Source organism: Sorangium sp. So ce385 (assembly GCF_051474135.1).
Lineage (GTDB): Bacteria > Myxococcota_A > Polyangia > Polyangiales > Polyangiaceae > Sorangium > Sorangium cellulosum_D.
On record NZ_CP150337.1, the window covers coordinates 10899492 to 10957162 of the forward strand.

Here is a 57671-nt window from a genome sequence, read left to right on the forward strand (position 1 = left end):
CTCAGGAAAAAGCGGATCCCGCTGGTCTGGTTGGCGCCCGCGGACAGCGCCGCTTCGAGGATCCTCGAGCTCTCGACGCGGAGCACGTCGATCGGCGCCCCCTCGAGGACCACCGAGACCGTGCTCGTCGCTTCGTATCCGATGATCCGCGGCGGAGCGACGCCCTCGCGCTCCGTGTCGCGCTCCGAGATCGGGCTCACCGAAATATCCACGTTCCTGACCTGGAGCGACGGAATCTGGAGCCCCTCCAGCGCGCTCACGATCGCTCGTGTCTTGGCCGCGGCCTCCTCGCGCGCGGCCTCCAGGCTCGCGCTGCGGACCTCCACGGACACGTTCGTGCGGAGCGAGTCGGGCGGGAGCGACACGGTGCCGGACCCCTCGACCTCCACGACCTGCAGATCCGTAGACTTTACCATGCTGTTCATCCCGCCCCTCCGTGAGGAGAACCTAAGGCTGGGAGGCGCGCTCAGGGAGGCTCGACGCGTCGCCGCGGCCACGAGGCAGGCGGGACAAAGGGAGACGCGTGGAATCCGGGGCGAGGGGGCGGCGCGCGGGTGCGCGCTCTCCGGCGTCGGTCGATTACGTCACATCCACATCCGCGCCACGACGCCGTAGGTGCCCGGCCCCGGGGACATGCCCACGTCGCCGCCGCCGAGGAGGACCTGGTCGTCGGCGACGACCTCCACGGTGTGCAGCTGCCCGAACTCGCCGAGATCGACCGGGAGCACGCCGCCCTCGCCGAACGCCGGGTCGAGCGCGCCGTCGCACGTGTACCGCGCGAGCAGCGGCGTGGTCCCGCCGCCTTCGCCGCGCTCGCCGCCGTTGCCCGCGACGAGGACGGCGCCGCCCGGGAGCAGGGCCATGTCCTCGGCCACGTCGTCGCCGCCGGTGATCGGCCACGCGGCCACGCCCCCGTCGCCGAACTCGAGGTCGGGCGCGCCGTTCGGGTGAAAGCGGCGGACCTGGAAGTCGCGCGCGCCCTCGGCCCCCGCGTCGCCGGCCACCACGATGCCGCCGCCCGGCGACAGCGCGAGCGCGACCGCGCGCTCGTCGATCCCGGGGTCGCCGGCGACGATCGCGCCCCCGCGGCCAAAGGAGCGATCGAGCGCGCCGTCTCTGCGCAGGCGGATCACGATCATGTCGCGCTGCCCGCCCCGCTCGACCGAGCCGGCCACGACGACGCGGCCGCGGTCATCGAGCGCGACGGCCTCGGCGACCGACGCGGCGCCCAGCGAGACGGTCCTGTAGCCGCGCGGGCTCGCGAACGAGGTGTCGAGGGCGCCGTCCGCGGTGGCGCGCGCGATCAGCAGGCGCCCGTCGCGCCGGCCCACGGCCACGATGCCGTCGTCCGGAGCGACGAGGCCGGCCCGGATCTCCTCGTCCCCGCCGAGGTCGAGCAGGCTCTTGCCGCCGTCGCCGAAGCCGGGGTCGAGCGAGCCGTCCTCCGCGTAGCGCGCCAGCGCCACGTCCGCCGACGCGTCCCGGAACCGGTCGCGCCAGCCGATGGCGACGACCTCGCCGCCCTGCTGGTGGCCGGTGGCGGCCAGATAGGCCAGGTCGCCGGTCGAGTTGGCCCAGCCCGTGGTCACCATGCCGTCGCCGAAGGTGGAATCGGGCGCGCCGGCTCCGGTCAGCCGGACGACGCGGAACCTGATCCCGCCGAGCCCGCCCTGGCCCCAGCCGGCCGCGACGATTCCATCCTCGGCGACGTCGACGTCGAAGAAGCCGCCGTCGTCGTCGGCGCCGAAGCGCACCCGCGCGATCCCGGTCCCCGCCTCCCCGAACGAGGGGTCGAGCTGCCCTGCGAGCGGGCCAGGCTCGTCGCCCGCGCAGCCGCAGCGTGGGCCGCCGCGCGCGGGCTCCGCCGTGTCGGGCGGGGCGCTCCCGGCGGGCTCCTCGGCGAGGAGGTGGGTCGGGACGAGCAACGTGAGCAATGCGTAGAGGGTCCTCATGAGAGGATCTGTTGGACGCGCGGAGGGGGCCGTCAAACGGGCGTCGATGCCGACACCGCGGCGTCACCGCGGGCGCCGGAGATCTCACCGCCTCGGACACATCCCGCGCGGCCCGCCGAGCCCGCTCCCTCCAGCGCGCGGGCCGAAGCGCGCCTGGGAAACGGCCTGCGAAGACCGCGGCACCGCCAGGCGCGCGGACGCGCGGTCCGCGCGCCCGAGCGGAAGCCATTCAAGCGGAAGACCGCGGGCGCGAGCCGTCCCGCGGCGTCCTCGTCACCACGTGGTGAACCAGGCCCAGGAGTTGGCGCCGGCGCTGGCGTGGAAGCAATAGCCGCCGTTGCGCTTCGCGGGGAGGGTGACCCCCTGTCCGCTGCAGGACAGGGCCGTCCCGTTGACCTCGAAGGTGCGCGAGGCGGCAAAGCCTCCGCAGTTGACGGCCACCGGATTGGCCGTGGATTCGAAGCAGCGCTCGCCCGTGCCGAGGTTGCCGCTGGAGTAGGACGCGGACGTGATCTGGGTCGGGTTGCTACAGATCGAGCTGCACGGCGTCGAGATCGGCGCTCCGATCAGCCCCTGCAGCCAGGAGTAAACGTCGTATCGAGACTCCGAGTCCAGGCGGGTGAACCAGTTGCCGATCTCGCCGTCGTCGTTGCCGGAGACGAGGGCGTTGATGCCGACCACCTGGTTCGTGCCCGTGCGGAACAGCGGCCCCCCCGAATCGCCGGGGCACAGGGCGGGCGCGCCGGGGGACAGGACGGGGCCCTCGGTGGTCGTGTACGAACCGGGGATCGTCGCGGCAGGGTCGAGGCTCAGCGGCGAGACGGTCTCGGAGTCTCCCACCTTGAACCGCGGCGGAGGCTCCGGCTGAACGCCCTCGCAGCCGTAGCCGGTCAACGTGACCGACGCGCCGACGGCGACCGGGTTCGGGTCGATCACGGCGACCGGGATCTGCGGGGTCAGCTCGTTGACAATGATGAGCGAGACGTCGGGCCTGAGCCCGAAGTCGCTCATGGAGCCGTCCCCAGCGCAGCTCGTGCAATTCTGGTACTCCGGGTGGTTGTTCACGGACACCACCGTGAGCGAGACCTGGTTCAGCGTGTTGTTGTCCGCCGTGACGCTCAGGTTCGTGACGCTCCCGGGATTCGGAAAGCAATGCGCCGCGGAGAGGAAGTGGCGCTCGCCGACCTTCACCCCCGTGCAGCCGCCCAGGTAGACCGCGGACGGGTATTCGGCCTCGGTGGCGACGTGCCCGTTGACGAGCTCCTCCTGGGACGAGTCGATGAGCTCTGATTCGGATTGCGCGCCGACGCTGCACGCAACGAGCGACAGAGCAACAGCCGAGAAAGCGAACATGGTGCGCATGGTCAGGTTCCTTCTTGAGCCGTGTCACTGGCGCTGTTGAAGAGCAGCGCCGCGCTCGATGGGTCGAGCCGTGATCACGAGCGCTCTCGTGCAGAGCAACGCTCGTGCCGTCCGTCGGCCGCAGCGCGGCGGGGTCGCGCGAAGCGCCGTGCGATCAGCGAGGCGGCGGCTCCGGCGCGCGCCCCTGCCTCCGCGGGCGCCCGCTCCTGGCGACGGGCCCGGGATCGAGGGCGTCGTGCGGCCGCGATGGCGTCTCGCCCGCGCTGCTCGGAGGCGGATGGCGCGGCGGCGGCATGGCAATCCATGCCACCGCGCGACGGCAAGGATTGCCGGAGCGGCAAGCTTTGCCAGCGAGCGGGAGCGGCGTCGCCGCGGGGGAGCGGTCGCGGGACCAGGGGGCCGGCCTGGGGAGCCGCTGTTCGTCGCCCGGCGCGGGCGCCCGGGGGCCGAGCCCGCACGACCCCCGGAGGCCTCCTCCCGCTTGTGATACTCCTGTCGGAAGGGGCGCGCGACCGCCACCGCCATCGGGTCGTCGTGCGTCGTGGCTGCTGGCCGGCGTCCGATCCAGGGGGAACCACATGGTCGAGCTCATCCGTCACGAGGTCCTCCACGCGCTGCACCACGGGCCTCGGCACAGCGTCTACCTGGGCCGGACGAGGAGCACAGAAGCGCTGTGCCTCCTCAAGGTGGCTCGACGCGACGTCCACGGCCCCCGCGAGATCGCGATGCTCCAGCGCGAGCACGAGATCACCAGCAAGCTCGACCTGGAGGGGATCCTCAAGGCCCGCGATCTGGAGGTCCGGAGCGACCAGGTCGCGCTCGTCCTCGAGCACTTCGAGGGCCGCTCCCTCCGGGCGACCCTCGATGAGGGCGGGCGCGACATCGGGCCCGCGCCGGCGATCCAGCTGGCGCTGCAGCTGGCCGACACGCTCGGCGCCATCCACGACCGGAACATCATCCACAACGACCTCCAGCCGAGCAACATCCTCGTGGATCCCGCGCTCGGCGCGAGCAAGCTCACGGCCTTCTCGAGCGCTTCCCTGCTGCCGGCGGAGCGGGCGGCGGTGTGCGATCCGCGGTCGTCCGGCGGCGGCACGCTGTATTACATGTCTCCCGAGCAGACTGGCCGGATGAACCGATCGGTCGACTTCCGCTCGGACTACTACGCTCTCGGGGTCACGCTCTACGAGCTCACGACCGGGCGCCTCCCCTTCGAGACGACGGATCCGATGGAGCTCGTGCACGCCCACATCGCGAGGACGCCGGTCCCTCCGCATCAGGCGCGGTCGTCCGTGCCGGAGGCCTTCTCCGCGGTCATCATGAAGCTCCTGTCGAAGACCGCCGAGGCGCGCTACCAGAGCGCGTTCGGGCTCCGGGCCGATCTGCTCGCGTGCCTCGAGGTGCTGGAGGGCCAAAGGCCGGCTGCGGGCTTCGTGGTTGGCCAGAAGGACAGGCCGAACCGGCTCCAGGTGTCGCAGAAGCTCTATGGCCGGCAGGCGGAGGTCGCGACGCTGATGAGCGCGTTCCGGGGCGTGAGCGGCCGCGGGTCCGGAGCCGGCGGCGCGTCGGAGCTCCTCCTCGTGACCGGCTACCCGGGCGTCGGCAAATCGTCGGTCGTGAGCGAGATCCACAAGCCCATCGCCGAGGAGGGGGGCTATTTCGCCGCCGGCAAGTTCGATCAGCTCTCGCGCAACATCCCGTATGCGTCCTTCATCGCCGCGATCCGGGAGCTCGTGCGGCAGCTCCTCACGGAGAGCAAGGAGGAGCTCGGCGCCTGGAGGGCCAGGCTCCTCGCCGCGATCTCGCCGAACGGTCAGGTCATCGCCGACGTGATCCCCGAGGTCGCGCTCCTCCTCGGCGAGCAGCCGCCCGTCCCGGCGCTGGGCCCGATGGAGACGCGCAACCGGTTCCACCTCACGTTCCGGAGCTTCATCGGGGCGATCACCTCGCGGGGACGCGCGCTCGTCCTGTTCCTCGACGACCTCCAGTGGGCCGACACCGGCTCGCTGAACCTGATCGACGTCCTCATGGAGGACGCCGACATTCGACGCCTCCTGCTGATCGGCGCGTACCGGGACAGGGAGGTGGACGACGCCCATCCGCTCATGATGATGCTGAGCGCGCTGAAGAAGAGCGAGGCGCGCGTGCGCACGATGGCGCTCACGCCGCTCGAGCGAGAGCACGTCGAGCAGCTCGTGTCCGACACGCTGGGCTCGCCCCGCGACGCGTGCCGCCCGCTGTCGGACATCCTCTTCTCGCGGACCGAGGGGAACCCGCTGTTCATCATCCAGCACCTGACGAGCATCCACCGCGAAGGTCACCTGACCTTCGATCCGGAGCGGGGCGCCTGGCGGTGGAGCGCGCCGGACATCGCGCGGATGAGCGCCGCGGAGAACGTCGTCGACCTGATGATCCTCCGCGTCCGCAGCCTGGCCGGGGCGACGCAGCGGGTCGTGATGCTGGCCGCGTGCATCGGCAGCCAGTTCGATCTGAAGCTGCTCGCGCGCATTCACCACAAGGACGTGCGGGCCACCGACGAGGACCTCTGGCCGGCGCTGGAGGGGGGGCTCGTGCTGCCCGTCGACGGCGATTACAAGATCGCGCGCTTCCTCGCCGAGGACGGCGGGAGATCCGCGGCGTTCAGGTTCCTGCACGACCGCGTGCAGCAGGCGGCGTACCGGCTGCTCCCGGAGGAGGAGCGGATCAGGGTCCACCTGGAGCTCGGGCGGCGGATGCTGCGAGAGACCCCGCCCGAGTCGCTCGAGGCCCGGATCCACGAGATCGTGACGCACCTCAACCTGGGCGCCGCGCTGATCGAAGACAGGCAGCAGCGCTACGAGGCCGCGGCGCTCAACCTGAGGGCCGGACAGAAGGCGAGGCGCGGGGCGGCCTACGGGCCCGCGGTGCAGTGCCTCCGCGCGGCGGCGGCGTTTCTGCCGGACGACTGCTGGGAGGCGGATCACGCGCTGTCGCTCTCGATCTACACGGATCTGGTCGAGCTCGAGTACCTGACGATCAACTTCGAGAACGCCGAGAGGGCGGCGAAGGTCGTCGAGGATCGCGCCAGAGATGCCCTCGAGAAGATCCGGGTGTACGAGACTCGCGTCCAGTTTTACATCTCACAAAATCGAATGCAGGACGCCATCGACATGGCGTTCCGCGTGCTCGGCGTGCTGGGTGTCCAGCTGTCGAGCGCGCCGCCGGCGCACGCCGAGGTGGCTCGGCTGGCGCAGCTCCCGCCGATGACAGACGAGCGGATGCAGGCCGCGCTCCGCATCCTGACGACGGTCACGCCGGCGACGTATCTCGCGAGGCCGGATCTGCTGCCGACGACCGCGTTCACGATGGTGGACATCTGCGTCCGGCACGGCAATTCGTCTCCCGCCGCGCTCGCCTACGCGATCTACGGTATCCTCCAATGCGCGGCGAACAACATCGACGACGCCTTCGCCCTCGGGCAGCTGGCGCTCGATCTCACCCACAAGTTCGACGCGGTCGAGCTCGAATCCAAGATCTACGGCACGGTGCACGTCCTCATCCACCACTGGAAGCGACACCTCCGAGAGACGCTCGATCCGATACGCCACGCGGTCCAGGTAGGTCTGGAGACGGGGAACATCGATTTCTCTGGGTACAGCTCGACCATCTGGTCGTTGCACTCGCTCTTCGTGGGAGACGATCTGGCGACCACCGAGCTGCGGATGAAGCAATCGATAGAGCTATCCCTGAAGCTGAACAACCAGTACTCGCTCTACCACTCCAAGATCTGGGCACAGCTGGTCCGCTGCCTGCGAGATGCGTCTGCGGAGAGGTCGAGGCTCGTCGGCGACAGCTTCGACGAAACGACGATGATCGCCTGCCTGGGACAGAGCAGGAGCTCGATGTTCGCGCTGTACCTCGCGAAGGGCATGATGCTGTACCTCTTCGGCCGTCCGGAGCAGGCCGACCCCTGCCTCCGCGCCGGAGAGGAGTACCAGGATGCGGTCGCAGGTCTGGTCACCGCGCTGGAGCACAATTTCTACCAATCGCTCTCGATCCTCGCCGCCCTCGACCGCCTGCCGGAGGACGACCGCGGCGCCGCGCTCGCCAAGGTCGACGCCAACCAGCGAAAGCTCGAGACCTGGGCGCGCTTCGCCCCGGAGAACAACCGCCACAAGCACGATCTCGTGAGCGCCGAGCTCTCGCGCGTGCGGCGCGAGGCGGTCCCGGCGATGGAGCTCTACGACCGCGCGATCGAGGGAGCGCGGCGGCACGGCTTCCTGCACGAGGAGGCGCTGGCCTATGAGCTCGCCTCCGGCTTTTACCGAGGGCTCGGGCGGCAGGAGATCGCGCGGCACTACCTGACGAACGCCTTCCGCGTCTACGCGACCTGGGGCGCCGACGCGAAGACGCAGGCGCTCGTCGCTGCCCATCCCTGGCTCGTCGAGGAGCGCGCCGCCCCGGCAGGGCGTCCCGGCCCGGGCGCGGGCCACCCGCTGGACCCGCAGCTCCTCGACGTGGCCGCGATCATCCGATCCGCGCAGGCGGTCGCGAGCGAGCTCGTGCTGCCGAAGGTCATCGATCGCCTGCTGCGGATCGCCGCCGCAAACGCCGGGGCGCAGCGGGGAGCGCTCCTCCTGCTCCGCGATCATCGGCTGTTCCTCGAGGCGACCCTCGACATCGAGCCCGAGGTCGTCGAGGTCGAGCTCCGGCAGCCCGCCGAAGCGCGCGCCGATCTCCCACAGACCGTCTTCAACTACGTCGCGCGCACGGCCGAGGTGGTGGTCCTCCGCGACGCCCCCCGCGACGCGCGCTTCGGCCGCGACCCCGCGATCGCCCGCCTTCAGCCGCGGTCCATCCTCTGCCTGCCGCTCCTCTACCGCGGCAGCGTCACCGGCCTGCTCTATCTGGAGCACCGCTCCATCCCCGACGCCTTCCAGCCAGCGCGCGTCGAGGTGCTCGGCTGGCTCTCCGCGCAGGCCGCCATCGCCGTGGAGAACGCGGAGCTCCTCCGCGCCGTCGAGTCGGCGAACGCCGAGATCCGGAGCGCCAACGAGCGGCTCGAGCACATGGTCGCGGAGCGCACCCGGGAGCTCCGCGACGCGCAGGCGCGCCTCATCGCGCTGGAGAAGGAGGCGACCGAGGTGCAGATGGCGGGCGGGTTCGCCCACGAGATGCGGAACATCCTCACGGGCGCGAAGACGTTCCTCGCGCGGATCCGCGGCGCGGCCGCGGGCGATCCGCAGAGGAGCGTCTGCGCGGAGAACAGCGGGCTCCTGAGAGATCTCTATCTCTCGACGAAGCGCCACATGCCCGCCGATGCTCAAGCGGCCACCGCCACCGTCTTTCGGCGGATCAACGCGAACGAGGAGCTGCTCGACACGACGCTTCGCGACATCGAGGAGTCGCTCGACCGGGGGCTCGCGAGCACCCGCATGATCCTCGAGTATGCGAGGGTCGGGCGAGAGCGCCCCGGGTGCCAGGCGGTCCGAGTTCGCCCGGTCATCGAGTCCATCCTCAGGGAGGCGAGCGACGACCTCGCGCGGCACGCGATCGCCGTCGACGTCCTGGTCGACGCGGGGGCCGAGCTCCGGGGCAACGAGATCCATTTCCACTCCATCCTGAGAAACCTCATGCTGAACGCGCGCGACGCGCTCTGCGAGGCCGGCGACCAGCGCGAGAGGCGCATCGTCATCTCGCTCGTGGAGGAGCCGCGCCGCTGGGTGCTGGAGGTCAGCGACACCGGCGTGGGTATCCCTCCCGCGCTTCACGCCAGGATCTTCGATCCCTTCTTCTCGACGAAGGCGGAGAGCGGGACCGGCCTCGGGCTCGGCGTCGTGAAGAAGCTCGCGGCGCTGTACGAGGGCGCCGTGGAGATCAGCAGCCAGCCGGATCACGGGACGACGTTCCGCATCGCCCTCCCGAAGACGCGCGCTGACGCCGAGTCCCCTCCCCCGGCGCGCGCGTGGCCGTAGCGTTCGGGCCGGCGGCTTGCAAAACGTCGACGCGCGGTGATATGGAAGATCAAGTCGCGAACGAGCGCGGGGGCGCGCCCGTGGAGCCGGGGGGCCGGGGGATGTCGTTCAAGGACTTCGATGCATTGCTGGTCAGGGAGGGGGCGCTCCCCAGCCCGGAGACCGCGGCTCGGCCCAAGGTGCTGGTGGTCGACGACGATCCCACGATCAGGAAATCGCTCCGGGGCGTCCTCGACGCCTGGTATGACGTCACCGTGTGCGCCTCGGCCAAGGAGGGCCGGGACGCCGTCGAAGACGACACCTGCGCCGTCGTCCTGGACGTGAAGATGGGAAAACACGACGGCTTCTGGGCCTGCGACGAGATCCGGAGGAAGCATCCCGACGTCCCGGTGATCTTTTATTCGGCCTATCAGGACGCGAAGGATCCTTACGATATCATCAATCACCACAGGCCCTTCGGCTACATCACGAAGAGCGGCGACATCGCGTGCCTGCTCGGCGCGATACGGACGGCGGTCGACTTTTACGGGAAGGTCCTCGAGGGCAGGCGGCTCATCGAGCAGCACCGGAAGGTGCGCACCGGCGGCTGAGGGAGGCGCTCGCGCCCGGCGGCGCCGCCCCCGGCTCAGCGGGCGAAGCGGCGGATCGCGCGCCGGATCTGCTCGGCCGTCATCGGATCCGTGGACAGCGCGCTGTGCAGCACCAGGCCTTCGATCAGCGCGTCGAGCTCCCGCGCGGTCACCGGGTCGAAGTGGAGCTCCAGCGCGCGTCGGCTCCGCAGCATCCAGGCCTGGGTGACGGCGCGCAGCGCGGGCCGCCGGGCGGCGGCGACGTAGAGCTCGACGCCGAGCACGAGGTCGCGCGGCGAGCCGAGCAGGTCCGCCGTGAGGTGCTCGACCAGGAGCTCGACCGCGGCCTCCCGGTCGCGGGCGGCGCGCATCCGCGCCTCGAAGCGGGAGGCCACGGCCTCCGCGTGCCGGGTGAACGCCGCGGCGAGGAGCTCGTCGATCGACGCGAAATGGTATGTGGTCGAGCCGAGCGGCACGTCGGCGGCCCGCGCGATGGAGCGGTGCGAGGCGCCCGCGACCCCCTGCTCGGCGATGACGTCGAGCGCCGTCGTCACCAGCCGCTCCCTGCGCCCCGGGTCGTGGCGGCGCGCCCTCCGCGCCGGCGCGGCGCGCGTCGCCCTGGCTCTGCCCATCGCGCCCCCGTCACCCGCGCGCGTCGCCCGCCGCCCGAGCGGCCGCGGCCGCGGCGCCGTCGAGGGAGCGGATCACGCGCGCGGGGTTGCCCACCGCGACGACGTTGGCCGGCAGATCGCGCGTCACGACGGAGCCGGCGCCCACCACGGTGTTGTCCCCGATCGTCACCCCGGGCAGCACGATCGCGCCGCCGCCGAGCCACACGTTGTTTCCGATGGTGATGGGCTTGGCGGCCTCCCACTTCTGGCGCCGCGGCTCGGGGTCCAGCGGGTGGGTCGGCGTGAGCAGCTGCACGTTGGGCCCGATCTGCACGTCGTCGCCGATGGTGATCGGCGCGACGTCGAGCGCCACCAGCCCGAAGTTCGCGAAGCAGCGCGCCCCGATGGTGATGTGCGCGCCGTAATCCACGTAGAACGGCGGGCGGATCTCCGTGCCCTCGCCGATCGAGCCGAGCAGCTGCTCCAGCAGCTGGCGGCGCAGCGGGCGCTGGCGCGCCGAGGTCGCGTTGTAGGCCGCCATCAGATCCAGCGCCGCGGCGCTCAGCTCCGCGAGCTCGGGATCGCCCGTGTAGAGGTCTCCAGCGAGCATCCGTTCGCGCATGGATCGCGTGTCGTCGGGGTTCGTCATATGGACGAGTGTACGCATCCTGGGAACGGGTGTCCACATCGCCGGCCGAGCGAGGTCAAGACGCTCGTCAGTCTGAGCTTTTCTTTGCTCTCTTCTCGTCGGCCGCCGCGAAAAGCGCGATCTGGTCGGCTTGGGCTTTCTTGAATGCGGGGCGATCGGTCACGCGGGCGACATAGGCCTCGGTCGCCGGCCGATCGCCGAAAGCGCGGACGTCCGGGACCCGTAGCACGTCCGCCATCAGCAGGTCTGCGACGGAGAAGCGGCCGGCCGCGAGCCATTCTCGCTCGCTCAGGACCTTTTCGATCTGGTCGAGGCGCTTGCCCATCCACCCGGTAAGCCCATTGTTCTTGTCGCCGGTGATCTTCAAGAACCACCACGGCACGGTGACCATCTCAAGCGAGTTGAGCGCGGCGATCGTCCATTGCAGCGTCTCCGATTCTCCAACCGGATCGCGCGGCATCAGCGTATCGCTCTTCCGGGCCAGATGCAGCAGCCCCGCGCCGCTCTCGAAGATCTTCAGCTCTCCGTCGTTCAGGAACGGAATTTGGCCAAAGGGCTGGCGCTCGAGATGATTGGTCTCGCGATCATCGAATGGGATCGTCTGGACTTCGTAGAGGAGACCAGCTTCCTCACACGCCCATCTCAGCCTTAGATCACGCACGAAACCGCGAGGGCCTCCAGGGACCCAGTCGTAGGTCCAGATGGTCAGTTTGCTCATCGCAGCAAGCCTCTCCTGTATTCGTCGGCTGGGAATGATCCCCGACGGGGTGCAGCCAGCATCACGCAGCCGAGTGAGCTCGTTGAATCTGTCGGTGTTCGTAGGCGGATCCGTGGATCGCACTTTTTGTGCCTTATGTCAACCGCCGGGTCGGGTGACGCTGGGCGGCGCCGTCCCCGAGACGTTGGAGGGTCGCGCCGATATCCCCTATCCGTCACTCCTTGAACGGCGCCGCCTGGATGACGTCGTAGAAATTGGGGGCATGGAAGCCCGGGATCAGGCGCTCGGCGATGTCGGCCGTGAAGTTGTAGAAGGCAGTCTCAGGCTTGCTGGCGAGCATGTCGGCGATCGCCTGTGGAAATGCGCGCTTGAAATCGAGACGCGGGTACGCCTGGAGCACCTCATCCACGTCGTCCGCGGAGAGCTCCTTCAAGTCCCTGCCAGTGATGTCCATGATGGTTCCCACGTGGAGCAGCGCCACCTCGGGCCGCTTGTAGGGCGGGACCCCCCTCACGGTGTGCAGCGCAATCGCGTCCCACACGACGCCGATCGTCTCCTCGGGCGCGCCGCGCTGCTTCAGGAACTCGCTCGCCGCGTTTGCGCCGTCGACCTCGTACCGCTCCGGGCCCCGGAACCCCTCGGCCAGGCCGAGGTCATGGAGCGCCGCCCCGAGGTAGAACAGCTCGAGGTCGAGCTCGAGCCCGCGCCGCTTCGCGAGCAGGGCGCCGAAGAGGTACGTGCGCATGACGTGGTTGAAGAGGAAGGGCGCCGACATCCCCCGCGCGAGCGCGGTCGCTTCCGCGGCCAGGTGGCTGTCGGGGATGCGGATGCCAGCGATCTCGTTCTTCACGGTCCTCTCTCCTTACGTGCGGCGCCAAGCCCGGTCTTGCCGAACAACCTGCAGGCGACCAGGCGTGACCACCATCGGAAGGATCCGCGAGCTTCGGTCGACGACACACCCGATGTGCTGTTCACCAGGTCCGCCTGTGCCTTGTCGGGAAGAACGGAATACAGAGGAGAGGGAAGGCAAGACAATCCCTCCCAGCGCCTCCCGCTCACCCCTCGCGCAGGATCCGGCGGTACGTCTCCAGATACGCGGCCGCCGCCCTCGCCGCCGAGAAGCGCTCCTCGGCCGCGCGGCGGCACTCCGCCGGGTCGAGCCGGTCCGCCATCGCGATCGCCTCGGCCATCCCCGCGGCGTCGTCCACCAGGTACCCCGTCCGGCCGTGCTCCACGATCTCCGGCAGCGCGCCGGCGCCGCGGAGCGCGATCACCGGCGTGCCCGAGGCGAGCGCCTCCATGGCGACGAGCGAGCTGGTCTCCTGGACCAGGCTGGGCACCAGCAGACACCGGGCCGCCGCGAGCAGCCGGCGCTTCCGGACCAGGCCGACCGGGCCCAGGAAGCGCCGCGCCGGCCCGGCGCCGCCCAGCATCGGCAAAAGCACCTCCCGCAGATACCGCGTGTGCTCCTCGTAGCCGAACGCCTGTCCGGCGATGAGCAGCGGCGACCCGGCCCGGACCGCGGCCTCGACGGCGACGTGGTACCCCTTCTCCGGGCAGATCCGGCCGAGCGCGAGCGCGAAGCCGCGCCGGTACCGCCTCGGCCGGTAATGCTCCAGCCGGACGCCGTTCGGGATCTCGGGCAAGAGCCGCGCCCCCGGCGGGCAGGCGCGCCGCTGCGTCGCGGAGACGCCATGGAGGAACGTCCTCGGGCGCTCGATCCGGAACACTGCCGGCGAATAGAAGCTCGGCGGGAGGTGGAGCGTCGCGAGCGCGGGCACGCCGGGCTCGGGCAGGTAGCGATCGAAATCGACGCCGTGCAGGTGGACGAGGTCGATCGAATACCGCTCCAGCGCCCGCGCGATGGCGCTCCGGTGGTGGCGCCACGCCTGCTCCTTGGCGGCCTCGTCGAGGACGGCGCCCGGCGGCGGCGCCGGCGTGGGGACCAGCGTCCCCGCGCACGCGGAGCCCTCCGGCGCGACGACGACCGACCGGTGGCCGCCGCGCGAGAGCGCCTCGTCGAGCATCGAGAGCACCTGCTCGGCGCCGCCCACGGCGTCCGGACCCACGGGCGCGAGCGGATAACCGACGTGCAGGACCGTCAGAGGCATCGCTCTCGATCGAGGCCGAGCAGCGTCAGCGTCTTGATGGCGAGCTTCCGCCAGCGCGCGCCGTCGATGGGGAAGCCGAGGCGCTCGTAATGGAGCGCCCCCTCGTGCGGAGGCATCCGGAAGTCGTAGGCGGGCGCCGGGCGGAAGCGCTCGACCTCGGCGCCGAACGGGGCGAGCGTCTCTTTCTGGCTGGAGAAGCAGGCCAGCATGGCGCGCTTCTTCGACGCCTCCTCGCCCGAGAGGCGGAGGGCGATCTCGGGGACGCTCGGCTGCGCGATGAACTCGCCGGTGACGAGGTGACCCCGCGCGGCGTGGTACGAGGCCGCCTCGAAGATCAGCGGCGAGGTGACGCCGTTCCAGAGGGCGAGCACCGCGGCCGAATGGACGGCGAGCGCCGCCGCGTCGTGATCGGGGTGGCCGCCCTCGTACGGGTGGGTGATCACCACCTCGGGCCGGGTCCTGGCGAACAGCTCGAGCAGCTTCCGGGCGAGGCTCGGCGCCTCCTCGATGGCCTCCTGATCCACCGCGCCGAGGCACCTGAGCTTCGACGCCGGCACGTTGCCCAGGGCGAGCGCGCGGATCAGCTCGGCGCGCCGGAGGGCGATGTAGCGCTCGCGCCCGATGTCGGCGAGCTCCGCCGGCATGAACCGGCTGTCGCGGGGCGCCCCGTCGGTCACGTGCACCACCTCGATCGGCTGGAGCCGGCCGATGCGCGCGCCGAGCCCGAGGGTCTCGTCGTCCGGATGGGCGACCACGACGAGGCAGCGCGGCGGCCGGCCCGACGAGAGCCACGAGAACGGCGGCCACGCGAGCTCCGGCGGGGTGCGGCCCTGGCGGCGGAGCGAGGCGAGGTTCACGGCAGCGCCTCCCGCAGCTCCACGCGCACGCCGCGCCCGCCGCGCCGGCCGGAGCCCCCCGGGGCGCCGCCGTGCGCCTCGGGTCTCTCTCGCTTCGGGCTGCTCGTGACGTGCGACATGAGCCACCTGGCGTGCGCGACGGCCGGTCGTCCCGGCGCCGGAGGCGCGCACGATCTCCACCCTACCAAACGGCTACGCGGCGCGCCAGAGGGCGCGTCATTCACCGACAGCTGAACAGGCGCGCCTCGACGGCACGGCGCGTTCAGGACAGGCCGCATCCGCGCAGAAAGACGTCGCTCCGACAGCCGGACAGCCGCCGCCTACGCCACATAACGCCGCGTCATGCGGGCGCAGAACTCCGCGAACTCCTCGAGCCGCTGCGGGGGGCTCGTGTGGTGCGGCCGGACCCCGGCGTGCTCCGGGGTGAAACAGTAGGTCAGCGTCACATCGAACGCCTCGATCGCCCTCATCTGCCGGTCGAACCAGGCCTCCGCGCCAGGGCGGAAGCTGTCAGCCCAGCTCAGGCCGGTGCGGAGATGGCGCACCCCGAGCTTCTTCAACCACGCCACCGCGTCGTCCAGCCGGTGGTCCTCGAAATGGAACCACTGGCAAACGCCGAAATCGGGCGTGCACTCCGGGAAGAGCCGCAAAGCGCGCTTGGGCGTCCCGTCCTCGCGGAGCAGGCCCATGTAGAAATGGCGGTAGTACGACGAGCCCTCGGCCTCGCGGTGCCGCGTCGTCGCCGGCCACGCGCGCGGCAGATCGTAGAGGCTGTACCAGTGCACCCGATCGACCTTGCCGCGGAGCAGCTCGGCGCTCCGCTTCAGGCCGAACTCCTGCACCTCCTCGGCGCCGAACGTGGAGACGCCGATCTCGGTGATCCAGAGCGGCTTGTCGGTCACCGCGCGGATCTCGTCGAGCTTGCTCGGCCACTCGTGGATCTGCCAGTGGTTCCAGTCGAGCGGAAAGCCGTGCACCGCGACGACGTCGACGTGATCGAGCACGCCCTGCCGGCCCATGTTGGCGATGAACGCAGGATCGATCGGCGAGATGCCGCCCAGCACGCGCGGCAGCTCGGGGCGCTCGCTCCGGATCGCGTCCGCGGCGAGCTTCACCATCGCGCCGTACGTCGTCCACTCGGGATCGATCTCGAAATCCCAGTGCGACTTGTTGTTGGGCTCGTTCCAGAGCATCACCGCTTCGATCATGCCTGCTCTCCGTTCATGCTCATGCCGGCTCGCCTGGCCGGGTAGACCGCGCCGGGCACGCCGTCCGCCCGCTCGCGGCGGCGGCAGATGTAGACCTCGGGCTCGGGGTGGTTCTCGATCTCGAAGCCGGCGCTCCGCAGCATCGCCTCCGCGCACGCCCGGTTGGGCACCCACCAGTTCGTCGGGTCGTGCGAATAGCTGTGCTCCACGAAGTGGAGCCGAGGATAGCCCGCCTCGTCGAAGATCCGCTTCTCCGAGAACGGATAATCCCCCTCCAGCGGCGTCACCTCGGCGCTCCCGCGCTGCATGCTCTGGAAGACCAGCGTGTGCCCGACCACGTGCTCGTGCAGCAGATCCAGCGCGAGCAGCGGGTGGCGGAGGTGGTACAGGACGCCCATGAAGAGCACGAGATCGAAGCGCTCTCCGAGGCTGCCGACGTCGTACACGGAGAGGTTCCGGAACTCGATGTCCGCGCCGGAGACCTCCGCGGCGAAGCGCGCCTGCGCCAGGTAATCGTCGTCGCTGTCGATCCCGAGCACCCGCGCCGCCCCGCGCCGCTTCATCTCGAGCGCGTAGAAGCCCGCGTTGCAGCCGATGTCGAGGACGGTCTTGCCCGTGAGATCCTCCGGGATCGCGTGGGCGAAGCCCTTCCACTTGAACGCGGGGTAATCGCCCAGGAAATGATCCGGCGCCGTCTTCACCCCGCCGAGATCGATGTTGTGGAACCACGGCCCGAGCCCGCGCACGCGCTCCTGGATCTGCTCCCGGGTCAGCTTCGTCTCGTCTTCCACGCTCCGCACGTTCGGCACGCTCCTCACGCTCTGCTCCATGGCTCCTCCGTTCACACGGCCGCGCCGCTGAGGAGCTGGATGGCCTCGCGGTAGCCATGCAGCGTCCCCACGTCGACGTACGCCTCGCCAGCCCGCACCGCCCGCGCGCTGCCGCCGCGCGCGAGGTACTCGTTCACCAGCGTCCCGATGTACGGGTCCGTCTGCCCGCGCTCGCACCAGAGATCGTGGAGCTCACGCATCACCGCCCCCGTGAGCTTGAAGGCGCCCCAGACCCACTGCGAGCGCGCGTCCCGCTGCTTGACCTGGATCTCGAGCACCCTGCCCTTCTCGTCGGTGACGACCGCGTCGAAGAACTCCGGGTGATCGACCGGAAAGAGCAGGAACGAGAGGCCCCCGCCATCGAGCGCGCGGAGCCCGTGCTCCGGGAACCACACCGTGTCGGGGAGCCCCACGAGGACCTCCTCCTCCGGCTGGATCCAGGGGAGCGACCGGAAGATGGCGTCACAGAGCCCCGCGGCGACCGGCTGCACCACATAACAGATGTGCGCCGGGCCGACGCTCGCGCCGTAATACTCGACGATGTCCGACTTGCCGGGCGAGATCACCATGCAGATCCGCGTCGCGCCGGCGAGGATCATCCGGTCGATGAGGTACTCGCTGACCGCGCGCGGCCGCTCCACGTCGCCGTCCCGGCGCGTCCCCACCGGGAGCAGCTCCTTCGAGAACGCGAGCGGCTGGATCCTGCTCCCCAGGCCCGCCGCCGGAATCACTCCCCACATCGCCCCTTGCCTCCTTTCATCGAGCCGAGACCGACTCGAGGATCGCCACGAGCTCCGCCGCGCGCCGCGCCGCGGTGTGCTCCGCGAGCACCCGCTCGCGCGCCGCGCCGGCGACGGCCGCGACCTCGGCCGCCGAGAGCGAGAGCGCCGCGACGGCCTCGTCCGCGGTCCTCGCCACGAGGATCTCCTTCCCCGGCGTGAAGAACCGGTCGAGCCCCTCCCAGCTGTCGCTCAGGATCGGCGTCCCGCACGCGGCCGCCTCGAAGAGCCGCCCGGAAGGACAGTACCCCATCGCCGCCATCGCCCCCCGGGTGATGTTGAGCGTCATCGGCGAGGAACAGTAGAACGCCGGGTGATCCGGCGGCGCCACGTGGCGCATGTAATAGATGTTCCCCGTCCACGGGAAATCCTCGGGATAGAGCGAGCCGCCGATGACGAACCGCTTTTGCGGCAGCCGCTTCGCCGGCTCCAGGAACAGGGCGGAGAGCGCCTCCTGCCGGTCGGCGGCGTACGTGCCGAGGTACGAGAGGTCCCCGCGGAACTCCTCCCGCGGCACGACCGGGCGGTGCACCTCGGGGTCGGCGCTGCCGTAGAGCGGGAACACCCGCCGGGCGCCGAGCTTCGCCTGGAGCGCGTCGAGCGCCGCGCCGCCCGTGTAGCTGAGCACGCAGTCGAAATCGACGAGCCCCCGCGGGCCGATGTAGCCGACCGGCTGGCCGGCGTTCAGCCGATCCAGCGTCACCGGCGTGTCGAGGTCGTAGAAGACCTTGAGGCCGCGCGACTCGAGGACCACCTCGGTCGCGGGGCCGCCGTCGGGGCAATACGAGGTCACCATCGCCGCGTCGGCCTCCCGGACGGCGCGCCGGGCCTCGGGGAGGAGGTCGTCGAACGAGCCGTAGAGCCGGAGCTCGTTGCCGTGCGCGAGCGAGTACAGATCCCGGTGCGAGGCGTAATAAGGGACGTCGCGCTCGAAGAAGGTGACGCGGTGCCCGGCCCGCCCGAGGGCGTTGATCACGCCGCGCCACAGCGTGGCGTGGCCGTTGCCCCAGGACGAGCTGATCGTCAGACCGAAGATGACGAGCCTCATCGCGAACCGGACCTCCTCTAGGCCTGCGTCTCCGCCGGGGCCGGCGCCGATGTCCGCCTCGGCTCGCCGAGGATCATCGCCTCCACCTCGGGGCGGCAGCGGACGCGCGGCACGAGCGCCCTCGCCTCCGGCCGGAGGCGGCGGAGCGTGTACGCCACCTTGGCGCGGGTGTGCTCGGGCCCGTAGTAATCGAGGAACCCGGCGCTGTTCAGCGAGAAGAACGAGAGCGCGTCGGCGTCGTTGAGCAGCGCGAGCTCGGCGTCGTCCCCCGGCCGCTCGTGCGACGCCACCAGCGCGCCGACCCGATCGAGGGCCTCGGGCGGGAGCCCGACCCCGGCGAGCGCGGCGCGCGCGAGGGCCGCCCCGCGGCGCGCGTGCTCGTCCTTGAAGGCCTGGTAGTCCGCGGCGCGGTGCTCGATCCGGACGTTCGCCTCGGAGACGAGCCGCTCCACGTCGTGGAACAGCGCCGCCGCCTGCGCGGCGACGGACGCGCGCGGATCGAGCCGGAGCATCCATTGCCAGACGTCGATCGCATGATCGTAGTCGGCCCGGACAAGCGGCCTGTCGAGATCGTAAAGCTCCCGGTGCCGCCCGAGGACGCGGGCGAAGACCGCGGTCGCGGAGGCGACATTCCTCCTCCGGACGAAGCGCTGGCAGCGGGTGAGGACCTCGTAGGCGGTGCGCGCCGCGCCCTCGCGATCGAGCCCCTGGAGCCGGAGGTCGAAGAGGCCGCGGGCGTCGAGCGCGTGCAGGTGCGTGTCGAGCGCCCACAGATCGAGCTGCGAGGCGCGCCACGCGCGGGCGTCGACGGCGGCGTGGGGCTCGTTCCCGGGCGGACAGGGCGCGTCGATCTCCACGCCGGGAAACTCCCGGGAGAGCGCCGCCTTGTCGGCAGGGGAGAGCAGCGGTGTCCCGCGGGCCGATGGTTCATCGCTGCTCGAAGTAGAGCCGGCAATGAGGATCAGGCGCTTGAGCATGAGCTTGCGTTCTTCGGTCAGCGACGGGCGTCGAGCTCGAACCGGCTTCCGCGCGAGGGCTGCCGCGGACGAATCACGGATACGGCGCCGTGAACCTATCTCCGCATCGGCCGTCGCACCATCGCGGAAATTCCGTACAGCAGCGTCAGGAAACAAGTGAGCGCGTGACGTGCAATCCGGAGCCAGCCCAGCGGCGCTACCCGAGCGCGCCCCGCGAGGCCGCGGGGGCGAGGCGCTCGAGCAGGGCAGAGCGATAGCGATGCCGCGCCGCGGCCAGACGCCGCGCCTCGCCCTCGTCCGGGAGCGACGCCGCGGCCATCGCGGCGTATCCCAGGCGCAGGAGCGCGTAGGCCAGCAGATACGCAGGCAAACGCCGCTCGGGGTCGTCGCCCGAGCGGCGCCGGTAGCGATCGAGGAAGGCGCGGCGGGCGTCGGGCGCCATCCGCCACTCGACGATGGCCCCGGCGAGATCCCAGGCGATGTCCGTGGGGCCGGGGAGGAAGTGATCGTCGCCGTGCCCGGCCGCGTCCACCTTGAAGAGCTCGCCTGAGGGCGACCCGAGCCACTCGTGAGGATCCATCTTGCCATCCACGAGCACGGGACGGGCGATCTCCAGGTGGAGCTCCGCCGGGAGCTCATTTCCCACTTCAACTGAGAAATTTGTACGTGCCATCGTAATGAGCTCGTCGTTGGCAGGGCTCGGGACGGGGAAGGCCGAGGCGCGGAAAGCGCAGTAATCGGCGAGGCGCTCCAGCACGGCGGTGGAGAGGTGGCCGGCCTCGAGCGGCCGGCCCGGGAGCCATGGATACGAGAGGAAGCCCTCGCCCTCGTCGCGCGGCGCCGGACCGAAGCCGGCTTGAGCGACGCCGCGGGCGCGCTCCAGGCACTCGGCCCCGTAGCGGCCCATCCCCTCGAATTTGAGAATCCGGCTGCCGTCACGGGAAAGAGACTTGAATCGCTCCATGGACGTCCAGGAGGGCGGCCAAAGCGATTCGTCGTCATAGAAGCGGCGGCGCCAGGTCCCGGCGCCGATGAACTCGCCAGCATCGGCCGGGACGTGTTTCCCGCCCTCGACGCGCTCGGCGCGGAACGACCGCCAGCGGCGGGCGCCGTCGGGCGCGACGAGGGCGTCGGGGTCCGGCGTGCTGGAGCCGAGGAAAACGATGTTCCCGCGCGGGACGCCGGCGCCGACCAGGGCGTCGCCCGTGGAGAGGAACGACGATCCGCTGAAGCCCGGCCCCTCGTCGGCGACCCAGAACTGCGCCCCCTCGGCGATGCCGTCCTCGACCCAGGCGAGCTCCCGGGCGCCGAGCTCGACGCGGCGATCGTAGGGGTGCCCGGACGGGCGCACGGTGATGCGGCCGGCCCGGATCCCCCGCCGGCGCAGGGCCGCGGCCGTCACCGCGCTCAGGGTGGTGCCGATGCTGCGGATCCCGACGACCCGGACCGGCGCCGGCGGGGACGCGAGCCGCTCGGCGAGCCGGGCGAAATCGAGCGGGTGGAGCGCGTAAAAGGAGAACCCTTCGGGCGGCGAGGTCGGGACCGTCGCGGGGACGTCGATCGCCGCGAGCGCCGCGAGGGCCTCGGGCGCGGTCAGGCGGCTGGCCGTCGGTGGACAGGCGTCTGGCTGTCCGTGATCCGACGTCGGACCGTCCGGGATCGCGGGCGCGCCCGCGCCGTCGCCGCCGACGAGCATGGCGGCGAGCTCGTCCGTGAACCGCGCCAGCAGGGAGGCGCTGACCGCGCCGGCGTCGGCGAGGATGGATTCGAGCTCGCCGGCGCGGATCAAGGCGCGGAGCACGACGCCGCGATCGCGATCGCGATCGCGATCGCGATCGGCGGGGGCGGCGAGCGCCCGGAGGTCGTCCGCGAGCTCGGCGACGAGCCGCGGCCCGGGGACGTCGCGGCGGCCGCTGCGGAACACGTACATGCGGTATCCGGAGCTGTCTGTCATGGAGGGGGGTTCCGCGGGGATCGGCTCGCAGGGGCCGGGCTGGCTCGCAGGAGCGCGCCCGAGCCGCAAGGAGCGGCGCGCGCAGCCCGGCCCGCGCACCGGCATGGTGCTCGGTCCTCCGGGCTGCCAGCCCTGCGTGGGGCGGGCGGGGGCCGATGCCAAGCGGGGCGCGCCGCAGCGCGGGGCCCTCCGGGCGGCGCGAGCAGCGCGGCCGCTACGGGCGCTGTCGCGGCGCCGCCCATTGCGCTCTCGCCCCGTCGATTGCCTCGCTCAGCGCGGGGCGCCGGCCGCGAGCGCGAACTCGATGTGCGCGTGCTCGTCGTGACGCCACCAGACCTGGCGCCGGAGGATCGCCCCGGAGAGCGGGCCCAGGGCGCGGCCCGCGGGGCTCGCGAGGAGCAGCGGCACGTACTCGGGCGCGAGGATGATCCGCTGGATCCGGAGCTTGCGCGGCCTCGCCTCCTCGTCGAGCGCGGACAGGAGCCGCGCGAGGTCGTCGAAGTCGATCGCCAGGTCGCCGCGGCGGCCCTGCGCGTCGAAGTCGAGCCCATAGCCGAGCTGGTTCCAGGGGTAGGTCGCGACGTCCGCGGGCCGCCCCGCGGCGTCGCGCAGCGGGACGAAGATATCGACGCTCAGCCCGTTCTGGTGCGTGCGATGCGGCCAGAACGCGCCGCCCTGGCGGTGGCCCGTCTCTCCCACGACGAAGCGCCGCCCAGGCCGCGCGGCCGACACGGCGGCGAACGCCTCGAGCAGCGCGTCGCGCACGGCGCCGTGCACGTACTGGCGGCCGAGGCTCGCTCCCAGGTACGAATACGTCACATGACCCGGCCCCGACGGGGGGAGCGGGTGCCCGTGCCGCAGGCGGCCCTGCGCCGGGCTGCCGGCGCTCTCCGAGGGCGCGTCGTCGTCGAGCCAGACGCGGGCGTGCGCCACGACGACGGGCGCGAGGAGGAGCAGACCGGCGGCGAGCGCGAGGCGCTTCAGGCGCGGGCGGAGCATCCCGGGGACTCCCCGCCCTCCGCGGGGCCGGGGCCCCGGGCCGATCGGGCCCTCGCGCGGCAAAGAGAGCCCACGCTAGGGGTCATCGAGATAGAAGGAGACGCTGCCGACCTGCGCGGATGGATTGAACGGGTCCTGGAGGTCGAACCTGAGCCCGCGGCATAGCGCGAAGACGCCGATCTCGCTGTACGATGCGTGACGGTGCGCCGCGATGGGCGCGTTTCCCGTCATGCCTCCGTCGATCCAGATATCGACGCCTCCTCCGGTCATCAGGTCAGCGACGGTGATCGGGAGTCGTGCGCTCATGCCGCTGCTCGGGTCGGCGTCCGGCCGATCGGCCCGGTCGTCGTGGGGCATGCACGTCCACGGATCGACCGAGGCGCTGCGACGCACGCACACGCGCGCGCCGGGCGCGAGCAGCTGGCCTCGGAGGACCGCGTGGGCGAGCCGGAGCTTCAACGGTCGCGCCGGCGGGAGCATGTCACCGCACGCGCCAGGGATGCACGCGCGGCCGGAGGAGCACTCCCGGCAGCTCGGCTCACCGGCCAGGCACACCGGCTTCTCGGTGTTCTGGCTGTCGACAGCGCACTGGTGTCCACCGCAGCAGGGCGAGGGGCACGCGTCGCCGGCCGCCGGGCGCGCACCGGCGGCCGGCGACGCGCCGGGCTGATGCGGCGGGACGCGCAGCGACACGACCGGTGGCGCTCCGGTCGTGGGGAACAACGGCTCAGCGGCATCGTCGCGGTCCACGCCGCGGCCGAGCGACACCGCGGCGGCGCCCGCCACGCCGAGGGTGAGCAGGCCGATCATCCGGCGCAGCGGGCTGGAACGGCGGGCCGGTCGCGCCGCGAGCGGAGGAGGGTCGGCGTCGGGGAGCGTCTGCGGGACACCTGACATGGCGCGCGCCGAGGCGCTGTGCGGGGGCGCCGAGGCGCGCGGCGGCCAGGAGGCCACCCCCGGATCGGAGGGCGCGGAGAGGCGCCAGGCCGACTGCGCGACGGCCGGCGGCGAGGGCGTCGAGACGGGCGGCGCCCCGCGGTGCGCCGCGTGCGCTTCGCGGCGCGGCGCGCGGGCCAGCTGCTCGACCACGCGGCGGATGCCCTGTACCACGTTGAGCCAGGCGTCGTCGCGAGACGGCCAGTTGACGACCGGGCGCCCGTTGTCCGGCAGCGGGCGGAGGCGCCTAAGCTGGGTCTGGTCCCACTCGCAGGGGCGGACCAGGACGGGGATGACCTGCGCCTCGCCGCGCTGCCATCGCTCGAGGGCCCTGGCCATCTCACGGTCATAGCAGTTGTCGGACGCGATGAACGTCGGGCTCACCAGCAACAGGATCAGCTGGGCAGCGCTGATGTGGCTGTCGATGAGCGTGCGAAAGCCCTGCCCCGGGGCGACCCGCTCGGCGTGCCAGGCCCGGATGAGCCCCTGCCGCTGCATGATCGCCAGGTGCTCCTCCAGCTCACGCCGGAGCGCCCTGTCCTCGTCGGCGTAGGAGATGAACACTTCGACGGGTCCAGGCACGCGTCTCCCCCTGCGATGGATCCCGCCGAGTATACGCGAGGGCTCGCCCGCGTGACCATCCTCACCCTGCGGGGCAGGCGCTCGTCCTCGCCGGCGAGGTCAGCCTGCCGCGCCGCCGGCGTCGAGGCGACGACCCCGCGCCGCCCCGCCTGTGCAAGACTGCGCGCCGATGCCGTACGACGATCTCCTCGGGCGCGTGGTCACCCTGCCGATACGGCGGTTCGGCCCGCCCGGCGCGTTCCTCTCGCCCGACCCGGGCGACCTGCGCCCGAACGCGCCGGTGCTCCTCCTGCCGGGCGGCGAGGTGCCCGAGGGGGCGCTGGAGGGCGACGAGCTCGAGGTCTTCGTCCACCTCGACTCGGAGGATCGCCCGATCGCGACCGCGCGCCGCCCGAAGGTCGCGCTCGGCGAGGTCGCCTTCCTCGAGGTCACCGACGTGGCGCGCTTCGGCGCGTTCGTCGACTGGGGTCTGCCCAAGGAGCTGCTCGTCCCGCACGCGGAGCAGACCCGCGAGCTGCGGGTCGGGCAGCGGCACCCGGTGGGCCTCATCGTGGACAGGACCGGCCGCCTCGCGGGGACGATGCGCGTCAGCGAGATGCTGCGCGACAAGGGGGAGTTCGATCTCGACGAGTGGGTCGACGGCGAGGCGTGGCGCAACGAGCCGGGGCTCGGGCTGTTCGTCATCCTCGAGCGCAGTTTCGTCGGCCTGGTCCCCGCGGACGAGCCGCACGCCCTCGCGCGCGGCGAGGCGGCGCGGTTCCGCGTGACCAGCGTGCTGTCCGACGGCAAGGTCGAGCTCTCGCTGCGCGGCCACGCCCACGAGGAGCTCGAGAACGACGCCCAGACGATCCTCGCGCGGCTCGCCCGCCCGGGCGCGCCGCGGGTCGGCGACCGCTCGAGCCCGGACGAGATCCGGGCGATCTTCGGCCTGAGCAAGAAGGCGTTCAAGCGCGCCGTGGGCCGCCTCCTGAAGCAGCGCGCGGTGGCCGTCGACGGCGAGGGGTTCCTCGTCCCCCACCGGCGCTGAGCCGGACGCCGGCCGAGCCCCGGCGCCCGGGGGTCACTCGAGCAGGCTGCGCAGCATCCACGCGGTCTTCTCGTGGATTTGCAGCCGCTGGGTGAGCAGATCGCAGGTCGGCTGATCGTTGGCCTGCTCGGCCACCGGGAAGATCTCGCGCGCCGTGCGCGCCACGGTCTCGTGCCCCTCGACGAGGAGCCTGATCATGTCGGTCGCCTTGGGGATGCCGTCCTCCTCCTTGATCGAGGAGAGCGCCACGAACTGCTTGTAGGTCCCCGGCGCGGGCAGGCCCAGCGCGCGGATGCGCTCGGCGACGAGGTCCACGGCGAGCGCCAGCTCGTTGTACTGCTGCTCGAACATGAGGTGCAGCGTCTGGAACATGGGACCCGTGACGTTCCAGTGGAAGTTGTGCGTCTTCAGGTAAAGCGTGTACGTGTCGGCCAGGACACGGCCGAGCCCAGCGCCGATCTGCTCGCGGGTCTTGGCGTCGATTCCGATGTTGATCTCCATGATGGCTCCTCTCGTGGCGTGTGCTCTCTGCATCGATGGGCCGGCCGCTGCGGAGGTGAAGGCCCGCACGGCGCCCTCCCTGGGGGGCGAGGCGCGGCCGGGAAGGTTCGTGCGCGCCGGTGCCGAGTCAATCGGGAGGCGCCTTCCGGCCGCCCGCGTTCACGCCTCTCCGATGCTGCGCATCGACAGCACCTCGATCGGGCGCAGCCCGAGCAGCGCATACGCCTGCTCCCAGCGCTGCTCCGCGGCCACGTCGAACAGGATCCGCTCGTCGAGCGGCACCGGCAGCCACGCGCCCGCGGCGATCTCCCGCTCGAGCTGCCCGGGCCCCCACCCGCTGTAGCCGAGGAGCACCGTCCTCCTCCGCGGGTCCGCCGAGGCCGCGCCGCGCACCGCGTCGGCCGCGAGCGTGTCGAACGCGCTCCGGGACGACGTGACCCGCACCCGGGAGCCCACCGGGATCACGCCCGACTCCTCGGCCCCGAGCGCCGGATCGAGGCACAGGATCCACCCCGAGCTCGGCTGGACCGGCCCGCCGAGGTAGACCGGCGCCGGGTCCTTCAGCTCGTTGCCGTAGCCGGCGAACGACAGGAGCTCGCCGAGCGTCATCGGCGCCGGCCGGTTCACCACGAACCCCAGCGCTCCGCTCTCGCTGTGGACCGCCAGCAGCACGACCGTCTTGTCGAAGTTCGGATCGCCCAGGGGCGGCGACGCGATGAGGAACCCAGGGGCCAGCACGCTCGCTTCGCTGTTCATCGGCGATCCTCCCTCGCAACGCTCGACCGGTCACTGCGTCCCGCACGAACCCGCCTGCCGACGCGGCGGGCCGAGCGGGGACCCGTCCGCACCTTACTCCCGCCCGCCGCGGCAGGCGATTGGGATCTCCCTCCGAGGCCGGAACGACGGGTATAGTGCGACCATGTACACGGTCGGCGTCCGCGATCACATCATGGTGGCCCACAGCCTCAAGGGGGAGCAGTTCGGCCCCGCGCAGCGCCTGCACGGCGCGACCTACACCGTCAGCGTGGAGGTGGACCGGGAGGAGCTGTCGCCCCTCGGCCAGGTGGTCGAGACGAGCGTGCTGCGGGACAACCTGCGCGGCGTGCTCGCCGAGATCGACTACCGCAACCTCGACGAGCACCCGGCCTTCGATGGCAAGCGCTCGACCCCGGAGCTCATCGCGCGCTACATCCACCGTGAGCTCGGCCGCCGGCTCCCGCTGAACGCCGGCACCACCCTCACGATCACGCTGCACGAGTCCCCGCTCGTGTGGGTCCGCTACCGCGCGCCGATCCGCGGCGCCTCCATCATGCCGACCGAGCTGGCCTGATCGCCGCGCTCCGGGCTTGGCACGCGGCCCCGCCCGCGGCAAAAGAGGGCGCCGATGACCGAGCCGGTCCGCACAGCGCCGATCGTCCTGAGCTTCCAGGGCGGCACCCTCCGCATCGAGGGGATCGCGCCGCGCCCCGCGCTGGCGCCCGCCGGCGAGCTCGACGGCGGCGCCCTCCCGGCGGAGGCGCCGGGCGGCGACGGGGCGCCGGGCTCGGCCGCGGAGGGCGCGCCGCTCGACCCCGCGTGCCTGCCCGCGTCCTGCCGCTGGGACGCGCGCGAGCGCGTCTACCGGGTGCCGGCCATCGACTACGCCGAGCTCGTCCTCCGGCTCCGCGCCCGCGGGGTCGCCTTCACCGATGCCGCCCGCAAGTACGAGGCGCTGCCGCTCGAGCCGCTCGCCAAGCACGACCCCTTCCCTTACCAGCGCGAGGCGCTCGAGGCGTGGGCCGGGCGGCGCAGCCGGGGCGTCGTCGTGCTCCCGACGGGCGCGGGCAAGACGTTCGTCGCGACGCTCGCGATCGCCGCGCGGCAGCGCAGCACGCTCGTGGTCGTCCCGACGCTCGATCTCCTGAACCAGTGGTACGACGGGCTCTCCGCCGCGTTCGGCGTCCCGATCGGCCTGCTCGGCGGCGGCTACCACGACGTCCTCGATCTGACGGTGACCACCTACGACTCGGCGCACGCCCACATGGACCGGCTCGGCGCCCGCTTCGGCCTCGTCATCTTCGACGAGTGCCACCACCTGCCGAGCCCGTCGTACGCGCTCGCCGCGAAGATGTGCCTCGCGCCCTTCCGCCTCGGCCTCACCGCGACGCCCGAGCGCGCCGACGGCCGGGGCTACGACGACCTCATCGGCCCCATCGTCTTCCGCCGGGAGATCACCGAGCTCTCCGGGCAGTACCTCGCGGCCTACGACGTCGTCCGGCTCGACGTCCCGCTCTCGGAGGACGAGCGCGCCGCGTACGAGGCGGCGCGCGGCGTGTACATCGGCTTTCTGCGCGCGAACGGCATCCGCATGCCCGAGGGGTGGGGGCAGTTCATCCTGCTGAGCTCGCAGTCCGACGCCGGCCGCCGCGCCTTCGAGGCGTACCGCCGGCAGCGGAGCCTCGCCCTCTGCGCGCCCGGCAAGATCGACGTGCTCGCGCGGCTGCTCCACGCCCACCGCGCCGATCGCACGCTGGTCTTCACCGAGGACAACGCCACGGTCTACCAGATCTCGCGGCAGTTCCTGCTGCCGGCCATCACGCACCAGACGAAGGTGAAGGAGCGCAGCGCCATCCTCGAGGCGTTCAACCGCGGCGCGCTGTCGGCGGTGGTCACGTCGAAGGTGCTGAACGAGGGGGTCAACGTGCCCGAGGCGAACGTCGCGATCGTCCTGTCGGGCAGCGGCTCGGTGCGGGAGCACGTCCAGCGGCTCGGCCGCATCCTGCGGCGGAGCGAGAACAAGACGGCGATCCTCTACGAGCTCGTGGCCCTCGGCACGAGCGAGCAGCGGGTGAGCGACAAGCGCCGGGAGCACGTTGCTTACCAGTGATCTCGTCCGCGTCCGCCGGCGGGCCGGGCTGCTCGTCCCGCAGTACCTCCGCGGCGCCGCCGCCGAGCGGCTGCTCCCGGTCGCGCGCGCGTACATCGACATCCTGTCCCAGCGCGTCGGCGAGCGCCGCGACGACGTCGAGGCCGCGCTCGACGCCGTCGAGGTGCCCGCGCGGGATCGCGTCGCCGCGCTCGGCCTGCGGAAGGTGCTCGAGGACGGCTGCGAGTACGAGGTGCAGGAGGGCGTCGACCCCGAGGCGCTCCGGCGGGAGCTGTTCCTGGCCGCGGCGGCGGCGCACCGCGCCCTCGACGTCCGCGCCCGCTTCGATCGCGCCGCGGTGCTCGACGAGGTGGCCGCCCGGCTCGGCACGACGCCCGCCGCGATCGAGGCGGGGCTCTACGCCGACCTGCGCGGCGCCGAGATCCTCCGGCGCGCGGCCGCGGACGCGCCGGAGATCCTGCTCGACCGGTACAACCTGTCGCTGGCGCAGTCGATCCTGCTGAAGGCGACGCAGGTGACGATCCGCGTCGAGGGCGAGAGCGCCCCGCGGTACCGGCGGCTCTTCCGCGCGGCGCGGTTTCACGGGCTGATCCACGTGGTCCAGGGCGATCCGGTCTCCGGCTACACGATCGTGCTCGACGGCCCGTTCAGCCTGTTCGATGCGGTGCAGCGTTACGGCCTGCGGCTCGCGATGTTCCTCCCGTCGGTGCTCTCGTGCGCCTCGTTCCGGCTGCGCGCCGACCTGCGCTGGGGGCGCGACAAGGAGCCGCTCGCGGTCGAGATGGGCCCAGCGGACGGGCTCGTGTTCCACGGGCGCGAGCTCGCGGACACGACGCCGGAGCTCGACGCGTTCTGCGAGGGGTTCAGAAAGCTCGGATCGCCCTGGACCGTGTCGCCGAACGAGCGGCTGTTCGCGCTGCCCGGAGAGGTGGTGTGCGTCCCGGACCTCGTGTTCCTGAACGCGGAGACCGGGGAGGAGGTGTACCTGGAGGCGTTCGGCTTCTGGAGCCGAGACGCGGTGTGGCGACGCGTCGAGCTGATCCGGAAGGGGTTTCCGGCGAGGATCCTGCTCGCGGTCGGCAAGCAGCTCCGCGTGAGCGAGGAGGTGCTGGGGGAGGACGAGGCGGGGGAGATCTATGTGTACCGGGCGACGATGTCGCCGCGGGCGGTGCTGGCGCGGCTGGACGGCAAGCGCGGAGGGGCGTGAGGGCTGAGGGGGCCGGGGGGAGCGCCGAGGGGTGGGCTCAATCTGCTCCTTGAAGGCAGAAGTCGACGGCCTCGATGCGGAGGACGTCGCCTGACTGCATCTCGATCTCCACGCGCGCGAGCTCGCCCTCTGCGGGGAAAGGTCCCCGGACCTCGTTGATCGAGGCGCTGAATTCCCAGGGCAGCTGCCTTTCGCACTCCATCCGGCGCACCGACGATGCCACCACGACGAGCTGAGGCTGCTCTGCGTCAACGGTGCGGACCCGCAGGCGCACGTCGCCAGACGCCCAGCGGAGCTCGATCGTCTCGAGCGTCGCGTCGTGTAGCGATCGCCACGTCTCGTCCCTTGTCACCACGTGCCCTGAAGGAAGACCCCCGCCCGCTCTGCCGTCATCACCGGCACGACGCGGACGCCCTGGCGGGCCGGCTCGCGCGCCAGGTACGACAGATCCGTGAGGAACGCGGCCGCCGTCACGGCCGCGAAGACGCCGCCCGCGACCAGCGTCCCCACCCCGAGTTCGCGGAACAGGTCCCGCGCCTCGGCCGTGTCGCGCACCTCGGCGCACCCCGGCGGCGCGTCCGCTGCCCCGCACGCGGACGGGTCCCCTCCCCCGCGGCGGAGCGCGGCCTCCTGCGCGGCGAGGTCGTCGCGGAGGACGCCGGACCGCAGGAGGAAGACCGTGCCGGCCGCCACCGTCGCCGTCGTGAGCGCCACCCCGCCGATGCGCAGCTCCGCCAGCGGGAAGGTCGACCCCGGAGGCGCAGCCGGAGCCGCCGACAGCGGCGCACCAGGGGCCGCCTCGGGCGCGCGCGCGACGCGCTCCGGAAGGCGCCGCAGCTTGAGGGCGACCGGGTGCGTCAGGCCAGCCTCGGCGAAGAACGAGCTCACCGCCTCCTCGTGCCCCTCGAGCCGCGCCCGCGCGGTGTGCTGCCCCGGCTCCACGAACACCTCGTGGACCGGCTCCGGCGGGTAGAGCGCCTGCTCGTCGATCAGGACCTCGGCGCCCGGCGGGTTGGTCGTCACGTAGACCGTCGCCACGCGCTTCGTGGCGCGCTGCAGGCCATCATCGACCTGGCCGCGGAGCCACCCGCTGATCACGCCCCGGTGCTGGAGGCACTGCGCCAGGTGGGTCGCCGCGTCCCGATGCCGCCCCAGCGCGAGCTCGACCAGCCCGAGCTCACCGGCGATCGTCGCCCGCTCCGCGTCGGTCGTCCACGCCGCCTGCGCGGCCTCCAGCGCCCGCTCGTAGGTCGCCGCGGCCGCCACCTGCCGCCCGGCCGCCTGCGCCTGCCTGGCGCGGCGCAGCAGCCCCGTCGTCATCGACGCCGCGCGCGCGTCCGGATCGAGGTAGGGCTCGTCCGCGCTCGCCGCATTCCCGACACCGGCGACGGACATCCCGAGAGCACATGGCAGCAGCCAGGAGATGAAGCGACGCACGCACTCTGAGATACTTGCTGCGGCGATCCCAAGTCAATTGGCAGCGTCGTCGCTCCACGGTCCCGCAGGCCTGCGTCCACGCCCGCGTTCCCTCCGGCGGCGTGATCCGCGGCCGCACAGGGCGCTTGCCGCCGCGGAGGCGGTAGGTCGCGTGGCCGGTCGGGAGCCGCTGCCGCTCCAGCACGCGCCCGCCGCCGCCGGCCCCATCGAGAAGGCTGGATCCGGGAGCCCCTCCCGGCGACGGGCGCGCACGCGCAGCACCCATGGGTTGCCGCAAAGAGCCGGTCCCCCTGCTCCGTGCCCTGGTACACTCCCGGCCGCGCCCCGACAGCGGCCCGAGTCCAGCACAGCGGGCGCTGTTGCGCTGATCACACCGGCCGTCGACGACCCAGGGAAAGCCGTGGAGAGCAAGACCAAGAACACGAAGACACGCCCGCAGATCGCGGCCATGGCCGCCAGGGCCTTCGGGGGCGCGGCGCTCGCGAGCGGCGAGGATGCCGTGCGCGAGCTGAAGGAAGGCTGGTTCAACGCGGCTTACGACGTCCGGCTCGCCGACGGCCGGGAGGTCATCCTCAAGATCGCGCCTCCGAGAGACGCGGAAGTCCTGTCGTACGAGAAGAACCTCATGGCCACCGAGGTCGCCGCCATGCGCCTGGCCCGGCAGAACCCGGCCATTCCGGTGCCCGAGGTCTACTTCTACGACGACGCCCGCGCTCTGTGCGACTCGGACTATTTCTTCATGGAGAAGGTCGCCGGGGACAACCTCGAGCACGTGAGGCCGAGCCTGCCCCCCGAAGCGCAGGCGTCCATCGATCGGCACATCGGCGAGATCATCCGGGAGATCAACGGCTTCACCGGCACCTATTTCGGTTATGACGGGAACCCGGACCTGCGCGCGAGCACATGGAGAGAGGCGTTCCTCGAGATCATGGAATCGGTGCTCGACGACGGCGCGAGGAAGAACGTGGCGTACGACTACGGCTACGACGAGATCCGCGCCGCCGTCCTCAAGCACGCCTCCGCGCTGGAGGAGATCACCACGCCTCGCCTGGTCCACTGGGACGCCTGGGACCTCAACCTGTTCGTCAAGGACGGCAGGGTCACCGGCATCATCGACTTCGAGAGGGCGCTGTGGGCCGATCCCTTGATGGAGTCCCAGTTCCGGTCGCTCTTCAGCGACGGCATCACCCACAGCATGCGCGGCTACGGCAAGACCTCCTTCACCCGCGAGGAGGAACAAAGGTGTTGCTTGTATTCGCTGCACCTCGCCCTGATCATGAACACGGAATGTTATTACCGGAATTATGACACGGATTCTGTTTACAACCTGTCCAGGCAGCTGATGGGCGCGAGCATGGACTGGCTGAAAGCCGGCTGAGCGCGCATGGGCGGCAACGCCAGGGTCGAGCGCCTGGGGACGGAGAAGATCGGGAAGCTGCTCCTGGAGATGTCTTCCCAGACGACCCTCTCCCTCCTGGTCTATGCCGCCTACAGCATCACGGACATCTACTTTCTCTCGGTGGGCATCGGCTCGCTCGCGGCCGCGGGCGCCTCGATCGTCTCGCCGGTCCTGATCGCCCTCGGCGCCGTCTCCACGACCGTCGGCGCCGGGGGCGCCTCGGTGGTCTCCCGGGCGCTCGGCGAGCACGACGTCGAGAAGGCCTCCCGGACCGTGGCGAACACCTTCCTGATCTTCTGGACGGCGGCGCTCGCCATCACGGTCCTGGGCTCGGCCTTCATCGAGCCGATCGTCTACCTGCTCGGGGCCACCGAGAGCATCGCCCCCTATGCCATCGAGTACGGGCGGATCATCTTCCTCGGCGCCATCACCAGCACCGGCTACTCGGCCATCATCCGGGCGGACGGCAACGCCAGGTACTCGACCGCCATCTGGGTCCTCCCCGTCAGCGCCAACATCGTCCTGTGCTGGCTCTTCATCCTCGTCTTGCGGTTCGGCGTCTCGGGCGCCGCCCTGGCGACGGTCTCTGGCCAGACCCTCTCGGCCGGCATGAGCGTCTATTTCTTCTTCTTCAGGAAGGACCGCTCCTATCGCATCAAGGCGTCGTATTTCAAGCCGGACTGGCCCATCATCACCCAGGTGCTGACGATCGGGCTCCCCTCGCTCATCAAGAACTTCAGCGTCAGCCTGGTCGCCATCGCCACCAACAACCTGCTCAGGATGAGCGGCGGCGACGGCGCCCTGAGCGTGTTCGCGATCGTGGGCCGGCTCTACGCCGGGCTGATCACGCCGCAGACGGGCATCGTCCAGGGGATGCAGCCGCTCGTGGGGTACAACTTCGGCCAGAGGCACTTCGAGCGGGTGCGGGAGACGGTCCGGCTCTCCTTGAGCGCCGCGGTCGCCTATGGCGCGCTCGTCTGCGGCGTCTGCCTGCTGCTGCCGGCAGCGCTCATCGCCTTGCTCTCCAGAGAGAGCGCGATCGTCGCCGAAGGGCAGACCGCCTTGCGGCTGCTGGCGCTGTCCTATCCCCTGACCGGCGTGGCCATGGTCACGGCGGCCTCGTTCCAATCGGTCGGCCGGGCCAGGGAGGCGCTGCTGCTCACCCTCGGGGGCGTCCTCCTCGTCAAGCTGCCGGTGCTGCTGCTGGCCTCCCGCCTGTTCTCCTTGACCGGGATCTGGGCCGCGGAGGCGACCTCGGAGCTGATTCTGTGCCTCGTCTCCTTCTTCTTGCTGAAGAAGTCGCCCCCCTGGGGCTCCCCCCTCGCCGCCCCTACTCCACCGTCGCGTACGCCGCCGTCCACGCCCGCTTCCCGTCCGGCCGCGTGATCCGCGCCCGCACGTAGCGCTCCCCGCCGCGGAGCCGGTACGTCGCCCGCCCCGCCAGCGGCTGCTGCCGCTCCAGCACGCGCCCGCCCCGCCCGACGAACTCGACGACCGCGCCCGCGGCCACCGGCCACACCGAGAACGCGTCGCCGCCGATCGAGATCCTCCGCAGCCGCGCGCCCGACGACGCGTAGAGCCGCCCCGCGGCGAGCGCGGTGCAGATCGCCGCGCGCGACACCTCGCGCGAGAACACCTCGACGAACCCCCGGCCGGGCCCCGCAGCCGGGGCGTTCGACCCGGCCACGAGCTGGTGCAGGTCGTCCACCGCCACGCCGACGATCCCCCCGCCGACGAAGCCGCGCGCCGTCAGCACCGTGTCCCACAGCGCCTCGTGCGACGGCCGCGCCGCGTCACCCTCCGTGTGCACGTAAGGGTGCCCGCTGTGGATCTCCAGGAGCTCCGCCGCAGGCGCCCCCAGGAGGTCGCCGGCCGTGAGCGCCCAGTCGAAATTCGGATGGTTGATGAGCGCCACGCCCCCCTGCGCCCGCACCCGCCCGACCGCCCAGCTCAGCGCCTCGCCCTTGGTCGGAAAATCGCCGCCGCCGATCGTCGCCCGCGTGCAGAGCGCGTTCACGTGCACCGGCCGCCCCTCCGCCGACATCGTGATCTCCTCGCCGGGGACGACGGCAAAATTCGACTGTGCCTCCAAATCCCGGAACATCGCAGGATCGACGCGCTGGTTGTGATCCGTCAGGGCCACGAACGCATACCCGTTGTCGCGGTACCAGCGGACGACCTCGCGCGGCTCGCTGTCCCCGTCGCTCAGCGACGTGTGCGTGTGGAGATTTCCGCGCTGGAACACCTCCACGTCGAGCGTCTGCTCGAACCGCAAGCGCCCCGGCGGCCCGCCCGGGGGCTCCGGGGCGTCGGAGGAGGACCAGGCGCGCTCCCTCCAGGAGGCGAACGCGAGGACGGCGGCCGCGCCGATGACCAGGAGAGCATTCCAGCGTCTGCGCATCCCCATAGCGATGATAAGGAGAGTATACAGGACGCCTCGACCGCGACCACTTCGGTGCAGCGCAATCTGGCGCAGCGCAATCGCACGTCCGCGCGCCCCTCACCGGCGCTCCGGCGCGCCCGTCCCCCGTCCGTTCATTCCGGCTCGAATCGTCGCGCCAGGGCGCGCCCGGCGGCATACTGCCTCCCGTGCCGCGCCCCTTGCTCGCCCTCGTCATGATCGTCAAGGACGAGGCGCCCTCCATCCGCGAGACCCTCGCCTCCGTCAGGCCCCACATCGACCGCTTCACCCTCCTCGACACCGGCTCCACCGACGGCACCCAGGCCCTCGCGGCCGCCGCCCTCGAGGGGGTCCCGGGCGACCTCGTCGAGGAGCCGTTCGTCGACTTCGGCGCGACGCGCAATCGCGCGCTCGACCTCGCGGGCGACGCCGCGGTGTTCACCCTCATGTTGAGCGGCGACGAGCGCCTCGTCGGCGGCGGGGCGCTCCGCCGCTTCTGCGAGGAGCGCCGCGACGCCTCGGGCCCGGGCCACGGCGCCTATTACGTCCGCGTGCGTTACGGCGAGGCCGTCTACGACTCCGCCCGGCTCGCCCGCGCCTCGGCCGGGTGGCGCTACGTCGGCGCCACCCACGAGGTGCTCACCCGGGAAGGCGAGCCGCCCCCTTCGATCCGCGTCCCTGACGCCCACATCGTCCACGACCTCTCCCGCCGCGACGCCGCGGCCCAGACCCGGCGGTGGGAGCGCGATCTGGAGCTGCTCTCGGCCGCGCTCGCCCGCGCCCCCCGCGACGGGCGCACCGTCTTCTACCTCGCGCAGACCCTGGAGTGCCTCGGCCGGCACGCGGAGGCGTTCGAGACCTACGAGCGCCGCGCCGCGCTCGGCGGCTGGCGGGAGGAGGTCTACGAGTCGCTGTTCCGCATGGCGCGCACCGCCGCCGCGCTCGGGCGCCCCTGGGCCGAGGTGCAGCAGCGCTACCTCGACGCCCACGCCCACAGCCCGCACCGCGCCGAGCCGCTCTTCGCCGTCGCCTGGCACTGGTACGAGCAGCAATGCTGGCCGCTCGCCTACCTCTTCGCCTCGCGCGGCGCCGCCCTCCCCTTCCCCGCCCAGGCGACGCTCTTCGTCGACGCCGAGGTCTACGAGCACAGGCTGCTCGACCTCGTCGCCACGAGCGCGTTCTACCTCGGCGAGCTCGCCGCCGGCGAGGCCGCGCTGCGCACGGCGCTCGCCCGCCGCCCCGGCGACCCGCGCCTGCTCCGGAACCTCGCCTTCTACACGACCGCGACGAAGCGCTGACGCCCCGCGCCGCCGGGCGGCCCGCGGCCGCGGGGCGCCGCCGCCGCGACCCCGCCCCTCGCCGCGCCGCCGCTCAGCGGCTGTCGTCGTCCTTCCCGAGCCAGCCCTTGCGGCGGTAGTACGTGAGCAGCCCGACGACGCTCGCCAGCATGAAGCACCAGACGAGCGGATAGCCGTAATACCAGTCGAGCTCCGGCATGTTGTACGGCGAGCTCTCGTGGTGGAAGTTCATCCCGTAGATGCCCGCGATCGCGGTGACCGGCAGGAAGATGGTCGAGATGATCGTGAGCACCTTCATGATCTCGTTCATCCGGTTCGACATCCCGGAGAGGTGGAGATCCATGAGGCCGGAGCTCAGCTCGCGGTAGGTCTCGACCATGTCCATCAGCTGCACCGAATGGTCGTACGTGTCGCGCAGGTAGAGCCTCGTGTCCTTCGTGAAGATCGGGTTGTCCTCGCGGAGCAGCGCGTTCACGAGGTCGCGCTGCGGCCAGATGGCGCGCCGCAGCGTGAGCAGGTCCCGCTTCAGGTCGTGGATCGGCTTCGACATCGAGCGCTTCGCGTCGATCACCTCGACCTCCAGGTCCTCGATGCGCTCGCCGAGCCGCTCGAGCACCGGGAAGAAGCCGTCGACCACCGCGTCGAGCAGCGCGTAGGCCAGGTAGTCGGCGCCGCGCGTCCGCACCGTGCCCCGGCCGGAGCGGATGCGCTCCCGCACGGCCTCCATCACGTCCCAGTCGGCCTCTTCCTGGACCGTCAGGACGAACGTCTTGCCGACCAGGATCGCGAGCTGCTCGGTGCGCAGCTCGCAGCGCTCGGTGACCTGCGCCATCCGGGCGATGATGAGGACGTGCTCGCCGCCGTAGACGTCCGCCTTCGGCCGCTGGGGCACGTTGACCATGTCCTCCAGCGCGAGCGGGTGGATCTTGAAGATCTCGCCCAGCCGCTCGAAGGTGGCCTTGTGCCCGAGCCCTCGGACATCGACCCACGTGATGGAGGGCCGGTCGTCCGTCAGGTACGGGATGCACGCGTCGAGGGTCTGGATCTCCTCCTCGGAGACCACCTCGGCGTCGTAGTCGATGACGAAGATCTTCGGCCGCCGCGTGTCGTCGATGACGAGCGTTCCGGGCGGCGACGCCGGCGGCGGCTCGTGCACGAGACGATCGCGCCTCGGCCGCTGCGTCCGGTCGAGGTCGGCCCGCTCCTGGGCCCAGGAGGTGCGCAGCGGCGGGTCGCTGCTGCGCTGCGATTCGGGGGGTAGCGTGGTGCTCGTCACGGGGGCGGGATGGTAGACCAAGATCCCGCGGCATCGAGCGCGCTCTGGCGCTCGCGGCGAGCACGGGTGGCGCCGCGGGTGGCGCTCGCTCCGCAGCGCCGCGTGGCGTATGCTGGGAGGGTCGCGGAGGGGAACGGGCGCTCGCAAGGCCACGTCTTCCTCCTTGTCCTGCTGGCAGGGGGAGCACCGCGAGGCGCGCCGGCCTGCGCCTCGCGCCGCCGCGCGCCCTGCCCTCCCGGATGCCCATGGGAACGACCCTCGACATCGCGATCGGCCTCGTCAGCGTCTTCTTCCTGCTCAGCGTCCTCAGCTCGGCGATCTACGAGGCGCTCGCCGGCGTCTTCCGGCTGCGCGCCCTCAACCTCGCGCAGAGCATCGAGATCATGCTGGCCGATCGCGCGCTCGACCCGCACGTGCTCCGGTCGCTCGCCGCCCGCGAGGCCGCCGCGCACGGGGCCGCCCCGAGCGAGCCGATCGCGACGCGCGTGCTCCGCCGCGCCGCCGACCTCGTGCGCGTCCGGCTGATGCCGGGGCCGCACCCGAGCCCGCTCGCGGACGCGCTCCGGCAGCACCCGCTGATCAAGGACCTCAAGTACGGGTGGGTGGGGCCGTCCTACATCCCCTCGCACGCGTTCGTGGCCGCGCTCATCGACACCTTGCGGCACATCGACTGGCCCAGGAGCGACGCGCCGTCGCCCGCGCAGGTCGTCGCGGCGGCGCCGTCGCTCCCCCAGGCGGGGGCCGCGCCGTCGCCCCTCTTGGCGAGGGCCGCCCTCTCCGCCGCCGCGCCCCCCGCGCCCGCGCCGGCGGGCGACGCCGCCTCCGCGCCTGCGTCGGCGGGCGACGCCGCGCCCGCATCGCCGGAGAGCGCCGCCGAGCCTTCCCCGCCCGCCATCGCCGACGCCGCCGCGCCCCCGCCGGCCGGCGCCGCGGCGGCTCCGCCGGGCGGCGGGGCCGCGCTGCCGAGCTGCGACGAGGCGCCGCTCGACGAGCTGAAGGGCATCATCGAGCGCATGCCGAGGGAGAGCGATCTCCGGCGCGCCCTCGCCACGATCGTCGACAGCACCGTCCGGGACATGCGCGAGGCCAACATCCGCCTGGAGCGCTGGTTCAACGACGCCATGGACCGGGCCTCCGGCCGGTACAAGCGCCGCGCGCAGCTCATCATCAGCGCGACGGCGCTCGTCCTGTGCATCGGGTTCAACGCCGACAGCATCAAGCTCGCGGGCGCCCTCTCGCGCGACGCCGTGGTCCGCGCCCACATGATCGCCGCGGCGCAGGAGATGGCGAAGTCGGCGCCCCGCGCCGCGCCGCACGAGGGCGGCATGGACCAGGACGAGGACCTCATGGCCGCGCTCGCCCAGGGCGGAGACGCGCACGGCAAGCTCACCGGGCTCAATCTCAAGATCACCTGGGGCGTGCAGGCCCCCGAGCAGACGAGCGCGCCGGGGCTCTGGAACGCGCTCTCGGCGATCCTCGGCCAGGGCATCGTCGGCTGGATCCGCGGGGTGCTCGACCGGCTCCTGAGCCCCGGCATCCTCATCACCGCGGCCGCCGCCTCCCTCGGCGCGCCGTTCTGGTTCGACCTGCTCAACAAGCTCGTGAACCTCAGGACCGTCGGCAAGAGCCCCGAGCCGTACGAGCCGCCGAAGGGCGCCGGGCCGGACACCAGCGTGAACCGCTGAGCGGGTCTCCCCGAGCCGGCGCAGACGTCATGTGAGCTCGGCCCCGAGCGTCGAAGTCGCGGCGCGAGGGGATGCACCAACGAGCTCCGCTCGCTCTGTGGACACCTGACACGAGCCCGGCGGACATCTGCCGATGCGGCGACGGCGGATCGGCCGCGGCTCCGGCGCTCTTCCGGCGTTGCGCTCGCGCAGGCGGCGCAACAGGATCCCGGCATGGAGGTGCGACGGCCGAAGACCCCGGCGAAGTCGAGATCTTCTCTCATGATCGCGCGGCTGCCGTCCATCCTGCTGTCGCTGTTTGCGGCGTTCTTCGCCGCTATCGCGAGTTTCGTGATCTCGGCCGCCTACGCGGAGCACCGAGCCGCCGAGATCGACGCGGCGGCGATGAGCCTCGCGGAGAACGCCGCGCCGAGCATCATGCACCTGGCGGCCGCGCGCGCCGAGCTGAGGCATACCCAGGCGCTCCTGAGCGACCTCGTCAACAACGCCGTGCTGGGCCGGCCGCTCGACCGCCACGAGCTCGATCAGGCGCGTGACAATCTCTCCCGGAGCCTCGACGCCTACCTCGTCCTGCCGGTCTATCCGGGAGAGCTCAAGCAGTGGCAGACCGTCGCGCAGGAGCTCGGCAAGCTCGGCCTGGATACCGATCGGGTCCTTTCGCTGGTGGCGGACGGTCATCCGCGCGAGGCCAACAGGCTCATGGATGACGCGCTGCGAGCGGACTTCGACGCGACGAGCGAGGCCGTGATGGCGAGCATCGAGCTCAACGCGGAACACGCGCGTGGAATGGCGATCGAGATCGCCGCCAACCGCGTTCACACGCGTCGGATCGCGCTGGCGCTCAACACGGCGAGCGTGACGTTCGCGCTGCTGGCCTGCGCGGCGGCTGCCGTGCAGGTCCGGCGCCATGTGAGGCTGCTCTGGCAGCAGGGCGTGGTCCTGGAGCGCCGAGCGGATGAGCTCGAGCAGTTCGCCGGCCGGGTCGCGCACGACGTGCTCGGCCCCCTCGGCGCGGTGGCGCTCGCGCTGGACCTCGCCCTGCGGCAGTGCGGCGAGGGAGCGCCGGCACGAAGGTCGATCGAGCGGGGCCGGCAGGCCGTGCTGCGGGTCAAGCGCATCACCGACGGGCTCCTGGAGTTCGCGCGCGCGGGCGCGCGGCCGGAGCCGGGCGCCCGCGCGGAGGTGCGCCCCGTGATCGACGACCTCATGGTCGAGCTCGTCCCTGTCGCGGTGGAGCTCGGCGCGGAGCTCCGCGTCGAGCCCTTCGCCCCGTGCGCGGTGGCCGCGAGCCCCGGCGTGCTGACCAGCATCCTCGCCAACCTGATCCGCAACGCGCTCAAGTACCTGGGCGACTCGGCGACGTGTCGCGTCGTCGTCCGGGTGCTCGACGCCAGAGATGCCGTGCGGATCGAGGTGGAGGACACGGGGCCGGGCGTCGCGCCAGCCCTGGAGCAGCTGGTGTTCGAGCCTCACGTCCGAGCGCGAGGCGCTCGAGTTCCGGGTCTGGGTCTGGGCCTGGCGACCGTCAAACGCCTGACCGAGGCGCACGGCGGCCGCGTGGGGCTCCGCACGGTCGCGGGCGAGGGGAGCCTCTTTTGGTTCGAGCTGCCCAAGGCGAGCGCCGAGGCGGCGCACGCGGCCGACGTCGACGCCGGCGCCAGCGCGTGACCTCCGGGAGGCTGCGACCCGGCTGCTCCGCAGGTGGCTCTAGGCGAGCTCACCACCACGAATGTGGGTCGCTGCGTCCAGAGCGTGCGCCGGTGCGCAGCTGCCTGCGCGGCTCGGCGCGGATCTCGGCGACGACTACGAGGAGGCTTTGGGCTCCGAGTCCACGAGCCAACTCGCCAGGAAGCTGGAGGCCCAAGCGACCATGGAGGCAGGCGGCGCGCCTTCGCCATCCCACCCAGCGACCAGCTCTTCGAGATCGCGGATGGCAGCGTCGAGCTCGCGCTTGGAAGCGATGCCGCGGGGAGTCTTCGGCGGATTCATGAGCCCCCGAATCTTCGCAAGTGTCTCGAGGACCTCCTCCCTGTGCAAAGCTCCATCCGTGGTCACCACCCGGTAAGAAGAACCGATCTGCACCTCTGGCATCAGAGCCCACAAAATGTGATAGAGCGCCGCGAGCACGTTGAGCACCGCGACGAGCGAGCCTGTCAGGTTGCTCACTTCGACGTCCACACCGCCCGCCGACACTTCAGACGGCGATGGTTTCACCCATGTATGCTGGTCCGAAAACAAGCAGTCGTAGAGTCTGACCTCACCGGAAAGGCGTACGCCTGTCGTCACATCCGGCACGAGCACGGTCCCGATCTCCGGCGGCATGCGCTCGCAACCGAAGGTCGCTTCGATGTCACGGGAAATCCACTCCGCACATGACCGTTCTTCGGGCGACAAATCGAAGACTACGTAGCGTTTTCTGACGTTGACAAACCTGAGACTGTCATCCGGCCGCGACACGAAGACCGGATCGAATGGGCTTCGACGAACAATGAAACGCAAGCTTCGGAACACGACCGCGAACAGGTCGCTCGTCTGTTTCACGATCTCGGCCGTGCACGAGCTATGAACAATGTAGTACGGAGCCAGGAAGCTTATTTCAAACCACAGCGGCTCACGCGTGGGCCTTCGCAGATCAATCGTGAAGGAATAGCAGCCGTCGCAGCCGCCCGTGGTGAGATGCAGCGAACGGTTCACAAGCATACGAGGAAAGCGTTCTCCGATGCGACGCAACATGGAGTGCCATCGCTCGTCCTTTGATGCCTGGACCCGCGCGGCTACGAGGCGGGCGTGCTCTTCGGTCTGGCGGCGGAGCTGCTCGTCGACATCATCAGCGATTCCAACGCCACGGGGGTAGTATCGGTAGACGATATCCAGCAGCTCGTCAACGCTGTGTTTCATGGATTCTGGACCCTTGCGCCAATGCCTCTGTAGAAATCGCTCTCAAATCGCTCTATCATTCTATATTTGAACTTCTTGCAGAAGATGCCAGGAGGCAGATCCGCGCCGCCATCCTTTTTGTACACGTCATCCGCCGACAGGTTTGCCACATCAGCACTGATACCAGCTGCCCTATCCGACGAGATCTTTCCCCATGCTTCGCTCCGTAGTGGCATCCCAATGTGGACCATGCACGTTGAGTCGCCCTCTCTATCATGCCCGAAAGCCAGATTGGCCTTTGCCTCCTGCCAACCACCAGCAACGCCAGTCCCATCGTAGGCAACGATCGTAACAAAATTGAATGCCCGCGGATCGATCAGTATTTTGCCTGTGCACCCCATGCTTGGAGCGCCGCTCTGCTGGCAGGGATCTGGCGGGCTCGTCGGGCTATCTGTCGGCCTCTCCGAGCTGTCGCTCGGGCTTTCCTCTTCGTCTTCGTCCGTTTTGTTGCACTGGATCTTCTCATTCTTGCCATCCTGCGGGCCCTGTGGCGGCTCCGCTCCGAAGTCCCCCGACGCGACGGAGGTGATGACGGGAACGGGCGGCCCGACTGGATCACCTGCACCTCCGCCCTTTTCCCACTCCTCGCGGGGGTAGCAGTCTCCTACCGTCCAGTTGCATGCCGTCAGCACCCAGACGGCGATAGCCACAACCAGCAGCAGAATTTTTTTCGTGTTCATTCTACGCTCCACCGAAGCACGGGACCGGCGACGACAAGCACCGACAGGTGCCCTGGAAGCACGAGGCTGTTCCCGTCGACCCAATCCACATTGGCGCTCACCGACACCCCGAGCGGTCCGGCAACGTACGCGTTGGTTTGCGCGCGGGCGCCTGCCGCCATCCCTGCAACGCGCCCGCATAAGGCGCTTCCGCAGGCTGGCATGAAGTAGATCGCGACCGATGGCCCCGCACTGAAATCGCCATGATCCCAACCGTATCCGAGGGCGGCGGCGGTGCTGTTGTAGACGCCGGCCCCGCCTATCTGGATTGGGGGCACGACGCTGAGCAAATCGTGAACATGAATCAGGATATTGCTCTTGGTGCGCCACGAGATTCCCGCATGCGGGCTCACCGCGAGGCGCGTCGCGGTGCCAGCCTGGATCCACCCGAAGCTGATTCCGGCGCTCAGCTCGGATGCGTCTGCCTGCGTCGGAACGACGCTGAGGACGAGAGCGAGCCCTGCCGCCGATGGGCTCTGCCGGCCTGTCGTCCTCATCGTCTCCATCCCCCTCTTCCGAAACACGCGAGCAACGTGGCGACGGGGGCCATTCTTCTGATGGCAGGATTGGGCGTCAAACGGAATCTAGGCGAGAACACCACCACGAACGTGAGTCGTACCGTCCAGAGCGTGCGCCGGCGCGCAGCTGCGTGTGCGGATCGAGTGGTTGTCCACCTGCTGGCACCGGCTGCCGGTCCAGGTCGCCGTGAGAGCGCGCTAGCCCCCGCGCGGCTTGGGCTGCACGACGTCGTCCGCGCGCGACCCGACGCGCGCCGGGCACGCCGAGCCTTGGACACGGTGACGCGAGCTCGGCCGTCGCCACCCCGCATCTGCCAGAGCCCGACCCGTAGACGAGCGCGCGGCGGCCCCCGTCTCCCCCTCCCGTCACCGAGGTCACCGGGGCGGGCTCGCTTTGTGAGGCGTGGTCTCCAAGGGAAGCGCAGGCGGAGGATCGGGCGGAGCCGGCGCTTGCGGAACCGAGGGGGCCGCGGGGGAGCGAACGGACATCCGACCATGGGCGTCCTCGCGCTCCACCATGGGCGTCCTCGCGCTCCACGCCCGGGGACCGTGCGCGGCACCAAGATCACGACGGACTTCGGCGGCAGTGGCGGCGACGGCGCGCCACCCAAGGACGGCGGCCGAGGCGGTCGCGGCACCCCACAAGGGCGCCCTCGGGGACGGCCTTCAATGCTGCGCGAGCGGTCGGGGCGGCAAGGAGGACCCCGCGGCTACGGCAGCCTCGGGCGCGGCGGCAACTCGCTCGGCATCGCCTACCGACGGGCGGCCGGCGCGTGCTGGGTGCCCCCCCACGCCCTGGACGGCAAGTATCCGAACGCCGGCCGGGAACCGCCCGGGCGATGGGTCTTTCCCGCGACGTGCCCCTATCGCGACAGGGCGACAGGTCAGCTCCGGCGGCATCATCTGCACGAGACGGTGCTCCAGCGCGCGGTGCGAGACGCCGCCCTCGCCGCCGGTCTGTCGAGGGGCGCGAGCTGCCCCACCCTGCGTCACTCGTTCGCCACGCACCTGCTGGAAGCTGGCTACGCCATCCGCACGATCCAGGAGATCCTCGGCCACTGCGACGTGAGCACGACGATGCTCTACGTCCACGTGCTGAACCGCGGCCGCCTTGCCGTCTGCAGCCCCCCGACGGCCGCTTCGGCCCGAGGTTGTGAACGGGCCGGTATGTGTCCGGCAACCTCCCGATGCGGCGGCCACGCCGTATCAGCCAGGCGCGACGCGGCGCGACGCCTTCGGCTGCATGTCCGCCGCCCCCCTCCAGGCGTGCCCGGCCCCCCGGAAAGGCGACGACTGCTGCCGGTGTTAGATGGATCTACCTATGGCGCTGGACAGCACTTGGGTCTTGCGGCGCAGAGCCGATCCATGAGACTTTACGAGAGCTGAATACGACTTTCAAAAACCAGGCGCGGCGCGCTCCTCCCCACGAAGGGCAAGACACGCATCACCACTAACATTGACGACGTCGTTCTCGAGGAATTCCGATCCAGAGCCAAGGCAGAGTAGAGAGGCATCGTGCACCACATCAACTGGAAACCTCCCCTATCCGTCCCTGACCAGCACATCGTCGCTCGCGGCATCCTTCGACGAGCGGAGAATTTCCTTCGAGCGCTATTCGAGCCGACGTCGAACGAGCAACCCCTGTCACTCCTTGACGACCTCGAGCGTTACCTGCACTCGCTGCCACAGCAAGGGCCCTACTTTGCCAGTGCGGTTCGGAAGGCGGTGGAGCCGCCCTACCGCATGCCAATTGTTCGAGCGTATTCCATCGGTGCCGATACCAACATTCGAGAGTTGCACGAAGAAGACGCGCGGGTCGACGCGCTCGAGGAAGAAGAATGGCGCGCTGAATGGCGCGAGCGCGCAGCGCCGGCCATCCCCTCGTACTGGGATCTCATCGCCGAAGCGATTAGCGCCAACCAAAAAGGGCAGCACTGATATGCCCATCACGCCGATCGACGCTTGCCACCTCCTCACCCCAACGGATTTCGAACTGCTCTGCGGTGAGGCACTACGCCATCTGGGCTTCACATCTATCGTACATCGAAAGTCCGGATCTCAGTCTGGCCGAGACATTGACGCAGCGCTAACGATCGATGGAAACGCCGAACGCTGGTTCTTTGAATGCAAGAATTACAACAGCGGCGCAGTCCCTTTCGCGGAGATTGTAAACAAGGTATTCCTCATTCACCAACTCGTCCCACGACCAGATGCGCTAGTCATAATTGCCAGCAATCGCCTCAGCAACGACACTCACGACTTCTTGGAGAGATTCTCCGAGGACGTCGATTACCCAATTATCGTGGTTGCTGAAGAACCACCGGAGTTCCGCTTTTCGTCGTTCTTGAACGCTGGCGGGCCTCTTGTTCACCAGCGTCTGGCAGCCCTGCGGCCGAGCGTTGCCGCGCCGAACGGCAACGCCACAGCGTTTCGAGCGTGGCTCCTAGATGAGAAACGACGGCGACGCACACCCGCATCGCGAATCGAACGTGCCCTACGGCTCTCGGCGTATCCTCGCCTCGACCTAGTCACGCTGAGTACCAGAGGCCACTGGCTAGAAGTTGATGTTCAGGTTACCAACATCGGTTCTGGGTTTGCCGATCGAGTGCGTCTCGTAGCCCTCCACAATGAAACTGCCGTTGCACACATGGACTTGCCATCAGTTCCTGTCGGAGGGACCGTAAGGCGCACCGTTCGTCCGGCCCCACTAATTCCTGACGAGTCGCGAGACAACGACAAAATATTTTTCGTTCTGGATTATGGAAACGCATTAAATCAACGTTTCCAAATCAGCTTCGTGGTCGAAAGCTCCCGAACTAACAGAAGCCGACATTATTCGGAGGCGCGTCGCGTTGCCGGATACGACATTGGGTAATTACGACGAAAGAGCTGCCTGACTCGGCATGAACCTGGGGGCGCTTCGCGCCGCAGGCTATTCCCACGTTCGCTGGACGGGGCCGGACTCAAGCAGCGCTCTGCGTACTCGCGCCGGATCGGCGTACGCCGCCGCGACGCCCTGCTTCACGTTGGAAGGCGATCCGGACGTCGGCGCGGCAGAGCTCGACCTCCCGGTCCGGAAGCGCGAGGGCCTCCGGGGCGAAGCGCTTGTAGCAAGCGCGGCAGGAGTGCTTCCCCATGGGAGGCGACGCAGGCGCCTTCCCCGTGTCTTTGTTGTTGGTCTTGGCTTTGGCCATCCTGAAGGTGTACCGGCAGCCGAGCGCGGCTGTGAAGCTCGGAGCCGGATGGCCACCGGCAGGAGCAAGAAAGGAACGCACGCGTCCTCGGCAGGAAGCCTCCGCACCTCTCGGACCAGGCGCGCAGGTTCGCCGGCCCCCCTGGCTGTGAACCTTCGAGCACACGTAGTGTCACTCCGGAGGCTCTTCTGTAAACGTTCGGGCACACGCAGTGTCATTTCGGATGCCCTCCTGTAAACGTCCGGGCACACGTAGTGTCACTCCGGAGGCTCTCCTCTAAGCATCCGAGCACACGTAGCGTCACTCGGCCCCCACTCGCCCGCCCCCGCTCGCCCCGCCGCCCCTCACCGCTCCGCGCGGTCGAGCCACGCGCGCGCGTCCTTCTCCAGCAGCGGATCCCCGAGCCGCACCGACAGCTCCAGGAGGTCCTCGAACTCGCGCCGCGCCAGCGCGTCGTTGCGCGCGTTCTTCAGCAGCATCGCCGCCGCCCAGCGGCCCTGCAGCACGTCGTGCCAGTAGCCCTGCTCCTCCGCCTGCGCGATGAGCTCCTTCAGCCGCTCGCGCGCGTCCCCCACCCCCTCCATCCCGTCGAGGTACGCGATGTACATCCGGTTCGAGGCCGCCACCCGGTCGTACCCGGCCTCGTCCGCCCGCTCCAGCGACTCCGCGAACAGCGCCCGCGCCCGCCCGTGATCGCCCAGCCGCACGCAGGCGTACGCGAGGTTGTGCAGGTTCACGACCCCATCGAAGCGCAGCCCGAGCGCCCGATCCAGCTCCAACGCGCGCTCGCACGCCCGCACCGCGGCCCGGAAATCCCCCGCGTAAAGCTCGATCATCGCGAGCAGCTTCGCCCGCACGGCCTCCGCCACCCGATCCCCCGGCTCCGACGCCGCCTCCGAGCGCGACAGCGCCTCCATCGCGCCCGCCCGGTCGCCCGACGTGGCCCGCGCCAGGGCGACCGACAAAAGGCCCCGCAGATCCTCGATCGGCCCGAGCGCGCCGAGGTCGAGCGCGGCCCGCCGCGCGCGCGCGAACTGCCCCTGCAGGCACGAGACCTCCACGTCCACCGTCAGCGCCTCGCGCAGGAGCTCGCGGCGCCCGACCGCCATCTCGACAACGTCGTCGAGCAGGTCGTGCGACATCCGGAACAGGTTCGTCGCCCCGAGCGCGCGCGCGAGCTCGATGCGCACCTTCGCCCGGACGTCGAGCGAGGCGCCCGCGTCCACCCGCGACAGGATGCGGTCCGCGACCGCCGAGAGCGACGGCGCCCGGCGCCCGTGGCCCACCGCCTTCGAGAGGATCTCCACCCACCCGCCGAGCTCGCCCGGGTCGCGCCGCGCCACGTCCGCCAGCTCGAACGCCCGCGTCATCGCGGCGATCGCCCCGTCGAACTGGCCCAGGCGCGCGCGGACCCCCGCCGCGCGCGCGAGGTGCCCCGCCGCGCCGTCGGCGTTGCCCAGCGCGAGCGCCTCCTCCGCCGCCCGGCCGAGGTGCCGGTCGACCAGCGCGAGCCCCTTCGGATCGTCGCCGCCCACGCGCTCCAGCCACTCGGCCGCGAGCCAGTGCCCGAGCGCCCGATCCGCGTCCGTCAGCATCTCGTACGCCGCGTCCCGCACCAGCGCGTGGCGGAACGCGAGCTCCACCTCCCCGCGCAGCGTCGACTCGGGCCGCGGCTCGAGCAGCTCGCGCTTCTCCAGCGTGAGCAGCCACGACTCGAGCTGCGGCACCTGCCCGCCCCCGCCGAGCAGCGCCTCCAGCCCCCCCCGCCAGAACACCTCGCCCATCACCGCCCCGGCGCGCAGCACCCGCCGCGCCTCGGGCTCGAGCGCCGCGATCCGCGACTGCATCATCGCCAGCACCGTCTCCGGCACCCCCCCCGCCGGACGCTCCACCGTCGCGCGCACGAGCTCCTCGAGGAAGAACGCGTTGCCCGCCGACCGGTCGACCAGCGCCTCGAGCTCCGGCGCCGGGAGCTCGTCGCCGAGGACCTCGCGCACGATCCGCTCGCACGCGCGGCGCGACAGCTCCCCGAGCCGCATCTCCGTCGCCTCGCGATCCTCCCAGAGATCCGGGAACGCCTCGCGCACCCCGGGGCGCGCCAGCGCCAGCACGAGGAGCGGCAGGTGCCGCAGGTGCCGCAGCGCCGCGTCGAGCGCGTCCACCGAGCTCCGATCGCTCCACTGCACGTCGTCGAGCACGATCAGCACCGGCTGCGCGTCGCACTCGGCCCGCAGGAAGTCGAGGAACGCACGCCGCATCTGCTCCTCGAGGACCGCGCGGTCCTGCCGGGCCGCGCGCATCGCCGGGCTCTCCGGGAAAAACGGCGCGTCGCAGAGCTCGCCGAGCAGCTCCGCGACCCGCTCCCGCGCGGCGGCAGGGGTGCGCCGCGCGACCCGCGCCGCGAGCTTCTCCCGGCGCGCCTCGATCGGCTCGCCGTCGACGAGGCCCGCCTCCCGCCGCACGAGCTCCGCGACGAGCCCGAGCGGCGCCCCGCCGCGCATCGGATCGCCGTGCGCGCGCCACACCGCGACCGGCTCGCTGCGCGCCTCGACCCGCCGGATCAGCTCGCCGCCGAGCCGCGACTTGCCGACGCCGGCCCCGGCCGTGACCAGCACGACGCGCGCGACCCCCTCGGTGGCGCACTCGTCGAGCAGGTCCTCGAGCGCCCGGAGCTCCCGCTCCCGCCCCACGCAGGTCGTCGCCTTCCCGAGCACCCGGCGCCCGCCGTCCTGCGGCGCGCGCGCGCCGAGCAGCGTGGGGCCCTGGCTGCCCGCGGCGATCTCGAAGCGATCGCCGAGGAGCGCGGCCGTCATCTGGTCGATGAGCACCGGCCGGCCCGAGGACGGGTCGTCCGAGGCGTGGCGGACGCGCGCGTCGAGCAGCGCGCCGGCGCGGTCGATGACCTGCCCCACCGCCTGCGTCCCGGCGATGACGTCCCAGCCGGTCGCCAGCGCCACCCACGCCCCGGGCAGGAGCGCGTGGATCGAGAGCGCGCAGCGGGCGGCGTTCGCGGCGAGGTCGGTCGGCGAGCCCGCGCCGGCGACGACCGCGGCGACCGAGCCGTCGGCGAGCACCTCCAGGACCGCGCCGTGCGACTGCGCGGCCTGCCGGACCTCGTGGAACGGCGTGCTCGGCGGCGGCGCGGGCCGGGGCCGCACCGGCGGCGCCGGCGCGAGCAGGTCCGCGGGCAGCGCCTCCCCGCTGCCGGACACGACCGTGGCGTGGTGGCCCGACAGCACCGTGTCGTTCACCCGCGGGGGCGGGCTCGCCGCGGCGTGCGGGCGGCCCGACGGCGGCCCGCGCTTGCCGGCGCTCATCTCGGCCGCGAGGACGACGCTGACGAGCCGGCGCTCGCTCTTCGTCAGCGCCGGCGTCGGCAGGCCGGTGCCGCTCGACATGCTGCCCTCGACGACGCTCAGCATCCGGAGCTCGTCGGCGACCTCGCCCGCGTCCCCGGGGCGCTCCGCGGGGTTCTTGGCGAGCAGCCGGGTCACGAGCAGATCGAGCGGCGGCGGGATGTTCGGGCAGAACGTGCTCGGGCGCGGCGCGGCCTCGAAGAGCACCTTGGCGAGGACCGACAGCGGGTGCTGGGCGACGAACGGCGAGCGCCCGGTGAGGCACTCGAACAGCAGGCACCCGATCGAGTAGAGGTCGGCGCGCGCGTCGACGTCGAGATCGCCGCGGACCCGCTCCGGCGCCATGTAGGCGGGCGTGCCGATCGCCGAGCCGGTGAGGGTGAGCTCGTAGGTCGCGTCCGCCTGGCGCGCGATGCCGAAGTCGATGAGCTTCGCGCTCCCGATGTCGCCGCGGGGCAGGAACACGTTCGTCGGCTTGAGGTCGCGGTGCACGATGCCGCGCGCGTGGACGGCGGCGAGCGCCTCGGCGACGCGGCCGACGAGCATCAGGCTGGCCTCGATCCCGAGCGGCCCGCGCGACAGCCGCGCGCCGAGGTCCTCGCCCTCGAGCCACTCCATGGCGAGGTAGTAGAGCCCGTCCGCCGTCACGCCGTGGTCGATGTACCGGGCGACGGCGGGGTGCTCGAGCTCCGCGAGCAGGCGCGCTTCCCGCTGGAAGCGCACGACGTGCTCCCGGCCCTGGTTGAAGATCACCTTGAGGGCCACCGCCTGGCCGCTCTGCCGGTCGACCGCCCGCCACACCGCGCCCATCCCGCCGGAGCCCGCGAGGCGTTCCAGCTGGAAGCGGTTGGCGAGGACGTGACCTGAGTGCATGGCGAAAGTATCGGGGTGCGGACCTTCGCGGTCCAGGCGACCGGCGCGCGCGTGGACCGCGATGCGTGGGCCCATCGCCCACGTCCATCGCGAGGATACCCATCCCGCGGCGCCGCTACGAGCCTCGACGGCCGCCGGGCGCGCCGGCCCGTCGTCGCAGCGGCGCGCCGCGGGGGCGGCGCTCGCCGCAGCGCCGCGCGCCGCGAGCGCCGCTCGTCGCGTGGGAGCGGCTCCTTCACGGGAGCCGCTCGTCGCGTGGGAGCGGCTCCTCCACGGGAGCCGCCCGTCGTGGTGCGGGCGTGGTGGGCAGACGCCGGGGAGCGCTGGCGTCGCGCAGCGCGCCCCTCCTCTCCCCTCCCCCTCTCCTCCCCCCTCCGCGGACACCCTCGCTGGATCTCGCCAGCGTGCCTGTCGAGCGCGCGCGGGCCGGGCGCGGCGGCGCCGCGGGCCGCCTGCGCCGCCGCCGCGGGATCTCAGCTGGCGAGGCGCTCGAGCCGCGCGTCGACCTCTCGCTCGGCGTTCAGCCAGTCCTCAACGGGGTTGTTCCGGAAGCCGGCCCTCTCGGCATATCCATAGGCCACCTTGGCGATCAGCCGGTGCCGCTCCTCGCGCGACGGGCGCGGGGGCGGCGGCGCCGCCTTCGGCGCCTCGACGCGCGCGCGCTCGGGCGCGAGCTGCACGGCCGGAGAGGGCATCTCGACGGCGGCGGGGGCGGAGACCGCGCTCGCCGGCTGCGTCGCGGCCGCCGGGGCAGCGAGCGGGCTCGGGACCTTCGTGGTCTTCGTGCGGGCCGGGGTCTTGCGCTTCGAGCTCATCTCGTCGTCTCTCCTTTCGGGTACACGGGTCGACTAACCCAGGTCCGCGCGCACGCACAAATTTTGAGCACGTAGTTTTTTGTCGCCGGTCGCCCCCCTTGGGATCTCCCTTCCCACACGACCTTGATTCGCGGTAGAGTGGTTGTCGCTGTCCGGGTGACACCATCCGGCATCTTCTATCAGTCGCCGTCCTTCGTTGATCATTGTGGCCGGTCGCCCGCCAGGGCCCGTCGGTGGCCGGCCGTCCGCCATCGTCCGTCGTCGTTCCCGGTGGTTCATCCCTGGCCACCGCCTGCGCTGAGGACAGCGCGGTAACGTAGACAACGGCAGACGCGCCGCCCGCCGTCTGCCCGCGAATTGCCACGAGTCGCTCACGAATCGAGGAGATGCGATGTCGAAGCAAGCGCAGCCCCTTCCCGGCGCACGGAACAGCTCTGCTCCTCCGGTGGCGGGATGACGCGCGTCCTGTGGATCGAGGATGAGAGCGAGGTGCGCGTCGTCGGCGCCTCGGAGCGCTGGGCGCGCGCGATGGAGCGGCTGCGCGAGCTCTCGGAGCACGAGCGCGCGCCGCTGCTCATCGCGGGCGAGCCGGGCACGGGCAAGGAGCTCTGCGCGCGGCTGCTCCACGCGGCGAGCCCGCGCGCGGGCGGGCCGTTCGTGGCGGTGAGCGCGGCGCGCCTCCCGGCCGAGCGCCTGCGGGAGGAGCTCTTCGGCGTGGCGGCGGACGGGCGGCAGGCGGCGCGCCCCGGGCTGCTCGAGCTCGCCGAGGGGGGCACGCTGTTCCTCGACGAGCTCTCCGCGCTCCCGCTCGAGCTCCAGCCGCCGCTCGTCGGCGTGCTCGACGGCGAGCCGTTCCGCCGGATCGGCGGCGGGGAGGCGCTGGTCGCGGACGTGCGCGTCATCGCCGCCACGGCCCGCGATCTGGGCGCTCGCGTGCTCGAGGGCTCGTTCCACGAGGGTCTCCACCAGCGCGTCGGCGCGCTCGGGCTCTCGCTCCCGCCGCTGCGCGAGCGCGACGGCGACGTGCGCCGGCTGGCCGAGCACTTCCTGGACCGCCAGAGCGCCGCGGCGGGGCTCCCGCGGGGCGGGATCACCCCGCGCGCCCTCACCCAGCTCGAGGCGTACCCCTGGCCGGGGAACGTCCGCGAGCTCCGGAGCGTGGTCGAGCGCGCGTCCCTCCTCGCCCGCGGCGCGCCGCTCGATCTCGAGCACCTGCCGCCCGAGATCGCCGCGGCGCCGCGGCCAGCCGCCGCGACGCCGCGGTCGGGCCCGCCGGGCGCGCTGCGGCCGTCGCCGCCGGCGCGGGGGAGCGCGTCGCTCGGCGAGGCCGTGCGCCGGCACATCCTCGCGGTCTACGCCGCGCAGGGCGGCAACGTGACCCGCACGGCGAGCGCGCTCGGGATCACGCGGGTCTCGCTCCGCCGTCACCTGCGCCAGTACCTCGCCGCGGACGCGCGCGTCGCCGCGGACGCGCGCGACAAGGAGCCGCTCAGCAGCCGTTAGCGCCGCGTCACGCGTTCTGCCGCTCTCCTGAAAAATTGGCGCTGGTCCAATAACCCGTCATGCATCGAAGGGGTCGTCTCCTTCGTCCCGGACGCCACGCTCATTGACGCTGTCCGCGCGTTCGCGGACCATGCGGGGCTTCGTCGACTTACCCGACGCCAGGGAGGACGCATGAGCCATCGCCTGAATCTGCTCTCTCCGGAGCTGCGCGCGAACCCGTATCCTTTTTATGCGGAGCTGCGCCGCTCCGCGCCGGTGTGCCAGGTCGATCCGGGGGGTCTGTGGGCGCTCAGCCGCTACGACGACGTCGCCTTCGCCCTCAAGAACACCGAGCTGTTCTCGGCGCAGGGCGGCCGGGTGGCGGTGCTCCCGGCCTGGCTCGATCGCAATCCGATGGCCGACTCGCTGCTGCTCATGGATCCGCCCGCGCACACGAAGACCCGGGCCCTCGTGAGCCGCGCCTTCAGCACGCGCGTGATCCCGCGGATCGAGCCCGTGCTGCGCGCGGTGACCCGGGAGTTCGTCGAGCGGCTGACCCCCGGGCGCGAGCTCGACTTCCACGCCGAGCTCGCGATGCCCATCCCGGCGGCGGCCATCGCCGATCTCCTCGGCCTCGACCCCGCGCTGCGCGCCCATTTCCAGCGCTGGACCGCGGACTTCGTCGCCACCGCCGCGGCCACGCCGGAGATGAGGCCGGGCATCCGCGCCACCATCGTCGACCTCGAGCGGTACCTCCTGGAGGTCATCGCGGCGCGGCGCGCCGCCCCGCGGGACGATCTCGTGAGCGACCTCCTCGCGGCCCGGGTCGACGGCGTCGCGCTCACCGAGCCCGAGCTCGTGAGCTTCCTCTTCTTGCTGCTGGCCGCCGGGTTCGAGTCGACGACGCACCTGCTCAACGCGGCGCTCGTGCTCCTCATGGATCACCCCGACGTGTACGCGCGGATCCGCGCGGACCGGGCGCTGATCCCGGCCTTCCTCGAGGAGGCGCTGCGGTTCGAGCCGCCGGCCCAGATCGCTTTGCGGCAGGCGAAGGCCGATGTGGAGATCCGGGGCGTCACGGTGCCGGCGGGCGCGTTCGTGGCGGCGCTCATCGGCTCGGCCAACCGCGACGAGCGGGTCTTCCCGGACCCGGATCGGTTCGATATCGACCGCGAGCGGCAGGTGGGGCTGTCGTTCGGCCACGGCGCCCACTTCTGCATCGGCGCGGCGCTCGCGCGCGCCGAGGCGAAGGCCGGGCTCGAGGTGCTGGCGTCCCTCCCGGGGCGGTTCGAGCGGACGGGCAGGGCGCCGGAGTGGAACCTCTCCCTGCTGCTGCGAGGGCTGAAGGAGTGCTGGGTCCGGTACGTGCTTTGAACCGCTCCCGGCGGTGCCCCGATGGGGTGGCAGCGCACCAGCGAACGGCAGAGTTCGACGAAGGCTCGCGCCGAGCGGCCCGCGAAAATAACCATGCGACCAAACCCGGTGTGCGGGGTGTAAACCACATTGTCTCCGGGCGGCTCCGCCATCGCATGGACGGGCTCGGCGCTCGAGAGATCCCGCTCGATCCGGAGCGCCCTGGGCTCGTCGCCCCCGCGGTGGTGCATCGGGTCGCCCCCGACGGTCCGGTGCGCATTTCGCGGAGCTTCGCCGCAAAGCCCGACAAAACCGGATAACCTATTTCAGGATCGAACCCACGCGCGCAACGTGACTGTACCTTGCACGGCGCCGCGGGACGGGGCTGCAGATGGCGCTGCAGGGACCAGCGTCGGGACAAAGAAAAGACTCTTGACTTTGTCCCCCCGTATGGATGAATATCTTAATCTCCCTTGGCGGTCCGGACCGTTTCCGGCCGGGCGGCGCAGTCGGTTGCAGGATCGCCAAGGTCGACTCCGAGTGATGCTACTTGCCGGGGTCGCTTGCTTCTCGCAGCTGTTCGTCCGAGTCGTTCTTGCTTTCACCGCGTGATGCCCGGCCCTATCACACGGGGTACTCGGATGTGAGCAGCTGTCCGACAGACATCGTGATTGCCAGGCATGTGGTCGGCGCAGGCCCGCGGGAGCATCCGTGATCACCGGATCACGAGCGCGCGGGTCGGGGAATGTGAACGCTAACCAATGGATCGGAGGGCTCGCGGGCGTCTGGATGGTTCACAAATCCATCTCGATCAGAAGACCGCGGCTCAACGGTTCGATCATGGAGAGATCTTAAATGCGCATCGCTACCTTACTTGGCTACTTGTCCGCTACGGTCGCCTGCGGCCTGCTGGCGTGCAGCGTTGAGCAGATCGCGGACGACGAGGACGCCGCGCTCCTGGAATCCGCGGTGGACAGCTCGGACCGCTCGGTGTCGGCGACGCTCGCCATCCAGTCGGACTGGGGGAACGGCTACTGCGCGAACGTGAAGGTGACGAACAACACCCGCACCAACCCGGGGATCACCGGCTGGAGCGTGGTGATCGGGCTCAACGGCTCGACCAGGAGCAACCTGTGGAACGCGAACCCCACGGAATCGGGCGGGCAGCTCACCGCCACGAACGTGGGCCATAACGGAGCGTTGGCCCAGGGCAAGTCGACGGAGTTCGGCTTCTGCGCGAACGGCACCGGGCGGCCTTCGATCGTCTCGGTCACCGGCAACGGCGGCACGATCAGCGGCGGCACGACGACGTCCTCCTCGTCGAGCAGCAGCTCGAGCTCGGTTTCGAGCTCCTCGGCGACCACCGGCGTGGGCGGCGGCGGCGGCGCGGGCGGCTCCGGCGGCGCGGGCGGCTCCGGCGGCAGCGGCGGCGCGGGCGGCTCCGGCGGCGCGGGCGGCGGCGGCAGCACGTGCACGGCTGCCAACAGCCAGTACTGCGCCAATCAAACCGGCACCCATTGCGGCTACACCTTCGAATACTGGAAGGACAACGGGACCGGATGCCTGACCAACACGGCGGACGGCTTCAACGTGACCTGGAGCAACATCAACAACCTGCTCGGCCGTAAGGGCATCAGGCCCGGCACGAAGAACACGATCGTCGACTACACCGCCGACTACCGGCCGAACGGCAACTCGTACATGGGCGTCTATGGGTGGACGAAGGGCCCGCTCATCGAGTACTACATCGTCGACAGCTGGGGCAACTGGCGTCCGCCGGGCGGCGAGGGGTTCATGGGTACCGTCACCAGCGATGGGGGCACCTATGACATCTACCGGACCCAGCGCGTCAATCAGCCGTCCATCGAGGGCAACACGACCTTCTATCAGTACTGGAGCGTCCGCAAGGACAAGCGCTCGAGCGGGACCATCACCGTCGCCAACCACTTCAACGCATGGGCGAGCAAGGGGATGAACCTGGGGAGCCTGTACGAGGTCTCGATGCTCGTCGAAGGGTATCAGAGCAGCGGCTCCGCCAACGTGAAGTTCTCCATGCGATGAGCGCCGGGCCTTGAGCTCGGGCTTCCTCTCCCTCGCCGGTCCGGGCGCTCGCGATCACGAGCGCCTCCCGGACCCAATCATCCACATCGGCTGAGCTCCCCAACACCGGAGCGCGATCGCGGCGCCCGTCCCGTCGACCGGAGGTCTTCGGGGCGGGCGCGCCGTGGTCGGGCTACGGGGCGAGAGCTGCCAGATCCTCGAAGGAGAGATCGAGCCACAGAGGCACAGAGGGCACAGAGGAGAGAGAAGGACATGATCTCTTTCTCCTCTTCTCTGTGCCCTCTGTGCCTCTGTGGTCTTCTTCATTTCTCAGCCTTCATAAGTTGACAAGGGAAGCCTCTGGTGAATGCGAGAGGGCACCGCGGGCGCGTTTGACGCTGGCGGAGGCGGCGCTCCGCCCAACGTGGCGCCGGAGGACGTAGACGATCTTGGGGAGGAACGGCAGCGGGCTGAGGCCGCTCTCCGGGAAGACGGGGTACCGGCAGCCGGTGCACCTCGGGCGACGCGGCGGCTGAACGCGGTCGAGCCAGCGCAGGTGGCCTCCTCCTGCCCACGCGTGGGCGGGCGCCACGGAGGCACCAGCGCCGGAGGCCGTTCATGGATACCCGGCCTTCGACGGCTGTCGGCAAGCTGTGACAGGAGAGACGTGCGGGAAGCTCGGCGGGCAGGGTCCGCGCCGCGCGCGGCGACGCTCAAGGCGCAGCGCTCATTCCATGGAGAACTTCACATTGGCCTCGCCGCTGCTCTGATACCCTTCCACGGTCATCGAGACCTCGTACAGGTTCCCCATGTTCATGCCCGCGCGCTGCCATGCGTTGAAGTGGTTGGCAACGGTGATGGTCCCGCTCGAGCGCTTCTCCTTGCGGACGCTCCAGAACTGATAGAAGGTCGCGGTGCCCTCGATGGAAGGCTGGTTGACCCGCTGGGTCCGGTAGATGTCATAGGTGCCGCCATCGCTCTCGACGGTGCCCATGTGCCCCTCGCCGCCCGGCGGACGCCAGGTGCCCCAGCTATCGACGATGTAGTACTCGACGAGCGGGCCCTTCGTCCATCCGTAGACGCAGAGATACGAGTTCCCGTTCGGGCGATAGTCGGCCTCGTAGGTGACGATCTGGTCCTTCGACCCGGGCCTGATGCCTTTACGACCGAGCAGATTGTTGATGTTGCTCC

At 71.1% G+C, this 57671-nt stretch carries 48 protein-coding genes (2 of these 48 cut by a window edge); 18 read left to right on the forward strand and 30 right to left on the reverse strand.

Annotated elements, in window-relative coordinates; genetic code table 11:
- The 3 genes from WME83_RS39875 to WME83_RS39885 all read right to left on the reverse strand — a co-directional run.
- Nucleotides 1-425 carry the 5' portion of an SIMPL domain-containing protein gene (locus WME83_RS39875; RefSeq protein ID WP_437314942.1) on the reverse strand. The gene continues 271 nt to the left of window position 1, outside the view, so only the first 425 of its 696 coding nucleotides appear in the window; its start codon is at nt 423-425; the stop codon falls past the left edge of the window.
- Nucleotides 426-584: 159 nt separating this feature from the next.
- Nucleotides 585-1952, reverse strand: coding sequence for a hypothetical protein (locus WME83_RS39880; protein WP_437314943.1), 1368 nt, complete (start codon nt 1950-1952; stop codon nt 585-587).
- A 273-nt stretch (nt 1953-2225) separates the two neighbouring features.
- Entirely contained in the window at nt 2226-3314 is a 1089-nt protein-coding gene (locus tag WME83_RS39885; RefSeq protein WP_437314944.1) for a trypsin-like serine protease, read from the reverse strand.
- Nucleotides 3315-3892: 578 nt separating this feature from the next.
- Here WME83_RS39885 and WME83_RS39890 point away from each other — a divergent pair.
- The gene (locus tag WME83_RS39890) at nt 3893-9268 is read left to right on the forward strand and encodes a trifunctional serine/threonine-protein kinase/ATP-binding protein/sensor histidine kinase (RefSeq protein WP_437314945.1); all 5376 of its coding nucleotides are present in this window, start codon (nt 3893-3895) and stop codon (nt 9266-9268) included.
- A 41-nt stretch (nt 9269-9309) separates the two neighbouring features.
- Nucleotides 9310-9858: a response regulator gene (locus tag WME83_RS39895; RefSeq protein ID WP_437314946.1), complete on the forward strand. Its 549-nt coding sequence runs from the start codon at nt 9310-9312 to the stop codon at nt 9856-9858.
- A gap of 35 nt (nt 9859-9893) precedes the next feature.
- Here the strand turns inward: WME83_RS39895 and WME83_RS39900 are convergent, their stop codons facing one another.
- The 15 genes from WME83_RS39900 to WME83_RS39970 all read right to left on the reverse strand — a co-directional run bounded on the left by WME83_RS39900 (nt 9894) and on the right by WME83_RS39970 (nt 24096).
- Complete coding sequence (locus tag WME83_RS39900; RefSeq protein ID WP_437314947.1) at nt 9894-10469, reverse strand: TetR/AcrR family transcriptional regulator; 576 nt, start codon at nt 10467-10469, stop codon at nt 9894-9896.
- A 10-nt stretch (nt 10470-10479) separates the two neighbouring features.
- The gene (locus WME83_RS39905; RefSeq protein ID WP_437314948.1) at nt 10480-11097 is read right to left on the reverse strand and encodes a sugar O-acetyltransferase; all 618 of its coding nucleotides are present in this window, start codon (nt 11095-11097) and stop codon (nt 10480-10482) included.
- Between the two features lie 67 nt (nt 11098-11164).
- The gene (locus WME83_RS39910) at nt 11165-11815 is read right to left on the reverse strand and encodes a glutathione S-transferase family protein (protein ID WP_437314949.1); all 651 of its coding nucleotides are present in this window, start codon (nt 11813-11815) and stop codon (nt 11165-11167) included.
- 214 nt (nt 11816-12029) lie between these two features.
- Nucleotides 12030-12665 (reverse strand): HD domain-containing protein, encoded by a 636-nt coding sequence (locus WME83_RS39915; protein WP_437314950.1) that lies wholly within the window; start codon nt 12663-12665, stop codon nt 12030-12032.
- Nucleotides 12666-12870: 205 nt separating this feature from the next.
- The gene (locus tag WME83_RS39920) at nt 12871-13926 is read right to left on the reverse strand and encodes a glycosyltransferase family 4 protein (protein WP_437314951.1); all 1056 of its coding nucleotides are present in this window, start codon (nt 13924-13926) and stop codon (nt 12871-12873) included.
- Nucleotides 13917-14783: a PIG-L deacetylase family protein gene (locus WME83_RS39925; RefSeq protein WP_437314952.1), complete on the reverse strand. Its 867-nt coding sequence runs from the start codon at nt 14781-14783 to the stop codon at nt 13917-13919. The genes WME83_RS39920 and WME83_RS39925 overlap by 10 nt, the downstream gene beginning before the upstream one ends.
- Nucleotides 14780-14902 carry a hypothetical protein gene (locus WME83_RS39930; RefSeq protein WP_437314953.1) on the reverse strand — a complete coding sequence of 41 codons (123 nt, stop codon included), beginning with the start codon at nt 14900-14902 and terminating at the stop codon, nt 14780-14782. Before WME83_RS39930 ends, WME83_RS39925 begins: the two co-directional genes overlap by 4 nt.
- Nucleotides 14903-15103: 201 nt before the next feature.
- Entirely contained in the window at nt 15104-15991 is an 888-nt protein-coding gene (locus WME83_RS39935) for a glycosyl hydrolase (RefSeq protein ID WP_437314954.1), read from the reverse strand.
- Nucleotides 15988-16821: a TIGR04290 family methyltransferase gene (locus tag WME83_RS39940; RefSeq protein WP_437314955.1), complete on the reverse strand. Its 834-nt coding sequence runs from the start codon at nt 16819-16821 to the stop codon at nt 15988-15990. Before WME83_RS39940 ends, WME83_RS39935 begins: the two co-directional genes overlap by 4 nt.
- Nucleotides 16822-16832: 11 nt before the next feature.
- On the reverse strand, nt 16833-17561 hold the full coding sequence (locus WME83_RS39945) for a sugar phosphate nucleotidyltransferase (protein WP_437314956.1): 729 nt from the start codon (nt 17559-17561) through the stop codon (nt 16833-16835).
- Nucleotides 17562-17577: 16 nt separating this feature from the next.
- Nucleotides 17578-18648, reverse strand: coding sequence for a CgeB family protein (locus tag WME83_RS39950; RefSeq protein WP_437314957.1), 1071 nt, complete (start codon nt 18646-18648; stop codon nt 17578-17580).
- Between the two features lie 17 nt (nt 18649-18665).
- On the reverse strand, nt 18666-19505 hold the full coding sequence (locus tag WME83_RS39955) for a DUF4202 family protein (RefSeq protein ID WP_437314958.1): 840 nt from the start codon (nt 19503-19505) through the stop codon (nt 18666-18668).
- Between the two features lie 316 nt (nt 19506-19821).
- Entirely contained in the window at nt 19822-21579 is a 1758-nt protein-coding gene (locus WME83_RS39960; protein ID WP_437314959.1) for a hypothetical protein, read from the reverse strand.
- Between the two features lie 270 nt (nt 21580-21849).
- Nucleotides 21850-22578, reverse strand: a complete 729-nt coding sequence (locus tag WME83_RS39965) for a penicillin-insensitive murein endopeptidase (RefSeq protein WP_437314960.1) — start codon at nt 22576-22578, stop codon at nt 21850-21852.
- 75 nt (nt 22579-22653) lie between these two features.
- On the reverse strand, nt 22654-24096 hold the full coding sequence (locus tag WME83_RS39970; protein ID WP_437314961.1) for a TIR domain-containing protein: 1443 nt from the start codon (nt 24094-24096) through the stop codon (nt 22654-22656).
- A gap of 169 nt (nt 24097-24265) precedes the next feature.
- On the opposite strand from WME83_RS39970, the gene WME83_RS39975 reads away from it, so the two are divergent.
- Nucleotides 24266-25123, forward strand: coding sequence for a CvfB family protein (locus tag WME83_RS39975; RefSeq protein ID WP_437314962.1), 858 nt, complete (start codon nt 24266-24268; stop codon nt 25121-25123).
- A gap of 33 nt (nt 25124-25156) precedes the next feature.
- Here the strand turns inward: WME83_RS39975 and WME83_RS39980 are convergent, their stop codons facing one another.
- Together WME83_RS39980 and WME83_RS39985 are read right to left on the reverse strand one after the other, a co-directional pair.
- Nucleotides 25157-25624 carry a Dps family protein gene (locus WME83_RS39980; protein WP_437314963.1) on the reverse strand — a complete coding sequence of 156 codons (468 nt, stop codon included), beginning with the start codon at nt 25622-25624 and terminating at the stop codon, nt 25157-25159.
- Between the two features lie 159 nt (nt 25625-25783).
- On the reverse strand, nt 25784-26380 hold the full coding sequence (locus WME83_RS39985; protein ID WP_437314964.1) for a YqgE/AlgH family protein: 597 nt from the start codon (nt 26378-26380) through the stop codon (nt 25784-25786).
- Nucleotides 26381-26543: 163 nt separating this feature from the next.
- Here WME83_RS39985 and WME83_RS39990 point away from each other — a divergent pair, with 163 nt between their 5' ends.
- Genes WME83_RS39990 through WME83_RS40000 form a run of 3 tightly spaced genes read left to right on the forward strand, consistent with a single transcriptional unit; the run spans nt 26544 to nt 29697 of the window.
- Nucleotides 26544-26954, forward strand: a complete 411-nt coding sequence (locus WME83_RS39990) for a 6-pyruvoyl trahydropterin synthase family protein (protein WP_437314965.1) — start codon at nt 26544-26546, stop codon at nt 26952-26954.
- 54 nt (nt 26955-27008) lie between these two features.
- A complete protein-coding gene (locus WME83_RS39995; RefSeq protein ID WP_437314966.1) occupies nt 27009-28490 on the forward strand; it encodes a DEAD/DEAH box helicase in 1482 nt (493 codons plus the stop codon).
- Nucleotides 28477-29697, forward strand: coding sequence for a DUF790 family protein (locus WME83_RS40000; RefSeq protein ID WP_437314967.1), 1221 nt, complete (start codon nt 28477-28479; stop codon nt 29695-29697). Before WME83_RS39995 ends, WME83_RS40000 begins: the two co-directional genes overlap by 14 nt.
- Nucleotides 29698-29734: 37 nt before the next feature.
- On the opposite strand, the gene WME83_RS40005 is transcribed toward WME83_RS40000, so the two are convergent.
- Together WME83_RS40005 and WME83_RS40010 are read right to left on the reverse strand one after the other, a co-directional pair.
- The gene (locus WME83_RS40005; RefSeq protein ID WP_437314968.1) at nt 29735-30052 is read right to left on the reverse strand and encodes a hypothetical protein; all 318 of its coding nucleotides are present in this window, start codon (nt 30050-30052) and stop codon (nt 29735-29737) included.
- Nucleotides 30046-31092, reverse strand: coding sequence for a PEGA domain-containing protein (locus WME83_RS40010; RefSeq protein WP_437314969.1), 1047 nt, complete (start codon nt 31090-31092; stop codon nt 30046-30048). Before WME83_RS40010 ends, WME83_RS40005 begins: the two co-directional genes overlap by 7 nt.
- Before the next feature lie 442 nt (nt 31093-31534).
- Between WME83_RS40010 and WME83_RS40015 the strand changes: the two genes are divergently transcribed.
- Nucleotides 31535-32512: a phosphotransferase family protein gene (locus WME83_RS40015; protein ID WP_437314970.1), complete on the forward strand. Its 978-nt coding sequence runs from the start codon at nt 31535-31537 to the stop codon at nt 32510-32512.
- Nucleotides 32513-32518: 6 nt separating this feature from the next.
- Complete coding sequence (locus WME83_RS40020) at nt 32519-33919, forward strand: MATE family efflux transporter (RefSeq protein ID WP_437314971.1); 1401 nt, start codon at nt 32519-32521, stop codon at nt 33917-33919.
- Here the strand turns inward: WME83_RS40020 and WME83_RS40025 are convergent.
- Entirely contained in the window at nt 33864-34934 is a 1071-nt protein-coding gene (locus WME83_RS40025) for a PHP domain-containing protein (protein WP_437314972.1), read from the reverse strand. The genes WME83_RS40020 and WME83_RS40025 overlap by 56 nt on opposite strands.
- Nucleotides 34935-35122: 188 nt before the next feature.
- On the opposite strand from WME83_RS40025, the gene WME83_RS40030 reads away from it, so the two are divergent.
- Nucleotides 35123-36232: a glycosyl transferase gene (locus WME83_RS40030; protein WP_437314973.1), complete on the forward strand. Its 1110-nt coding sequence runs from the start codon at nt 35123-35125 to the stop codon at nt 36230-36232.
- Between the two features lie 73 nt (nt 36233-36305).
- Here the strand turns inward: WME83_RS40030 and corA are convergent, their stop codons facing one another.
- Nucleotides 36306-37508: a magnesium/cobalt transporter CorA gene (corA, locus tag WME83_RS40035; RefSeq protein ID WP_437314974.1), complete on the reverse strand. Its 1203-nt coding sequence runs from the start codon at nt 37506-37508 to the stop codon at nt 36306-36308.
- Nucleotides 37509-37753: 245 nt separating this feature from the next.
- On the opposite strand from corA, the gene WME83_RS40040 reads away from it, so the two are divergent.
- Nucleotides 37754-39193 (forward strand): hypothetical protein, encoded by a 1440-nt coding sequence (locus tag WME83_RS40040; RefSeq protein WP_437314975.1) that lies wholly within the window; start codon nt 37754-37756, stop codon nt 39191-39193.
- 213 nt (nt 39194-39406) lie between these two features.
- Entirely contained in the window at nt 39407-40861 is a 1455-nt protein-coding gene (locus tag WME83_RS40045; protein WP_437314976.1) for a sensor histidine kinase, read from the forward strand.
- 135 nt (nt 40862-40996) lie between these two features.
- Here WME83_RS40045 and WME83_RS40050 read toward each other — a convergent pair whose 3' ends face one another.
- Genes WME83_RS40050 through WME83_RS40060 form a run of 3 tightly spaced genes read right to left on the reverse strand, consistent with a single transcriptional unit; the run spans nt 40997 to nt 43355 of the window.
- Entirely contained in the window at nt 40997-42091 is a 1095-nt protein-coding gene (locus WME83_RS40050) for a hypothetical protein (RefSeq protein WP_437314977.1), read from the reverse strand.
- Nucleotides 42088-42810, reverse strand: coding sequence for a hypothetical protein (locus WME83_RS40055; RefSeq protein WP_437314978.1), 723 nt, complete (start codon nt 42808-42810; stop codon nt 42088-42090). The genes WME83_RS40050 and WME83_RS40055 overlap by 4 nt, the downstream gene beginning before the upstream one ends.
- On the reverse strand, nt 42807-43355 hold the full coding sequence (locus WME83_RS40060; protein ID WP_437314979.1) for a hypothetical protein: 549 nt from the start codon (nt 43353-43355) through the stop codon (nt 42807-42809). Before WME83_RS40060 ends, WME83_RS40055 begins: the two co-directional genes overlap by 4 nt.
- Nucleotides 43356-44036: 681 nt before the next feature.
- Between WME83_RS40060 and WME83_RS40065 the strand changes: the two genes are divergently transcribed.
- From WME83_RS40065 to WME83_RS40075, 3 genes are all read left to right on the forward strand, one after another.
- Nucleotides 44037-44753, forward strand: coding sequence for a tyrosine-type recombinase/integrase (locus tag WME83_RS40065; protein ID WP_437314980.1), 717 nt, complete (start codon nt 44037-44039; stop codon nt 44751-44753).
- A 129-nt stretch (nt 44754-44882) separates the two neighbouring features.
- Complete coding sequence (locus WME83_RS40070) at nt 44883-45305, forward strand: hypothetical protein (protein ID WP_437314981.1); 423 nt, start codon at nt 44883-44885, stop codon at nt 45303-45305.
- A gap of 1 nt (nt 45306) precedes the next feature.
- Nucleotides 45307-46242, forward strand: a complete 936-nt coding sequence (locus tag WME83_RS40075) for a restriction endonuclease (RefSeq protein WP_437314982.1) — start codon at nt 45307-45309, stop codon at nt 46240-46242.
- A gap of 663 nt (nt 46243-46905) precedes the next feature.
- Here WME83_RS40075 and WME83_RS40080 read toward each other — a convergent pair.
- Together WME83_RS40080 and WME83_RS40085 are read right to left on the reverse strand one after the other, a co-directional pair.
- Nucleotides 46906-50790 carry a protein kinase domain-containing protein gene (locus WME83_RS40080; RefSeq protein WP_437314983.1) on the reverse strand — a complete coding sequence of 1295 codons (3885 nt, stop codon included), beginning with the start codon at nt 50788-50790 and terminating at the stop codon, nt 46906-46908.
- A 473-nt stretch (nt 50791-51263) separates the two neighbouring features.
- On the reverse strand, nt 51264-51605 hold the full coding sequence (locus WME83_RS40085) for a DUF2934 domain-containing protein (RefSeq protein WP_437314984.1): 342 nt from the start codon (nt 51603-51605) through the stop codon (nt 51264-51266).
- A 453-nt stretch (nt 51606-52058) separates the two neighbouring features.
- On the opposite strand from WME83_RS40085, the gene WME83_RS40090 reads away from it, so the two are divergent.
- From WME83_RS40090 to WME83_RS40105, 4 genes are all read left to right on the forward strand, one after another.
- Nucleotides 52059-53108 carry a sigma 54-interacting transcriptional regulator gene (locus WME83_RS40090; RefSeq protein WP_437314985.1) on the forward strand — a complete coding sequence of 350 codons (1050 nt, stop codon included), beginning with the start codon at nt 52059-52061 and terminating at the stop codon, nt 53106-53108.
- Nucleotides 53109-53279: 171 nt separating this feature from the next.
- Nucleotides 53280-54461 carry a cytochrome P450 gene (locus tag WME83_RS40095; RefSeq protein ID WP_437314986.1) on the forward strand — a complete coding sequence of 394 codons (1182 nt, stop codon included), beginning with the start codon at nt 53280-53282 and terminating at the stop codon, nt 54459-54461.
- A 26-nt stretch (nt 54462-54487) separates the two neighbouring features.
- On the forward strand, nt 54488-54760 hold the full coding sequence (locus WME83_RS40100; protein ID WP_437314987.1) for a DUF1971 domain-containing protein: 273 nt from the start codon (nt 54488-54490) through the stop codon (nt 54758-54760).
- Between the two features lie 562 nt (nt 54761-55322).
- A complete protein-coding gene (locus WME83_RS40105) occupies nt 55323-56501 on the forward strand; it encodes a glycoside hydrolase family 11 protein (RefSeq protein WP_437314988.1) in 1179 nt (392 codons plus the stop codon).
- 706 nt (nt 56502-57207) lie between these two features.
- Here WME83_RS40105 and WME83_RS40110 read toward each other — a convergent pair.
- Nucleotides 57208-57671, reverse strand: partial view of a glycoside hydrolase family 11 protein gene (locus WME83_RS40110; protein WP_437314989.1) — the 3' portion only. It continues 361 nt past the right edge of the window; the window shows 464 of its 825 coding nt (coding positions 362-825); its start codon lies beyond the right edge, outside the window; its stop codon occupies nt 57208-57210.

Excerpts from the sequence above, each read along its gene's own strand:
- WME83_RS39960 (WP_437314959.1), bottom strand. The coding sequence starts at position 21,579 with ATGACAGACAGCTCCGGATACCGCATGTACGTGTTCCGCAGCGGCCGC.
- WME83_RS39985 (WP_437314964.1), bottom strand. The coding sequence starts at position 26,380 with ATGAACAGCGAAGCGAGCGTGCTGGCCCCTGGGTTCCTCATCGCGTCG.
- WME83_RS39940 (WP_437314955.1), bottom strand. The coding sequence starts at position 16,821 with ATGGAGCAGAGCGTGAGGAGCGTGCCGAACGTGCGGAGCGTGGAAGAC.
- WME83_RS39995 (WP_437314966.1), top strand. The coding sequence starts at position 27,009 with ATGACCGAGCCGGTCCGCACAGCGCCGATCGTCCTGAGCTTCCAGGGC.
- WME83_RS39880 (WP_437314943.1), bottom strand. The coding sequence starts at position 1,952 with ATGAGGACCCTCTACGCATTGCTCACGTTGCTCGTCCCGACCCACCTC.
- WME83_RS40090 (WP_437314985.1), top strand. The coding sequence starts at position 52,059 with ATGACGCGCGTCCTGTGGATCGAGGATGAGAGCGAGGTGCGCGTCGTC.
- WME83_RS39945 (WP_437314956.1), bottom strand. The coding sequence starts at position 17,561 with ATGTGGGGAGTGATTCCGGCGGCGGGCCTGGGGAGCAGGATCCAGCCG.
- WME83_RS40040 (WP_437314975.1), top strand. The coding sequence starts at position 37,754 with ATGGGAACGACCCTCGACATCGCGATCGGCCTCGTCAGCGTCTTCTTC.
- WME83_RS40065 (WP_437314980.1), top strand. The coding sequence starts at position 44,037 with ATGCTGCGCGAGCGGTCGGGGCGGCAAGGAGGACCCCGCGGCTACGGC.
- WME83_RS39990 (WP_437314965.1), top strand. The coding sequence starts at position 26,544 with ATGTACACGGTCGGCGTCCGCGATCACATCATGGTGGCCCACAGCCTC.
- WME83_RS39935 (WP_437314954.1), bottom strand. The coding sequence starts at position 15,991 with ATGATCGAAGCGGTGATGCTCTGGAACGAGCCCAACAACAAGTCGCAC.
- WME83_RS40045 (WP_437314976.1), top strand. The coding sequence starts at position 39,407 with ATGGAGGTGCGACGGCCGAAGACCCCGGCGAAGTCGAGATCTTCTCTC.
- WME83_RS39950 (WP_437314957.1), bottom strand. The coding sequence starts at position 18,648 with ATGAGGCTCGTCATCTTCGGTCTGACGATCAGCTCGTCCTGGGGCAAC.
- WME83_RS40080 (WP_437314983.1), bottom strand. The coding sequence starts at position 50,790 with ATGCACTCAGGTCACGTCCTCGCCAACCGCTTCCAGCTGGAACGCCTC.
- WME83_RS40055 (WP_437314978.1), bottom strand. The coding sequence starts at position 42,810 with ATGAACACGAAAAAAATTCTGCTGCTGGTTGTGGCTATCGCCGTCTGG.
- WME83_RS40095 (WP_437314986.1), top strand. The coding sequence starts at position 53,280 with ATGAGCCATCGCCTGAATCTGCTCTCTCCGGAGCTGCGCGCGAACCCG.
- WME83_RS39890 (WP_437314945.1), top strand. The coding sequence starts at position 3,893 with ATGGTCGAGCTCATCCGTCACGAGGTCCTCCACGCGCTGCACCACGGG.
- WME83_RS40025 (WP_437314972.1), bottom strand. The coding sequence starts at position 34,934 with ATGCGCAGACGCTGGAATGCTCTCCTGGTCATCGGCGCGGCCGCCGTC.
- WME83_RS40085 (WP_437314984.1), bottom strand. The coding sequence starts at position 51,605 with ATGAGCTCGAAGCGCAAGACCCCGGCCCGCACGAAGACCACGAAGGTC.
- WME83_RS40075 (WP_437314982.1), top strand. The coding sequence starts at position 45,307 with ATGCCCATCACGCCGATCGACGCTTGCCACCTCCTCACCCCAACGGAT.
- WME83_RS39905 (WP_437314948.1), bottom strand. The coding sequence starts at position 11,097 with ATGACGAACCCCGACGACACGCGATCCATGCGCGAACGGATGCTCGCT.
- WME83_RS39900 (WP_437314947.1), bottom strand. The coding sequence starts at position 10,469 with ATGGGCAGAGCCAGGGCGACGCGCGCCGCGCCGGCGCGGAGGGCGCGC.
- WME83_RS40020 (WP_437314971.1), top strand. The coding sequence starts at position 32,519 with ATGGGCGGCAACGCCAGGGTCGAGCGCCTGGGGACGGAGAAGATCGGG.
- WME83_RS39965 (WP_437314960.1), bottom strand. The coding sequence starts at position 22,578 with ATGCTCCGCCCGCGCCTGAAGCGCCTCGCGCTCGCCGCCGGTCTGCTC.
- WME83_RS40010 (WP_437314969.1), bottom strand. The coding sequence starts at position 31,092 with ATGTCCGTCGCCGGTGTCGGGAATGCGGCGAGCGCGGACGAGCCCTAC.
- WME83_RS39980 (WP_437314963.1), bottom strand. The coding sequence starts at position 25,624 with ATGGAGATCAACATCGGAATCGACGCCAAGACCCGCGAGCAGATCGGC.
- WME83_RS39910 (WP_437314949.1), bottom strand. The coding sequence starts at position 11,815 with ATGAGCAAACTGACCATCTGGACCTACGACTGGGTCCCTGGAGGCCCT.
- WME83_RS39920 (WP_437314951.1), bottom strand. The coding sequence starts at position 13,926 with ATGCCTCTGACGGTCCTGCACGTCGGTTATCCGCTCGCGCCCGTGGGT.
- WME83_RS39885 (WP_437314944.1), bottom strand. The coding sequence starts at position 3,314 with ATGCGCACCATGTTCGCTTTCTCGGCTGTTGCTCTGTCGCTCGTTGCG.
- WME83_RS40060 (WP_437314979.1), bottom strand. The coding sequence starts at position 43,355 with ATGGAGACGATGAGGACGACAGGCCGGCAGAGCCCATCGGCGGCAGGG.
- WME83_RS39930 (WP_437314953.1), bottom strand. The coding sequence starts at position 14,902 with ATGTCGCACGTCACGAGCAGCCCGAAGCGAGAGAGACCCGAGGCGCAC.
- WME83_RS39895 (WP_437314946.1), top strand. The coding sequence starts at position 9,310 with ATGGAAGATCAAGTCGCGAACGAGCGCGGGGGCGCGCCCGTGGAGCCG.
- WME83_RS39975 (WP_437314962.1), top strand. The coding sequence starts at position 24,266 with ATGCCGTACGACGATCTCCTCGGGCGCGTGGTCACCCTGCCGATACGG.
- WME83_RS40050 (WP_437314977.1), bottom strand. The coding sequence starts at position 42,091 with ATGAAACACAGCGTTGACGAGCTGCTGGATATCGTCTACCGATACTAC.